Origin of the sequence: Photobacterium galatheae, from assembly GCF_000695255.1 — a bacterium.
Lineage (GTDB): Bacteria > Pseudomonadota > Gammaproteobacteria > Enterobacterales > Vibrionaceae > Photobacterium > Photobacterium galatheae.
In genome coordinates this window covers 1-57476 of the sequence record NZ_JMIB01000019.1, presented here as the reverse complement: position 1 = coordinate 57476, position 57476 = coordinate 1, and the positions used below count along the sequence as shown (strand labels likewise).

Genomic DNA, 57476 nt, shown 5'->3' with positions numbered 1-57476 from the left:
CCGTTTGCGAAATTTCAACCGTGTTATATTCACCGTTCTGCTCGAATATCCATTTATTCCCCCCAACGAGCGTGGTGGCATACAGACAAAAGTGGCTTTTCAGCTCATCGGGTAAAATGGGTTCGCCATGCTGAGCAATATAATGTGGCGAACAGCAGGCGACTAAGGGTTCACGGAGCAGAGAACGTTTCACCAATAAACTGTCTTTATCCTGCAAACCCCGGTAAGTAGCATGCGCGCGAATGGCAAAATCGACATCATGGACATGATCAACTTCAAAAGCGGTCTCGATGACGACAAAATTGATCGACGGATGAATCTGAACATACTCCCCAATGATCTGACTGAGATAATACTTGGCGAACAGAGGCGTACTGGCAACCCGTATTAAGCCTTTATCTTCATTACTGAGGTTTTGCACTTCATTAAAGACATCATTGATCTGGCTGTTAATCAGGCTGAATCGGTCATATAGTCGCTGCCCAGCCTGTGTGGGTGATATTTTTCGGGTTGTACGTTTGAGTAAGCTGACCCCCATGCTTTCTTCAAGCTCAGTGAGCCAGCGGCTGCCGGCAGACGCAGATATTCCGTACTGCTTCGCGGCTTCACTCAGTGAACCACTTCGCACTACATGTAGAAAAAAAACTACTTTATCGAGCATGCTCTGCAACAGATCCTTGTTCAATTCCTTTCTTATATTTATAGCAAAGGCTTGGTTCAATACCAGTGAAGAGTTGATGAAGCCTGGAATGTTTGCAATAAGTCATTGTTAAATAAGAAACAGAGAAAATTGACCTTGTGTCAGAAAATGATGATGTCTTCTGCCGCTCTCACTTTCATTTGACGATAATCGCGGGGCAGTTGTAGTTGGATAAATCAATGATTCGGCAGAATTTTAGGTGACATCTGCCGGGGGATCGCAAAGGTGAATTGCAGCTTTGAGTGTAATCATTTGATTTATTTCATCTAAAATCAGGATTGAATGAAGTGAGCAGGGAAGCGGTGTGCCCGCACTGTATTCGATTTTCACTTCGGCATTTCGAACCAAGAGGGAAAGACTATGTTAGACAACAAGGTTTGCATTGTAACGGGAGGCGCGCAGGGCATAGGCCGTTGTATTGTGGAGACCTTTGCCAGGCATCAGGCAGAAATCGTGTATGCCTGTGATATGAACGCGGCTGCAATGGCTGATTTGGAGAAAACTTACAAAAATGTGAAGGCCATTGAGCTGAATGTCTGTGATCGGGAAGCAATAAATCGCTTTCTTGATGACATCACCAAAGAATTCGGTCGTGTTGATGTGCTGGTCAACAACGCTGGGATCACTCGAGATAACCTGATTGAGAAAATGTCGGTTGAAGAGTGGGATATGGTGATAGACGTGAACCTGAAAGGGGTGTTCAACATGACGCAGGCGGTTGCGCCGCTCATGATGGAAACAGGAAGTGGCTCAATTATCACCATGTCTTCCGTTGTGGGCACGGACGGTAATATCGGTCAGAGTAATTATGCGGCGACAAAAGGCGGCGTGATTGCGATGACCAAAGGCTGGGCAAAGGAATTTTCCCGAAAAGGGGCGCAGGTCAGAGCGAACTGTATTGCGCCAGGGTTTATTGAAACACCGTTAACGGTGAACCTGCCTGAGAAAATTCTGGATTATATGAAATCTAAAACGCCGCTTCAGCGGATGGGAAAACCGCAAGATATTGCAAATGGCGCGCTGTTTCTGGCCAGTGAACAATCATCCTTTATCACGGGTCAAACGCTGAAAATTGATGGTGGATTGGTGATTTAAATTGCTGAATCATTGGTGAGTGTTGCACATAAAAGCCTTGAAAAATCGAGGCTTTTTTCTTTTTTAGCGCTGTAATTGCGATCATGATTCAAGAGTGCGGAAGTGGTCAAATGTCCTATTCTGTGAAGGGATTGTGCGAAGTGTAAATATGCAGAAATTTTCTTTAACTATTATCTTTAACACCGTATTATTTTGCCACTTTGCAAGTTTTTGAGGTTGTGAGCGTGCTTTCTGGTTTTATTTCGCCAAGTTTGCTGTTGATCGTCGCAGTGTGTTTAATCACCCTTGCGATCGCATTGCAAAGACAGTGGCTTTGGCTGACACGCTTCTCACTGGTTGGGTTGTTGATTGCCGCTGCAATGGTGGTGAAATATCAATATCAGGATTTGCAGTCTGTGGGCTCCTGTCTGCACCGTATCGAAAATCCCCGTACCATTCAGCATGGCTGCATGCGGATCGATTAATCTCCCGTTGGTTCATTTTTAGTCACCTGGTTCTCTTCTCGCTCATTCCTGCTCTTTGTCTGTCATTTTGCTGTGAACTCTTCCCGGAGAGGATGTTTTCTCATGCTTCAATCGCTAAGCTTGCTCAAAAAGCATGTGGAGCAGTCGAATGAAAAAGTTATTCATTGCCGGTATGGCAAGCCTTGTACTGGCAGGGTGTGGTTCAGATTCAAATGATCAGACCACTGGTCAGGTATCACTGGGTATGTCTGATGCACCCGTTGATGGTCTGAAGAACGTGTGTGTCGCCTTCAACAAGATCACGGTTCACCATTCGGGAGGCAGTGAAACGTCTTGGGGAACCACATCTTTTGCTGCCGATCAGAGCTCAGCATCTTGTATTCCAAACGGATTGTCGATTCCTCTGGATCTGAATGGAAACCCTGAGTTTATGGTGATCAACCTGCTTGATTATCAGGGCAGTAACGCATTGCAGGTGCTGAGTGATGAAGTGTTACTGGCCGGAAAATATACACAAATGCGTCTGTCTGTGCTGGAAAAAGGGAGTTATACCGATGGGACACCTTATTCCCATGTGGTGACAGATACCGATGCCGTGGAAGGGATTCGTGTTCCAAGCGGAGAACTGAAGCTGGATGGCTTCACGGTCGAAGCGGATGCAACACAGGCTTATACCATCGAATTTGATCTTCGCAAGAGTATGGTGCTGAATGCCAATGGTTATCAACTGAAGCCACGTGGGGTGCGAGTGGTTGAGAACACATCCGTCGCGACCATTAGTGGCAAGGTAGATGCGGCGAACTGCAGTAGTGATTTATCCAATGCTTTCGTTTATCTCTATCCACTGTCCAATGGTGGCCAGTTTGGCGATTTGGGTTCAGAGAATGAACCACTGACATCAGCCGCAGTCGATCAGACCACGGGTCAGTATGCTATTGGCTATCTGCCTTTGGATACTTATGATCTGAATCTGGTGTGTAACGGAAATGAAGACGATCCAGAGCAAGCCGGTGATACGCTGATTGTTGATCAAACAATACTTGATCAGATCTTAGGGACAGACGGTCTGACTGTGAACTTCTGACAAACGTCGATAAAAAACATCGAAAGGTTCATGCCGATCAGTGAAGTAATTGCTCAGTCGTATGATCTTACAGGTGAGTGAAAAAGCCCTCAAACATGATGTTTGAGGGCTTTTTTAATGCCTGAACATTGGCATGATGTTGATGGTTTTGCTTCACCTGAATTACTTTCTGTTGTCGTGATGCTATTGCCGGAAAGTATCGTGAATGTCCCGAGCCATCAGCAATGTTGATGAGCAGACTCAAAGCGAATCCCTGAAAGTCAGAAGCCTATCTGAAGTTAGTTCTGTGTGACAGGCCAAAAGGGCAGCGACTTGAATCCTGTTGTTGCTCACTATCTTATCGGCCGATGGGGAAAAGCCCACGATCTGTTCATCATGCCGATACTAGAAGTTCCACCATAATCCTAAAGTCTGGGAACGGCAGCATGGCTCGTAGCTGTGGTTCGTGAAAGCAGCCGTCATCACCCTCAACCCAAGAACTTTCGATAGTTTTTCTAATGCCAAACGAGAAGTGTGTGAAATCCCTCACCTTGGCGTATTTTCTCGTTTGTAGTTTTCGGGGATATGGTGATACTGCCGCTGAAGTTACGAACCTTGTGTTTGTCGGCTTTCTTTAACTTTTACCGAGCTGGATACCTGCCCTTCAAACTTCTTCAAAAAACCATCTACATTCAGACCTGCAAAGAATGATAGGGCATACAGCAACGTCTCTGGGTGCTCAACTGAAGTCGAACCTACGGCGACAAGACCCGCAGAGATAACCAGATAAGTGACGTAACCCATTAGGCCGGACGCAAAAGGTCGGAATAAATACCAAACAATCCAGACTTCGTCCCATTGCTTTCTTACACTGTAATTCAGGTACACCGCTCGCAAGCAATAGAGGACACCGCCACTAACGGCCACCAGCACACACCCGATAATTTGCTTAATCGACACAATCCAAGGAGGGGGAGCGTTAGTAGCAATCAAGTACCAGAACCCTATGGATGCCATTAGCAGCAAAAGAAGATAGATACCTACAGCGATAGCACCGAGCAAATCTCTTCCTGTGTAGGTTTTAAGCTGTGCTGGCTGCTCTTGTCTGGTATTCGGCTGCTCTGGCTCAACTACCTGCTGCTCTTGTTGAATTTCACTTAACATTAAATCGATATTCCTTTTTACCGTCTGTTAGAGCGACATAGCTTTGTTCGATCCCCGTCGTTCCAAGAATAAGCATGATGAAGTAATTAAGCTGATGCTCGGAGTCTAAGAAGGTACTTCGAATCGCTTGGGTGTCATCCCAAGAGGGGGTTGGATTGCTACAAGGGTGAGTATGCCAATCACCGAGGTAGTGCAGCCCGTTTTTGAAGTTCTTCTGTATTGTCTTGTTGGCTTCCCGCTTATTCCATGAAAAGCCAAAGCGAGATCTCTTGTCAGCTCGGCTAGGGGAGGATACAGATAAGACCGTCACCACACCTGAACGGATTTCCCCAAACAGAAAACCACCAGCCTCATCTTTGTTACCAGTTTGCTTGAACTGGTGTAACTGGTTGATGGCATTTCTCGAAAAATACACCGATAGCCCATCTAAAGATAGGGAAGTGAACTCAATCGGCGCAGCCTGACTAGACGACTTTGAGGATTTTAGAGCCATCTCCGATCTCTCCATGCTTTTGTTCCCAACCCTGATTCCATTGGCCATCTACTGATTGCAAAAGCTTTCGGCTCCCTACCCACACTCGATAGCTATCATCCTGAATGCCTTCACAAGCAAGCTCAGTGACAGTCTCTACTATCATGCTATGCCCGAAACTAAGCTCTACACCGCCGTATGGCTGGAATATGCCACCGCAGAAATGCGTTTCCTTTATGGTTTGGTGGTCAAATTTGGCACAGCTATCCAGTAGACCTCCGGTGTTATCAAATAGAGATCCATAGCTAAAGCTACCAGCCTTGTTGACATAGCAGTGGGTAGCTACAGCGTGTGCCTCTGTAAAGCAAAAAACAACACTGCTCGTAAGGCTGTTATTTTCTATTATCTCCTGTATGGCCTTATCTGATGCCCACTCAGCTGTGGCGCTAATGACTAAATCACATTTCGTTGTCAGTTCCTCTACAGCCTTTTCGTCGACAAACCATTCATGACTCCCTGCATACAGAACATCTACCCAAGGGTAGTTTCTCTGAATATGATTCTCGCATGCTAAGGCCTTATTGATACCTACATAGTCCATTCCAAGAAGGTGTCTACCGACATTGGCCGCCTCAAGTGGCTCCCCGTCACACAACACGAACTTACAAAAACCAGCTTTAATGAGTAGAGGGAGTAGACTAGAACCAACAGATCCAAGCCCAATAATACCAATGGTAGTTCCGCTGGTTGCTGGGAGAGATGGGTTAGAGTCTCTGCCTAGCACCCATGATGGATCTCTGCGCTCTACCCCCATTCCACGGATACCTATTTGTGCACACCTAGCTTCAAGGTTTCGAAAAAAGATACGTCCATCTCTAAAGCCATTTCCTGCTTTTACTGACGGCAGGTTGTGCTGCCCAGCATTACCTCTTGTGCTAATCCCGCTCACGCATCTCATCGCAGTGATGATTGCTCCATTGGGAGTATTGGTCTGCACTAGGAATGCTGGGTCTCGGAGATTAGAACCCATGATGTAAGAGATTGCAGCTATCGCTTGAACGTGATCGGCACCTTGGGTTTTCAGTATCGATAAAATATCGCCAATTTTCGTGGGGTACTCCGATGGCTTCCAAGCGTCAGGCAAATTAAGAAGAAACGTGGTAGAGCAGAGCTTTCGGCTCGGTTTCAGGCCAATATTAGTAAGCCATCTCTTAAGCTCATCTTCGGTATCAGCAAATATGACACCTTTGGTGCTGTCATACGCTACATGTATCTGTCGAGATGTACGGTTTTTGACGTTACATAAGCTTGTCGCTTTCTTTTCTCTTGGATAGGTCGTATAAGATCGCTCCCAGTAGCTAAGCATCCCATTACTGAAGTCATCATCTAGCTTGCCGGAGATTGTCTCTTCCACCAGCAAGCAACTATCTCTGATTAGATGCTCGATATAGGTAATGTCTTGCGGATCAAAAGAAACGTCATCACCCCAAACACAAAGCTTGCCTTGCTCTTCAACGTGAGGGTACTTTAAGACCTCCAGTTTGGGGTGAGTATAGATATTCGGGATGCTGAAGGGAAAAGTAGGTTTGGCCGCTACTATTAATTGAATCGCCTTACCATTTTCAGGGTGTCTGATATCGGTTTCGATTCTCCAATAGGCTAAATAGGGGCTTGAGGTAATCCTCAAGCCCTGCATTTCTCCTTCAGATAACCGCTTAACCGAATACCTGTCAGAAAGAAACTCACCTAACTTTTCAACTAAAGCTGAGTGATTATTAGGCATACGTGCTCTTTCCGCCTTTCTTAACCGCTGCTGGGTTGGTAACCTTAGAAAAGTTACGATTTTCAGTTTTATTCACCTTCTTTGGTGTGCCTGTTGAGAATGTAATCATGAGCGAGTTAGGGTTCTCATCACTATCAATCCCTTCTTCAGCCACGGCAAAAAACTGATCCTTATCATTGAGGATATTCTCGTACTCTTTTCTTGCTAATTTTGAGGGAGGGGTCTTACTATCCTTTCCGAACTCTTGACTGCTGCAAAGGATTACTGCGTCTTCGTTTGCGCGACTCAAAGCTGCGTGTGCCGAATTGCTCACCTTAGGATCGTCGCATTGAGACTCGCTGTCATTGGATAGTGATCGCCAAGAGCAGTGGTGTGGTGCCAGAAGAACGTCATAGTTAAGCTCATCAAGGCAATCATTATCCTTAAGTTTGTCGTGAAGTACTTCCCAGCACTTTACTTCTGCATCCCCGCCAACAAGAAATGAGTGCGTGTAGTGTACATCAGAGCCAGATTTTTTATCTTGGATTGTATTACCTAAATCGAAGCGGATAATTGCGCTGGAGTTGTTCTTTGTTAGCTCCTCTTCGTCTTCGGCTACCTCCTGTTTGTCAGCAGGACCAAGCAAGAATGCACTGAGAGAGTCGTCATCTATGCCGGACTTGCCATGGAATGAGGTGTAAAGGTCGGCAACAATATTCTCGATATCATCAGTTTTACCATCTTCATCAGAAGAAAGGATGAGAATTCGATTACCTTTTTCGCCAATTTTTTCGTTTTCACGATAGAGCTTAACTCGACGCTTAGCTTCTGTGTTGAATTTTACTGCATCGTCGCAAAGCGTGTTGTTGCCATCAGCATTTTTTGAGGTCGCTCGACGGAATACACGAGGTGATGACCAAATTTCGTGGATGATGATTTTATTGGACTTTTTACTCCAGCTATCTGGATCACCAGTATGGAACATGGTGTCAAATCCGGTTATGTGATCTGCATCAGGGTGTGTAAGAACAAACACATCCACAAAAAGTCGGCCATCTTCGTCAGTGTTCAGGTGATCTCTCAAGCGATCTTCTAAGTATTTGTAGTCAGAGCCTGATCTTCGATAGCAGTCAATCAAGATCTTTTTGTTATTTTTGGTGGTGATTAGGGTCATATCTCCGTTATCAACAGGAAAAACCTCTATTGATAATTCTGCCATAATTGCACTCCATAAATAAGATAATTGGATAATCAATGGTCAATTGATACGCACATCAGACCATTAGTAAAAATGAAATACAACTCTTGACAAGAACTGATTTAGGGATGTTTTTTATTGATGAATTAGACACTTACGATATGGTAAATTACAATCCCTTTCGTGGCCTTAGGGAATTAATAGTGTTGACTAAAGGAGTTGATTGGTTGATGTATAAAAAAACGGAAAATGTGATCCGTCTCAAATATGAGGATTTACGGTTTGGCTGCAATTTATTGATAGGTCTTTGAGGTCGTGCCAAGCGGTGCCATTTATTTTGTATTTGGCGATCAGTGTCATTCTGAGTGTATGTGTCTGTCCACTTCCCCTATGCTGATATCCTGAGGCGCACTTCAGTCGCTTACACCGTTAGATCCTGGCTTTAAACGACAGACTTTGCGCTACATCAATCAACTTTAGATCTACGCTGGAGGGGGTGGTGGGTAATACTATAATTTAGATATAAATTCACCCACCCATATCCAGGAGAAATCTCATGTTTGCCAAACGTTGTTCTTATATTCTCGCTGGAAAAACACATCCCAAAGCGCTGGTGACAGTCAATCCCATCGGGACCCTTCATATCGATGTCAAAGATGAGAAACGTGAGCTTGACGGCGATTTTGAAGATTTATGCTTTCAAGACAAAGGGAAAGTCACTGTCCTTGTCTGTCAGAAACACGACAGGCCAAAGCAGCTTTGTTGGCATGTTGAACTCTCTGGTCAGGATGCCAAAGAGCTTACTCGGCTGATTGATGAAGCCGAGGATGAATATGAGACCCTGATGAGTGATCTTTGCTGAAAAAACGGCCCAACCGAAGGACCGTTCGTATCTGTAAAATCCGCGATGTGGTTTGCGTCAAACATCTGAAGTGACAGATGCCAGTCCAAGACGTTTTTCAGACCTGATTATTTCGCTGTGCCCAAGTACCAAGCAACACAAAGGTGCCAAGCACGACAGTCAGCAGCCAGAGATTGCTTAACCCAGTCAGTTTTGTAGCGAGCCACGGAGAAACGGCAACAATCAACAGACCGTAGCCAAAAGCATTGACGAAAATAAATGCGCAGGTGCGAATGAGAAAGTTGGTTCCCGACAGGTAACGTCTCAAGATCATGTTGATATCGGAACCGAATACCACAAGCAAACATGCCATCATCGCCATTGAAATATCACTGATCCAGGGGCGCATCCACTGACCAGATTCAGCTAAATAATGTAGTACTGTATCCATAAATGATTGATGTCAAACAAAAGGAGTCATTCGTGAAGGACAGGATACGCTGTGTCAGAGGAACGATGAATGTCACCATGTGTGAGATGCAGAGAAGATCACAGAATGTCTTTAACGTTCAGAGGCTTTGTTTCACTGGACATTTGACGGTGGATTCAGACAATAGAAAGAGCGTCGTCACATTAGAAAGAGCGTTATGTTACACATCTCGAATACCGTTCAGATCGCTGACTGGGAAATTGAAATTTCAGCAATTCGTGCTCAGGGAGCCGGTGGTCAGAACGTCAATAAAGTTTCCAGCGCAATTCACCTGCGTTTTGATATCCAGCGCTCCAGCTTGCCTGCCATCTATAAAGAAAAGTTATTGAGCCTGTCTGATCAACGGATCACCAAAGACGGGGTGATCATTATTAAGGCCCAGCAGTTCCGGACACAGGAACAAAACAGAGAAGATGCTTTGCAAAGACTCCAGCAATTGATTCAGTTGGCGATGAAGCAGGAAAAGAAACGCAGAGCAACCAAGCCAACCCGGGCCTCTCAGCAACGTCGTATGGATCAGAAATCGCAGCGGGGTCAGGTGAAGTCGATGCGAAGCAAAGTGAAATACTGAAGGTGAAATAAAAAGTCTTTTAAAATGCTTGTTTATTCGCATGGGGAAGGCTGGCATACTGAGAGCCTCTTCAAATTTTCTGATGATTCCAAGTGGTGATGACAAGGATGAAAAGCATTAATTCTGTCGCAGTCGTGGGCGGCACGCACGGCAATGAATTCAGTGGTATTTACCTATTGCGCCAATGGCAGCAAAACCCGCAGCGCATTACCCGAGATACTTTTACAACGCAGACGCTGTTTGCGAACCCAAAAGCGCATGAAGAGAACAAACGCTATGTCGATAGTGATCTGAACCGTCAGTTTGCGGTCGAAGATCTGGCAAACCCTGAGCTGGCGAATTACGAACAGAGCAGGGCTAAAGTGATGAATGAAATTTTGGGGCCAAAAGGCAACGCCAAGACAGATTTCATCATCGATTTACACAATACAACCAGTAACATGGGGCCGACGCTGATTGTGCTTCAGTCGGATGACTTCAACATCAAAATGGGCGCTTATGTGAAAGCCCGGATGCCGGAAGCCGTGGTTGTTTTTGAAGATCAGATCCCACTGGCCGATCATAAGTTTGTCAGCTCTATTGCCGCGCAGGGGGTGATTGTCGAAATCGGCCCGCAGCCGCAGTCTGTGATTCGTCAGGATGTGCTGGATTGGATGGATGCCATGACGGGTCACATTCTCGACTTTGTCGATTTGTATAATCAAGGCGAACTGCCAGCGCTGCCTGAAACTTACGAAGCATACCGGTATACCGAAACGTTAAAGCTACCTGAAAATGCGAAAGGTGAACGTATCGGTATGGTGCATAAACATGTACAGGACAACGACTTCAAACCCTTGCATGGCGGCGACCCAATCTTCACTTTATTTGATGGGACCGAGATACATTGGGAGGGTCACTACGAAGCGTATCCGCATTTTATTAATGAAGCGGCGTACTATGACAACAATCTGGCAATGTCTCTGGCCGAGAAGATCACGGTGACACTGTAAAAATTTCAGTGTGTACAGGTAGCTGCTGTCCTAACCAGCTCGCATGAACCGTATGATCAGCCAGTTCATTGGCCGAAACCGGATGGATCAGAACAGACAATCCCGCTCTGTTTTGGTCCAGCCAATCGACAAAGCCCGTCCTGTTATCGGCAAAGTGCATTTCAAACATCGGCTTATCATGCGGGCCAACTCGTCTTGGAACCAGCGGGAAAATAGCCAGAATATCATCTGTTCGTTCCACCATAATTTTTTGACGAACCTGTTCGGCTAACGCTTGCTGTGATAAATCAAAATATACGTGGGCGTGAAACATCATTTTCTCCTTTTGTGCGTTCATGTCTGCATCTTATCTCTGTCGAGAATAAAAGCCAGCGGATGAAAGTGAAGTATTTATTCGAAAATTTTGATGGTTCAGAACAGGCATCATCTTGTAATGCGATTGATGACATATTTCTGGATGCTCAGCCCCCATTGCACCATCAGCAATGACCTGATACAAAAGCATTTTCTGCCTATTCCAAAACTCATTGTCAAATTCATTGTAAGGACACACCATGAAAAAAGCCGTGCTTGTGATCGACGTACAGCGCATCTGTTTTGAGCCTGAGCCGCAGCCATTTGAAGGGGATGTTGTGGTTTCCCGAATCAACCAGCTAACGGCATGGGCCAGAGAAAAATCGCTGCCTGTGATTTTTATACAGCATGAAGAACCGGGCACTGAAATTGCCTATCAGACGGAGGGCTGGCAATTGCATCGTGCGTTAGTGACGGTGGAGGGTGATCGTTATATTCGAAAAACAACCCCAGACTCATTTCTGAATACCGAACTGAAAGCGACACTGGATCAGCTTAGGATCGAGGAACTGGTCATTTGTGGCTATGCGACAGACTTTTGCGTGGATACCACCACACGCCGGGCAGCCTGCTTAGGCTATGGCGTGGCACTGGTTTCAGATGCGCATACGACTCACGATAAGCCGTATGCATCTGGTGAACTGATTCGCGAACATCATACCTCTGTGCTGTCCTGGGCTGAGAGTTTCCCGAAAAAGATTCAGGCAATCGCAACCGAGGCGCTGATAACGGGCTGATATGGGGGCACAGCGTCGGGATGAGACAGGGGGAGGAGTGTCCTCCCCCTGTGACTGAATCAGATGGATGACCGATCAGGCAGATTGATAGCCCATCAGCCCAAGCAGTTCCTGCGCGGTTTCAATGGCTTCACTGCGGTTGGCAATATTCAGTTTCTGATACAGATTCCGGATGTGGGTTTTGATGGTTGTCGCAGCTACATCCAGTTCTGAGGCGATTTGCTCATTACTGTATCCGGTGTAAATCAGCCCCAGCACCTGCCATTCCCGTTGTGTCAGTGGGCTGGTGCGAACAAGTTCCGGTAAATCAGGCAGATTCAGCAGTTTTTCGACAAATGCCTCATCAAAATGCACCAGACGATGGCGCTCTTTACTGCTCATTTCACGCAGTAACTGGCGGGCGCGATGCAGTGACAGTTCATTCAGCATTTTTTCATCCACCAGTTCCTGAAGCAGATCCTGAATATCATTGGCAGCAATCAGGAAATTGCCGACCATGCCGGTACTGTTGGTCAGGCGTAGCGCTTCAGCCAGGTGTGCGAGCGCAGATGGACGATCGCCGGCATGTTTGCTGATGACCGTCTGAAGAATCAGGTTCCGGTTGCGGTCGGTTACGAGCTGATGTTTATCGCAGCTTTCCAGCAACAGGGTGAGTATGTTCTGAGCCTGTGTGATTTGACCTGTGATTAAGTTGGCCAGCGCTAAGTTGCGCCATTGTTGCTGCTGGAAATGGTTACAGGAACCATCCGGTTCGACCGCCTGACGCAGCCATTGACTGACACTGTCATGATCGTTGATCTGCTGCCAGTACAACAGATTGGCAATATCGGCATTCGCGCACCAGTCAATATGGTAATCGGCACATTCCATCAGCTCATTACAGCGTTGCAGATACCGGGCCGCTTTGTCTTGCTCTCCACGGGTAATCGCGATGCGGGCCAGCATCGAATAAGCCTGTAAGGATTTCGTATCGTCATAAGGGGCCAGCACATCCAGGCTTTTGAAAACAGCTTCTTCAGCTTCATCGAGCCGGTTCCAGCACCAAAGAATTTGCGCTTTCAATCGCAGCAGGAACTCATGCAATGGCACTTGATGGAGTTGCTGATCTTTCACCAGCTTAAACGCCTGCTCAATCAGTTCAAACGCAGGCTGGACGGCCCCCTGAGCCAGAAGAATTTCACTCTGCTGTAGTAATGCCCACAATGCCTGATGGTAGACGTGGTATTGCCGGGCCATTTTTTCAGTCTGCTGCATCATTGGCAGTGCGCGACTGAGATTCCCCAGACAGTGGTGGACTTCGCCGACGACAGAGGTCGCGACAATCCGGCTGCGGTAGGTGGTGGCCGGTAATTGACCGAGTGCCTGTTCAGACAACAGCAATGCTTCTTCAGGCTGGCCCTGATTAATCGCGACCTGCGCCCGAAGCGCATTCAATTCCCCTTGGAGGGCATCGTCAAAAACGATGTCGTTGGCCTGCATTTCGGCTTCAGATTCTGTGATTAAATCTCCGACTTCATGATAGCGGTGCTGGCTCTGAACCAGCCAGAGTCTGAGCAGAATCAGGCGTGGGCTGCGGAACAGCATTGATTTATCCAGTGAAGCAAGACACTCTTCCAGCAGTTTCAGTTCACCATGATGGAACATATTCCAGCCATGATCAGAGAGAATCGTCACCATGAGTGCATGATTGTTACTTTTGCGCACATGGTGCAACGCCTGTTGCGGACTGTTCTGGTTCAGCCAGGCTTGCGCTGCTTTGTGATGCAGCGCCTTGCGCTGCTCAGGCATATGGGCATGGCGCTTGTGACGTAAAAACTCGGCGAAGAGATGGTGGAAGCGATACCAGTTATCCGCTCCTTCCAACGGACTGATGAAAAGACCGTAGCGGTTCAACAGTTCCAGTTTCATCAGGGCGTCACTGCGACCGGTTAAGTCCATCACCAGTTCGGCATTGAACATGTCCAGTACTGAGCACTGCAACAGGAAAGTGCGGGTGTCCTCATCCAGCAGATCAAAAACTTCTTCCGCGAGATAGTCCCACAAATGACTACGGTTAAAATTTGCCAGCGACAGGGCCGACTCAGCTAAATGGTTGGGACGCTGCTGGGCATGCAGGGCGATGAGCTGAAGGGCTGAAGGCCAGCCTTCAACCTGAGTACGCAGGCTGCTGAGAATGCTTGTTTCCAGTTCACTTGCGACACGTTTGTTGAAAAAACGGGTGGTTTCTTCTTCATCAAATGCCAGCCACTGGTGATCAACCTCGATCAGTAAATCCCGGACGCGCAGGTTTGCCGTCCCAAGAGGTGGCTGGCTACGACTGGTCACAACCAGGGTGAGTTCATCAGGCATGTTTTTCAGGAAGAAGCGCATGCCGTCGTGGATATCTTCATTGTTGATGACGTGATAATCGTCGAGCACCAGATAGGTCTGATGCGGATAGTCTTGCAGTTCTGCAAACAGTTCCCCGAACAGGGTGCTGAGACAGGCAAACTGTCGCCTTTCTGCCATGGCTTTGGTTTTCAGGCAGGCATCCTGTGTGGCTTTGTTCAGCGCCTGGAGCAGGTAATTGGCAAACCGGAAGGTATCGTTGTCATTGTCATCCAGATTAAACCAGCCGGTATGCGGATGCTCATTCAGCCACTGTGTTGCCATTGTGGTTTTGCCATACCCCGCCGGAGAGCGGAACAGCACCAGTCGGTATGCTGGGGCGTGTTGCAGCAGGTCCAGCACTCGAGGTCGTAAAATGGCGTTGTGTAGCCGTGCAGGGCGGGTCAGCTTCGAAGGTATCCACATAATTCTGATTTATCTATCTTGTGATGGTTTATCGTGTCAGCGCATTTTTATCATCACCTGACTCGCAGACTAAATCAGCAATTCTTGCTGTCTCATCCCTTAAAGTAAGTGACTGATCACACTTTAATACCGACAACGTTATTTTTCGCAGCAGCTTTGCACAAGCGCAAAGACCCCGGGTTTTGTGACGAAAGTCAGCGTAAGTGGTTCTGAACAGGAGAAAATTCAGAAAATTGTCACATATTTTCGACTGCCGGGCAGACTACGCCCTGTGACTCCTCCCTCAAGCGGATTGATTCAGGAGGATGTTTTTCCACAGTGCCACAGGCAGCATGAGCATCAGATTTTTTCATTTTTGAAGATTAACCCGACAGCGAGAAACCCATGATGCAAAAGCAAACTCAGGCGCTTTTCGATAAGGCCGCATTTCAGACTTCGGTTGAACAACATCTCCTGACCACTTATGCGCAGACACCTGCGACGGCGACGCCGCGTCACTGGTATCTGGCGATGAGCCGTGCGCTGGCTGAAATCAGTACGGGCAACCTGATTGACACCGAACAGCAACTGGCTGCCGAATCTTGTCGCAGCGTGAATTACCTTTCGATGGAATTCCTGATTGGCCGTCTGACCGGGAATAATCTGATCAGCCTTGGCCTGTATGAGTCGGTCTCAGAAGTGATGGCCTCGTTCGGTCAGAACTTGACGGATTTGCTGGAAGAAGAGCGGGATCCGGCACTGGGTAACGGCGGACTGGGCCGGTTGGCTGCGTGTTTTATGGATTCACTGGCAGCGCAGGAATTCCCGGCCGTGGGTTATGGTCTGCATTATGAGTACGGTTTGTTCCGTCAGTCATTCGAAGGTGGCCGTCAGATGGAAGCCCCGGATGCATGGCGCAGTCAGGAAGGGTATCCGTGGGAGGTACAGCGTCCGGAACTGAACCAGAAAGTGGGTTTCTTTGGTCAGGTAGAAGTTTATACCGATGAAACTGGTGCCGAGCGTCGTCGCTGGGTGCCGGACATGCAAGTGGAAGGGATCGCCTGGGATCTGCCGGTGATCGGCTATCAGAATCACAGCGTCTACCCGTTACGACTGTGGGAATGCCGCGCACCTGCGCCGTTTCATCTGGCGATGTTTAATGACGGCGATTACGTCGGTGCACAATACTCGGCGATTGAGGCCGGGAATATCACGAAAGTTCTGTATCCGAATGATAATCATGAGCAGGGTAAGACACTCCGCCTGATGCAGCAGTATTTCCACTGTGCCTGCTCTGTGGCAGATATTCTGCGTCGTCATCTGGCTGCGGGTCATGGGATTGAAAGCCTCGCAGAATTGGAAGCAATTCAGTTGAACGATACGCACCCGACCATTGCCATTCCTGAACTGATGCGCGTTCTGCTGGATGAGCATTATCTGAGCTGGGATGCGGCATGGTCTGTCTGTAACAAGGTATTCGCTTATACCAACCATACCTTGTTGCCAGAAGCACTGGAGACCTGGAGTGAATCGCTGATCGCTCATTTGTTACCGCGTCACTTAGAGATCATCTTTGAGATCAACCACAGATTCCTGGAAGTCGTCAATGCCAAGTGGCCGGGCCGCGATGACATCAAACAGAAGCTTTCTGTGATCGAGGAAGGTGAGCAGCGCATGGTGCGCATGGCAAACCTGTGCGTGATTGGCAGTTACGCGGTGAACGGTGTGGCAGCCTTGCATTCTGAGCTGGTAAAGCGCGATCTGTTCCCGGAATTCGATGTGCTGTTCCCGGGCAAACTTCAGAATGTGACCAACGGGGTGACGCCACGTCGCTGGCTGAAGTTCTGTAACCCGGCACTCAGCACGCTGATTGATGAAAAAATCGGAACTGAGTGGCCTGTGCATCTGGCGCAATTGTCTGCACTGGCTGATTTTGCCGATGACGCCACGTTCCAGCAGCGTTACATGGCGGTGAAGAAAGCCAACAAGCAGCGTCTTGCTGACTGGGTGTCTGAAAATATGGGTATCGTACTAGACACCGATGCAATCTTTGACGTACAGATCAAACGCCTTCACGAATACAAACGTCAGCACCTGAACTTGCTTCATATTCTGTCGCTGTATCACCGTTTGCTGAATGACCCTGATTTCGACATGCATCCGCGTGTGTTTATCTTCGCTGCCAAAGCGGCACCAGGGTATGCGCTGGCGAAAGACATCATCTTTGCAATCAACAAAGTAGCCGAAAAAGTCAACAATGATCCTCGGCTGGGCGGCAAGCTGAAAGTCGTCTTTATTCCGGACTACCGAGTCAGTCTGGCGGAGATCATTATTCCGGCGGCAGATGTCTCGGAGCAAATCTCGACAGCCGGTAAGGAAGCATCGGGGACAGGGAACATGAAACTGGCCCTGAACGGTGCGCTAACAATTGGCACCATGGATGGCGCGAATGTCGAGATTCGTGAGGAAGTGGGCGATGAAAATATCTTCATCTTTGGATTGCTGGTGGACGAAGTGCTTGAACTCAAGCAACAGGGATATCAGCCATATCGCTATTATGAGTCTGACAGTTTGCTGAAAGCGTCGCTGGATCTGCTGTTGGGTGAGACGTTTACACCGGGTGAGCCGGAAGCGCTGGCCGAGATTCGCCATAACCTGCTGGAAGGGGGCGATCCGTATCTGGTTCTGGCCGACTTTGCAGATTATGTTTCTGCCCACGAACGCATTGATGATGCCTATCGGGATCAGGCTGGCTGGGCTCGCAAGGCCATCCTGAATACTTCCCTGGTGGGTAAATTCAGCTCAGACCGAAGTATTCGGGATTATGTCGACAATATCTGGCAGTTGAAAGCTGTGAAACGCTGAGATGTTTTTGCCGGGGCTGGCTTGGCCCCGGCTTGATGATTTGTGCCGAACCTGGGCGTTCGAACACATGCGGAGAGAGACCCCTGTGGCGTCGCGGAGAAGAAAAATGAGAACAGAAAAGGTTGTGAAAGACATTGCCAGACAGGCTGGGCTGGCAGCCAGTTACATCAGTGCCTGGGGGGAAGAAACCGCGGTCAGTACTGAAACCCTGACAAGTTTACTGGCTGCATTAGGTTACGACACCAGCAGTGATGAATCGCTGGAAGCTTCTGCATCCAGATTACAGCCCAGAGATGTTTTGGCACCCGTGAAGGTCATTCGCCGTGGTGAACCGGTTCAGGTTGAGCTGACCCTCGGCCGAAGCGCCCGCATCAGTGATTTTAGCTGGAGGCTGGAAACAGAACAGGGCGATGTCATGGAAGGCTGGCTGCAATCGCAACTGGTTTCCGACGAACGAGAGCAGGGCGGAGACATGCTGTTTGCGCTGCCGGAACTGCCGCTGGGTTACCACAAGCTGGAAATTTTCCGTAAACGTCGTCAGTCTCCTTATGAGATGACGCTGATCGTGACGCCGGTTGCCTGTTATAAGCAGCCAGCACTGGAAAAAGGCAAGAAACTCTGGGGGCCAAGTGTTCAGCTGTACTCTTTGCGTACCGGCCACAACTGGGGCATTGGCGATTTCGGTGATCTGAAGCAACTGGTGTCTGATATTGCTGCGCAGGGGGGGGACTTTGTTGGCCTGAATCCGATTCATTCTCTGTTCCCGGCAAACCCGGAAGGCGCAAGTCCTTACAGCCCGTCTTCCCGTCGCTGGCTGAATATTATTTATATTGATGTGTGCTCAGCCCCGGAATTTGCACAATGTGATGAAGCACTTCAGTTGGTTGGCAGCGAAACGTTCCAGCAGCGTTTGGCTGAAGCGCGTGACAGCAATTGGGTGAATTACAGTGAAGTGGTTTGCCTGAAAATGGCGGTCTTGCCCATGTTGTTTGCCACGTTTAAGCAACGCCACCTGAAAGCGGAAACAGCGCGTGGCCGTGCGTTTCTTGATTTTGTTGAAGCGGGTGGTGAGAGCCTGAAGCATCAGGCAGCGTTTGATGCTTTACACGCTGAACTGAGAGAAAAAGATGATCAGATCTGGGGCTGGCCCGTCTTCCCGGAACAGTATCGCCACGTTGATAGTGCAGCGGTAAAGCAGTTTATCAGCCAGCATCCGGAGCAGATTCAATTGTATATGTATCTGCAATGGCTGGCAGACACGCAACTGGCTGAAGCGCAGCAGCTTGCCGAAGAAAAAGGCATGGTGATGGGCCTGTATCGTGATCTGGCCGTTGGTGTGTGCAGTTCTGGCGCGGAAACCTGGGCAGATCAGGGCGCGTTATGTCAGGACGTGAGTGTGGGTGCGCCGCCGGATATTCTGGGGCCGCTCGGACAGAACTGGGGCTTGCCGCCTTTTAATCCGCAGCAACTACGTAAAACAGCGTACCAGCCTTTTATTGATCTGCTGCGGGCCAATATGCGTCATTGCGGCGCACTGCGGATTGACCATGTGCTGGGTTTACTGCGTCTGTGGTGGATTCCGAAAGGTGAATCGGCAAAACAGGGTGCCTACATGTATTACCCGGTTGACGATCTGATGGCAATTCTGGCGTTAGAAAGTCACCGTTACCAATGTGCTGTGATCGGGGAAGATTTGGGCACAGTACCCGATGAGATTATTGAGAAGCTGGCGACGGCAGGAATTCATTCCTACAAGGTGTTCTTCTTTGAAACCGCGGAAGACGGTGGTTATTACTCACCGTCACATTATACCGAACAGTCCATGTCTGCTTTATGTACCCATGACATGCCAACATTGCGTGGCTTCTGGCATTGCGATGACCTGAAGATGGGGCGGGAGTTAGGGTTGTATCCGGATGAAACCCAGCTGAAAGCGCTGTTCGATGGGCGTGTTGAGAGTAAGCAGCGTATTCTGGACAGTGTGAACTGGCATGGTTTTCTGCCGGAAAATGTGGGCCGTGATGCCATGTATGTACCGATGGATCGTGCTTTGAGCGAAGGCTTGCAGTTGCATCTGGCGGCGGGTTCCAGTGCGTTGCTGAGCTTGCAACTGGAAGACTGGCTGGAAATGGATAAACCCGTCAATATTCCGGGGACTATCGATGAGTATCCGAACTGGCGTCGCAAGCTGTCTGTGAATCTGGAAGATTTATTCAATCGTCAGAACATTGCCGATCTGACCAAACGCCTGACAGAAGCCCGCGCCCGGGCATCACAAACAACGGAGTAGCCTGTGAAGTCCGAACGTGTCGACATTAAGCACTGGCTGCCGGAGATGGCTGAACTGGGTCATCCGTCGACCCAGTATCACCACATGGGCGCTCAGTTACTGGCGATAGAAAGTTCTGACGGACCGGTGACGGGCGTGCGTTTTCTGGTGTATGCCCCGAATGCGAGTGCCGTCAGCGTGGTGGGTGATTTTAATCAGTGGGACAGTCGGAGTCATCCGCTGACGGCACTGGATCAAGGTTACTGGGGCTGTTTTGTGGCAGGGCTGTCTGCCGGAGAACGCTATAAGTTCGAGTTACGGGATCTATCCGGTCACCCCCTGCCGCATAAAGCGGATCCCTGGGGATATCAGGCCGAGCAGTATCCTTCCTTTGCTTCGCTGATTTATGACCACAGCTCTTATCCGTGGCAGGACCGCGATTGGCAGCAGCGTCCGGTGACTGCAAAGCACGCGCAGCCGTTATCCATGTATGAACTGCATGCCGGTTCCTGGCGTCGTCACGACAATGGCGAGCATTTGAATTACCGGGAATTAGCGGCTGAATTGATCCCCTATCTGGCGGAAATGGGATACACCCATGTAGAGCTGATGCCGGTTTCAGAACATCCGTTTTATGGTTCCTGGGGGTATCAGCCGGTAGGAATGTTTGCCCCGACCAGTCGCTACGGCTCACCGGATGACTTGAAATATTTCGTGGATCAGTGTCATCAGGCAGGGGTCGGGGTGATTCTGGACTGGGTGCCGGCACACTTTCCGGCCGATGACCATGGTCTGGCATTTTTTGACGGAACGGCATTGTTTCATGATCCGGATCCGCGCCGTGGCTGGCATCAGGACTGGCAGAGCTACATTTATGACTATGGGCGCGAGCATGTTCGCCGGTTTCTGGTTGCCAATGCACTTTACTGGTTGGAGCATTTCCATATTGATGGCCTGCGGGTCGATGCTGTGGCGTCGATGTTGTATCTGGACTATTCCCGCCAGCCTGGGGAGTGGATTCCGAACGCTGACGGGGGCAACATCAACCACGATGCAGCCAGTTTACTGCGCTGGATGAATGAAGAAGTGTACAGTCGTTATCCGAATGCAATGACGATTGCGGAAGAATCAACGACCTTTCCCGGCGTTTCCCGACCGACCTATGAAGGCGGGCTGGGGTTTGGCTTCAAATGGAACATGGGCTGGATGCACGACAGTCTGACTTATATGCGTGAGGATCCGGTGCATCGCCGTTATCACCACGATACGCTGACGTTTCCGCTGGTGTATGCGTTCAGTGAAAACTATGTGCTGCCGCTGTCGCACGACGAAGTGGTTTATGGTAAAGGGTCGCTGCTGAATAAAATGCCCGGTGATGAATGGCAGCAGACGGCGAATCTCAGAGCTTATCTGGGTTACATGTATGGTCAGCCGGGCAAGAAGCTGAACTTTATGGGGGCAGAAATTGCGCAGAGTGCGGAATGGAACCACGACGGCGTGCTGGAGTGGCACTATCTGCAATATGATCGCCATGCTGGTGTACAGCGTTTGGTCAAGGCACTGAATCACCTCTATTGTCAGACGCCTGCGCTGTATGAGCAGGATTGCGATCCGGCCGGATTTGCCTGGTGCATTCAGTCAGATTCAGCACAGAGTGTGGTTGCTCATGAGCGGTATGCCAGAAAGGGTGACAAGGTGCTGGTGGTGAGTAATTTCACACCGGTTCCGCGAGAAGATTACGTGATCCCTGTTCCGGCTGCCGGACAATATCAAGTACTGTTGAATACAGATGACCTGGAGTTCTGGGGCAGTGGTCAGGTGGTTCAGGAACGCACAGTTACACGCTGGCATGAATCCAGCCAGACGCATCAGCTTGTTCTGAATTTGCCACCACTGGCGACGGTATTTTTACGCTGTTATCCCGTTTAACGCATTGTGTTGTCATCAATTGCAGTATCGCGAATGATCGTTTGATTCTTTACAGACTGATTCATTTTGACGGTGCGCTTAAATCGACCGTTTCCAGTGGGTTTGGGCAGAACTGACGGGTTCTGTCCAGCACCTGTTTTTGTAGTGACTGATCCGCATTGATGTTGGGATATTTCTTCCGCAGTGCACTCATGCATTGTTCGGTTGCGTTCATCATTTGCGTGAGTTCCCCCTTTGAGTTCATCAGGCGGCTCAGGTCATTGCCTTTCTCTGTTTTCATGGCCTGCAAGGCTTTTTCCAGTGCGGCATAAGGTTCAGCCAGGCAGCCACAAACGTCTTTTGCTGCCTGATCGAGTGTTGCCTGGCTCGGGTTATCCGCCAGTGCAGGCGCAGCGATCATTTGTGAGGTTGACAGGAATAGCGCGGTTGACAGGAAGAACGGGGACAGTTTTTTCATGTAAATCTCCGGCCAGGCAAAAAAAATGTGAAGATAAATCTGTCGTACAATTTTGCGGTGTATCTTGCTTACCAGCGAATAAGTCTTTCTCTCCATGAGGATTATCGATTGTTCGCTATAGCAGATAATTACTGAGGCGGCATACTTCGTTTAGCAAAAAAATACTTGTATTATTTTTGCGACATCCCTCAAAAAATACCCGCCCTATACTCAAGCCTAGATGCACTTGTGACGATGTATTAGAAGCGTCTAAAGAAAGACGTACAAAACATTATAAATAAGCGTGTAGGTTTAGGGGGCGATATGAGAAGCGCATATCGGTGTCACGGTGTCTGGGTACCAGTTGTCCTGCTTGCAGCGTCAGTTCCACAATCTTCCTGGGCTGACAGCGGAAAATCCAGTTTTGTCAGTTCAGTGTCAGATGAGGTTATGGATTCTCTGATGACTCTTGCCAGTGATGTTCGGGTCGATAAACCCAGTCAGAAAGAATCCATCCATCCGGCTGCCAGCATTTATACACCCACGGTTGCGTTATATCCGGGCGATGTCAGTGCCCGGACCAGCAGTGTCCGTCAGGACAGCCGGGGACGCGCGGTTTATGCTGCTTCGAATGAAGCGAGTGCGGCCGCATCTTATTTTGATAATGCTTCTGGCGGACTTGGCACCTATATGCGGGTTGAACGCTCAAAACCGCAACTGACGTTCAGTCAGTATCATTCAGGGCGAAATCAGTCTGCGACCAGTCAGGCATATTCCGTCACCATGGGCGGGGATTACCTGCTGAATAATAATTACCTGTTTGGTCTGGCGCTGGGAATGCCGAGTTACAAATCTGCTGACTATGAAAATGAGAACAGCACCGACATTGATGGGTTGGTCGCGTCGGGTTATTTCAGTTATTTTGAAGATGCCTGGTTTCTTGATTTTACGGCCAGTTACGCCCTGATCGATACCGATGTGAACCGTCAGGTGAATATGTATACCGATCCGGTTGTCAGCAGTATGGATGATGCGGATTCTGATGTCTGGGTCTTCACGCTGGGTGGCGGTTATGTGGTGGATTATCCTTACGCAAAAATCGCTTTGGAAAGCGCCGTGCAATACACGCTTTCAGATCAGGACAGATATAACGAAAGATTATCGAAAGGGAACTCGAACTATGTGATTTCCCAGGTGGATGATGTCAGTAAACTGGAAGGTACCACCTTTATTACAGGCGCCACCATTTCGAAGCCTTTCCGGACCAGTGTCGGTATTTTTCAGCCTTATGTGAAAAGCTATCTGCACTACGATTACCAGTTTCACTCAGACCGAATTGTCAGCCAGTTTAAATCCAGTTACTCCAGCAGCAGCCTGCCGGTGATCACAAAGTCGGAAGATCAGTTCTATGGCCGTTTCCATGCGGGTGTGTCGGGTGCTTTCAATGGTAAATGGGTCGCCTATGCTGAAGCGAGTACCTTGGTTGGTCTGGATGATATGACCCCGTCACTGTACAGCATCGGGGTGATCATTCCGTTTAAATAAGGCTTATCCGTTGTATTCAGGGTAAGCCTTACCCACCGCGGTTACCCGCCGTAATACAGGCAGATGCGCTGCCCGTCGATCTCTTTGATATCAAACGGGATCTCATACATCTCTTCCATGATTGTCTTTTCAATCACGTCATGGACTTTTCCGCTGGCGACGACTTCGCCCCGCTTCATCGCGACGATGTTATCTGAATAGCAGGAACTGAAATTGATATCGTGAATCACGATCACCACGGCTTTCTGCATGTCTTTCGCGAGCCGGCGAAGTGTCATCATGATGTCCACCGAATGGCGAATATCCAGATTGTTCAGCGGCTCATCCAGAAAGATGTAGTCGGTATCCTGTGCGACGACCATTGCAATAAACGCCATCTGACGCTGACCGCCACTGAGTTCATCAATAAAACGATCCTGGATCTCCCGGATCCCTAAGTGGTCCAGCGCTTCATCGATGATGCGGTTATCGTCCGCTGTCAGTCGCCCCTGAGAATGCGGATAACGACCAAACGCAACCAGCTCACGAACTTTGAACCGCATGTTGATGTTGTTTGACTGCCTTAATACAGCCAGCCGTTTTGAGAGGGCTTTGCTGTCCCATTGCGATAAAGGTGTACCTGCAATCACCACGTGACCGGCATCACTGTTGGTCAGCCGGCTGGCCATGGCGAGCAGGGTACTTTTACCGGCACCGTTTGGGCCGATAATCGAAGTGACTTCACCTTTGGGAAATAGCGCCGAGGCATCTTTGACCACGGCCGTGTTGCCATAATGTTTGGTTAATCCGGTTAATTCGATCATAAGTTTCAGATTTTATTTCGGGTGAGCAGATACAGGAAATAACTGCCACCGACAAAGTTAATCAGGACGCTGACAGTGGTTTCAAAACGCAGCACTTTTTCAACGAAATACTGGCCGCTGATGAGCAGCAAAACGGCCATCAGGCTGGAGATTAAAATCAGAGATTTGTGATGGTAAGTCTGAAAAATTTCTCGGGTCAGGCTGACAACAATCAGACCAAAGAAGAGGACAGGCCCGACCAACGCTGTTGAGATGGAAATCATCACAGAGACAACCAACATGACTTGCAGGGTCAGCTTGCGGGTATCGACCCCAAGGCTTCTGGCATTGTCTTCGCCCAGCCACATCACATCCAATTGCGGGGACAGGCCCAGCAGATACAGCAGGCAAAGCATGAGAATCGGAACGCACCAGTAAACCAGTTCGCTGTTCACATTGTTGAAACTGGCAAACATCGCATTCTGAATAACGGTGAACTCGTTCGGGTCGATGAGCATGGCAAAGAAGTTCGAAATATTCGAGAACAGACTGCCCAGCACAATCCCAAGTAACAGCAACGTGAACACATTGGTATTCCGGCGACGGAAATACAGACTGAACAGCAGGGTGGACAGGCCAGTCATCAGCAACACGCAAACAAAGAAATTAATTTTCTGATTGATAATCAAAAAGCTGGCGCTGCCAAACACCACGACGATCAGGGTTTGCAGCATGATGTAAAGGAAGTCAAAACCCAGAATGGACGGGGTCAGAATCCGGTTATTGGTGATGGTCTGAAACACCATCGAAGAGGCTGAAATGGCAATGGCCGCCAGACAAATTGCTAACACTTTCGGGATACGGCGGGACAGGAAGAAGCTGTAGTTATCCGGCGTCAGTCCCTGTCCGATGAAATAGCCAATGACCAGCACAGACAAAGCTGCAATCCAGATCACTTTCATGGAATTACGCATTGGTTTTGTCCTTCAGTACCAGATAGATGAATGCAGCACCGCCAAGCACGGAAACGATCATGGAGATTGGAATTTCATAAGGGAAGATGATTAATCGGCCAAGAATGTCACAAGCCAGAACGACCACGACACCCCAGAAAGCCGTCCACGGTAGATTTCGTTTCATGTTGTCGCCAAGGAACAGAGACACCAGATTCGGAATAATCAGTCCGACAAAATAAATGACGCCGACGATCATCACCACAGATGCGGATATCACAGCCACAATAATGACTCCAATCAGCACGATGTTCTGATAGTTCAGGCCAATATTTTTCGCGAAACTTTCACCGACGCTGGCTGCACTGAACTGGCTGGCAAAATGATAGGCAATCACAGCAGCCGGAATGGCCAGATATAACAGTTCATACTGGCCCTGAAGGACCGAGGAAAAGTTGGCAATCGTCCAGGTTTCCATCGTCTGAATCAGGTCATATCTGTAGGCAATGAACTGAGTAAAAGCTGAGACGACATTCCCAAACATCATCCCAATCAGCGGGACAAGCACGGTATTTTTGAAGGTCAGCCGTTGCAGGAATTTGACGAACAGCAGGGTGCCCCCGACCGCAAAAGCAAAAATAACGGCTAAATCGACCCATTTGCTCAAACCGGAGAAAAACACCATGCTGGCCACATAGCCGAGCAGGGCACAGTCGATGGTGCCTGTGGTATCCGGGGCCGCAAACCGGTTCTGACAGATCTGCTGCATGATCAGTCCGGCAATACTTAAACCAGCGCCGGCCAGACAAATGGCGAGTAATCGTGGAATGCGACTGGCGATCAGGATAGACGTTGCTTCTATATCACCTTGCCATAACTGGCTGAGATGAAGATCTGCCACACCGACAGACAGGGAAGCAGCGCTCAGCAACAGCAGTAAAGTGCCGGAAATGAAGATCCGGGAAGAATAAATACTTGATGACTTCATAGTAAACCGAGACCTGCCCGCAGGCAGATCTCACAACTTGGGTTAGAACAGGGCGTTAATATCGTCGATCATCAACTCGGTGGCTGTAGCGCCAGCCATTGTGATGTACCAGGCATTCGGATTCAGGTAGACAATATGGTTCTGTTTGTAAGCAGGGGTGGATTTTACCAGTGGGTTGTCGAAGCGCGCTTTCGCTTTGCCGTTGTCACGGCCAATCGCTTGTTCACGGTCCAGAACCAACATGGCATCCGGTTTGGCGTCGGCAACATATTCAAACGAAATCAGGTTGCCGTGTGGGCCACCGGCTGAAACTTTTTCGCTTCGCGCGGGGGTGAAGCCAAAATCATCAAAGACCATGGAAAAACGGCTGCCTTCGTTGAACATGGCAAGCTTGTTGCCATTGTTCATCAGCATCAGCGCATTCATCTTGCTGTCTTTGACACGTTGTTTGGCTGCATTCAGTTTTGTCTGAGTCTCAGCAATGAGTTGTTCAGCTTCAGCCTGTTTATTGAAGATTTCACCCAGCATGCGCCAGTTTTGTTGTGCATCCTGCCAGTATTGACCGTATTCAACGGAGTACATAATGGTTGGGGCAATCTCACTCAGTTGATCCATCAGCGCTGTCATTCGGGCTTCAGCAATAATCAGATCAGGCTTTGCCATGAAGATGGCTTCGAAATCCGGTTCAACGACCGATCCTACGCCGACGTATTTTTCATCCTGATATTTGTTGAGGTAGGCAGGCATCATCGATTTGACGACACCAACGGGTTCGACACCCAGACGATCCAGCGTATCCAGGCTGCCCTGACCCAGAACAACAACACGTTGCGGTACCTTGTTCAGGGTTATCTCACCTAAAGCGTGTTTGATTGATTTCGGTGAATTGTTATCGGCAAATACGGCTTGTGCAGCCAGCAGACCGGCAGCTAGCAGAACAACGCGTGACAGAAGGCCAAATGATTTCATTGTCTCTACGTCCTCAGAATGAAATAAGTCGCACAATGCTATTCAATTTACGAATTGATGTCACGAATAAAACTGAGAATCGTTCTTTTTTGTGTTTGTGTGGTGGTGTCAAAAAATCGCTGACAATGAGGGTGTTTAGAACATAAAGTGATTTAAAATCAGATATTTAAATATGTTATCTGCTTCAGTCTGTGCCTTGTGCGTCAACTCGGTCTTTACATTGATTTACCAATACCGGGGCAGATATTCACTCAGATAGTCATTCGAAATGGCGATAAAGTTGTTCCGCCGCTCCTTATGGTGGTGGTTTTGCCGATGACGGTCAAACGGGTTGATGAAACCGGCTCGGGGCCTTTACTTGCCTTGTTATAGAGATTTTATAGAGATTGTAGAGTAGGAAGACTGCCTCAGACTGATGGAAATAAGCGATTGATTTCTTCCATCAGGGTGGGGCAGCGGCAGGGAGTTCAGTGAAATATGGTTCGAATCCTGATGGCAAAGTACAGAGTGAGGATGCCGTCAGGATTTTCGCTTGAGATCTGCACAACTCAAGCCTTTTAAAAAGCCGAGGACGATTTTGTCAGTTTTTTCCATCACATCTTTGGTGCCATAGTCTGTGAAGTCCATGTGTTTTGAGTGTGGGATGTCGACAACACAACTCTCAAATTCCACCTGCTCGGATGCTGTTGGTAAAATACCATTTTTTGTCGGGTATTCCTGTGCTCTGATTGACAGCACGCGGGTCTGATGAGTTTTAGGCAGCGCGACTCTTTTATGATCGAACGTAATCAACTGATGTACGTAATTATTGTCCTGAAGGCTTAACCAGGTTGAAATATCTCCACCATTTGAATGCCCGATGAAAGTTAATTGATCGAAATTGTAGGAGGGAAATCGATCTGGCAACGTTTTCTGAAGATAACTCAGAGTTTCAGCGCCACGTTTCCAGTTCTCGATCCTTGTCTGATATAAGTCACCTTTTCTTGATAATGGCGGATCATGCGGAAGTTCATGGTCGACTGCAATCGTCATATATCCAGCATTGTTGAGTGCCTGACTGATAAACAAGTACTTGGTGTAAGGAACGCGATACCCCGCACTGATCAATACGACGTCACATTTTTGTGTTCGGGTACAATGTTCGGCTTTTGTCGGGAAATGGATCGTGAGTGGGATATGGCGATCCCTGTTCTGATCATGAATTGTTATCGTTTGTGCATATGATGCGAATGACAAGAATAAAAGAAAGAAGCTCGGTAAATATTTCATACGTATCCTAAACGTGTGTCTTTGAGTCGAGATGAAGATGCTCGCTGTTTGTTATAGCGACTTTCCATTCACCAGAGACCAATGGTGGGGCATGAGTTCTCGTATTGTTTTGAAAACCAGATCATTGCCTTGGGTTGTTATTGCTGCTTGAACATCACCCCCCCAATGAACCAAACGCTCCTGGCAAATACCACAGGGTGATAAAACCAAAAACGCGCTGTTTTCATCTTCACGGCAGAGGCACAAAGAGTGAGTCACTGCTTCATTCAACTTATGTGCTTCTAAATAGGCTCCGACTTCCATGCAAAGTGATAGCGCATCGTTTTTGATGTCTGGGGCAATACTGGTTAATATTTTTCCGGAAGCCGTTCTCACTGCTGCTGCGCCGCCCCAACCCGTCGGATAACGCGTTTGAATGAGTTGAATTGCAGGCTCATAAAGAGTTTGTTCTATTTGTTCCATTTCATCAATTCCATTTTTTAGTACGTTTCAATGAATCCTGGGGTCCTGACAGACTTTGTTACCATTGATTCGCCTGATGCCGATAACGCTTGAGACTCTGCATGGCATCAGCTTTTTTGATATTGATAAGCTAAAAATTGCGTAGCTATCTATGAGGCGGATCATCAAGGCAAGTGGTTGATTGACAAAAAATGCCGTGATCAAAAATCTTATTGTTTCTTTCTATATTTTGCAGCGGTGAACAGACCCACTGTAGAACAACACACCTAAAGTAGGTTGCGTATTACCATTGTCTATCCAAATCTTTGGAATACAGTAAGATTGCCCTTTGATAGTTTTTTATTGAATCACTGTTTGTGGTTGATACAAGTAACTCAAGCAGTAACGATATCGCATCTTGATGCTGTCCAACGTTATATAAGCACATTGCGTAAAAAGGCATCACTTCAATGGCGTCTGGATATTCAGATATTGTTTGTTCAAAATATGTCAGGGCATCGTTGTAGCGGCCTAAGCTGCGAAGTGTACAAGCTAAGCCAAAAATGGCATCAAAACGTTCAGTTGTCGATAAAGGCCCAGTGAGTGCTGACTCATAATAAGTAATTGCTTCTTGCTCTTTACCTTCATTATCGTAAGCCCACGCAATTTGTAGGCACGCTTTCGCTTGATATTCATGATTCGATAGCAACGAAAAAAGTAATTTTCTGGATGCTTCATATTGACCTGACTTGCGTAATTCAATTGCATTTTCGATGATCGAATGCATGACTTCTCCTGAAGAGTGGAACAAATGATGTGAATGCCATCGCATCAGGTTTTGTCACACTTTTATATGGATTGATTTTTAAAAACTTCACCTAGTATCCATGTAGTGGCTCATCAAGGCAAGGTATTGAACCTTCCGAAAAATCTTCCTGCCAGTTACGGATCTGTTTTTCTATTGAAGTGATCAAAAATAGTTTCGGATCATGCCACCTGTCGTCATCATTATTATTGATGATGTGCCAATCCAAACAGAGCATTTTCAATGGGGAGCCATTGATGCATAAAAGGTTCAAAATCGGTATGAGGCACAAATTTTTTGGCTGACATGTTTCGGTTCAAATACACTGCTTCGAGTGCCCAGACATGATGGTCTGCAAAAATCCCCCAAGCTTTCGCGCCGTCGTGAAGTTGATCTTGAGTGATGTGATTCACCGCCATGTAGCCGTTGATAAAAGCGATAGTTTTATTCTTTTCCAATTTAAACATGTACATACAAGCTCTTGCTATCTCATAAGCACGAGGCATGTTTTGTAACAAATCCCAATCGATTATTCCGCACACGTTCGACTGCTGATCAAAAAACAGATTGTAATGATGATAATCACCATGAATGAGTGTTCTTTGCGTTTTAGGGCGATACGTGTGTGTCGTCTTTATATCAGACAAATAACGCATCTGTTTTTGGGCTCTTCTGAAGGCCCATTCGTCAGTGGTGTGTTCTATACCGTTTGACTCAATCGTTGTGATGACTTTTTGAAGCCTTTGTACCCAGGCACATTTATCCCATGAAAGTTCGATCGTGGGGAATTTGTCACTTGTGAAAGGTGCCAAATGACGGTGCAACTCGGCGAGTGTTTTACCAGCTTGAAAAGCATGAGATTCAGAAAGCGCATCTTGGTTAATCAATTGCCAATTTGCTTCAGGAAAGAGAGCATAAAGATGGCTTCCAATCTTCGTAAAAGTTGATTTGTGACGTGTCAGAAAAGGGGAAACAACAAAATCTAAATTTTGAGATAGCTGCAACAGAAGTTCATGTTCATTTTGAACCCGCGTGATCTCGTTTGTCCGATACTTGCGAAGGTAAAACGCTGGTTCAGTATTCACTCGGAATACTTGGTTGGTTGCACCTAAGGTGTTTTCAACGATTGTTGCTTCATGTTCAAACTGACTCCAATGCTCCCTGAGGCGTTTGTACAGCGCCGCTTTCTTTCTGTCCATCTGTAATTTTTCCATCGGCATAAAATGAATGGCAGGTTGTTGTGGAACAACGTATTGAATCTCAATCGATATGCACACGAACAGGATTGTGTTTTCGAGCGAGTGCACAGTCATCAGGGTTATGAACTTACATGGACAGACACTTTAAGTTCCAATAATTAAGGGTGACTGTCCCATTAACTGCTATGGAGATTACAGGACAGGCACCTTAAGAAAAAAATACCTCTATCATTTTCATCAGTTCAAGACCGATCTTTCGCCTTCATCACTTATTCCTTTCCTCAAAAACCAAACTGAAATACTGTTCATTCATCCAGTAATCACTCATTCAAGAACCATGACCACAGCACGCAGCCAACTCATTAGTGTCGAAGCAACGCCCTATTACCATTGTGTTTCCAGGTGCGTGCGCCGTTCATACCTTTGTGGGTATGACGAGCTGACTCAAACTAGCTATGAACACCGTCGTGACTGGGTTGAAAAGCGATTAAAGCTGATTGCTCAAGTCTTTTGTATTGATGTTTGTGCCTACGCAATTATGAGTAATCACTATCATTTAGTCCTGCATATCAACACTGAGAAAGCACATCGCCTTTCAGAGCACGAGGTCATTCAACGTTGGCTTACTTTACACCGAACTCCAGTGTTGATTCAGCGATTTCTAAAGGGTGAAATTTCAACTGAAGCCGAGAAAAACGCATGCCTCACAATCATCCAAACCTGGCGGGAAAGACTCTGTTCCATCAGCTGGTTTATGCGTCTACTTAATCAATACATCGCCAACGAAGCCAATCGCGAAGACGACTGCACAGGCCACTTTTGGGAAGGACGTTTCAAAAGTCAGGCGCTGCTGGATGAAAAAGCATTGGCCGCCGCTATGGCGTACGTTGACTTGAACCCGGTACGAGCAGGTATTTCTGAAACACCAGAAACATCCGACTTTACGTCGGTGAAAACACGCATAAAATCGCTTCGTAAAGACGAGGCATCAGCACCCTCTCTTTTTCCTTTCGCTGGAAATCCAAGAAATGACATGCCGGATGGGCTCCCGTTTCGATTGCTGGATTATCTTGAGCTGGTTGACTGGACCGGACGGCAAATCAGAGCAGGTCAACGCGGCTATATCGAATCAACACGGTTGCCAATTCTTGAACGACTCGGTTTAGGAACGAATTCATGGCTAAGCCTTTGTACAACCATAGAAAAGGGCACACTGATTGGCTCAGCCGCTGCAATTGAAGCTGCACTGCCTCAATTGAATCGACAGCGACGAACCGGCTTACAAATTCTGTAGACTTTTCATATCGACTTTGCCCCTCCATACATACATTGATGTGTATGCTTACTCTCGCCCGAAAACTATGTCAGTCAGATCAAGTCTGTTACTGAATATAAAAATATTTTAATTCGTCTCTTAAGGTGATTCTCAAATCGATTTTCAGCCAGTTAAGGCTGTGGTGTTTTTCTTAAGGTGGACTGTCCTGTTATTAAAGGTGACTGTCCGGTTAGCTGGCTGGTTGATTTGTGACGCAAGACAATTTTTTTGTTATCGGAACGTCTAACTCATTACTAATCGACTACGTTTAGTCGCGGGCAGATCCCGACTCATATAAGGAGAGAACATGGGAATTAAACCTGGACAGAAAAGAAAAAACGAAGACGGCACACCGGATAAAAGACAGCGTGTTCGCCCTGAGAACCAGAAAAAACACCCTAAGTTAAAGCCACATGAACACGAGAAAGGTGATTAGTCTGAAAAAGCAGCTTTTTGGAAGCTGCTTTTTCAACCGATTACATGGACAGGCAGTTTAAGCTCCTAAAGGGCCATGACGATCTGGTTTACAGGTTCTATGGTTCATTTTTATTTACTAAGAGAGATATTCCAACTAATACATCTTTGGCTTCCATCTTCGACACGCCAATCAAACCAAGACATAACGTCTATATCAGCCATAAAGGCTGCAAGCAGGGCAGAGTACTGTTCTTCTTTATTTACTTGATCTGCAGGAACAGAAAATCCTTTTGCAATCCCTTCTGAAAAATTACATACACATTCATTGCTAGGTTTAATATTGAAGTACAATGCATCATCTTGTTCTACCCAAACTTTTGAGACTTGACCAATACAACCCGCTGCCGCAAAAATATGTCCGGAAGAAAACAAAAGAAGTAATGCGATAGAGTTTTTTATTTTATTCATATAAACCTCGTTTAATAAGATAAAAGATAGTGAGATATGATATTTAACAATAAATATTGATGGTTTTGACCGCGATCTTTATGATAAATGTTGAATTTTATGTTATGTGGAGATAACCATCCAGTTCATATGTTTTGAATAAATCTCTGAGTGGGGTGAAGATTCAGTTTGATTAATCAAAAAATCTAATCTCTTCATGATTTGAAATGATAAATTGCTTTTTAGTCTAATATTCCCAAAAACACTTGGTCTGCTTTGGCCCCAATCGATTTACAAACACGCTACCGCCTTTGGCAATTAAGCCACACTTATGAAGATAACCTTCCGATCACTCCCGTTAGGTATGATAGATGCGAATAGATAATGCTTCTCTGGTTGTATTTAAGTTTGTTGCATATCTGTGCGCGAGAGCAAAATTGTTCCAATAACAGTGATGAAGAGGAGGTAAGGAATGTATGGATCCACTGTGCTCACAAGCCGCTTCAGCCGGGTAGCCTGTTAAGGCTGCATTAATGGTGACTGTCCTGTTAATTCATTAATGGTGACTGTCCTGTTAATTCATTGTCCTGTTAATTCGTTAATGGTGACTGTCCTCTATATGGACAGACGCTTTAGTACGGACGCTTCAGCCGGGTAGCCTGTTAAGGCTGTATTAATGGTGGCTGTCCTCTATGTGCTTCTATATGGACAGACGCTTTAGTACGGGTATATTTGACCAGAGTGCTGGCATCACTGTTATGATGGCCTTGTTTAGGACATAAAAGGGATGAATTTGATGGCAGCAGTTGAGCGCTTTGAAACCTGTGAATTTTATACACTCCGGTTGCGAGTGAGTCATCTCTCGAATGCATTGAATCAGTCGGTGTCGGAAGTCGACCTAGTTCGTGCAGCTTTGAGGTTACTCACGCCGAAGGTAACGCAGTCGCTTCCTCCTGAGTTTCAATCGGTTCAGAATGAACAATCTGCCCAAGCGTGGGTGCAGGAAATGATGCAGGAAAGCCATTTTATCTTGATTCAGATAGCTGCCACGCAAGAGATTATCGGTTTCATGTTTCTTGATGTGTATGAAGAAGCGGGCACTCAAAAGGCACATCTGGGCTATCTGCTCGGTGAAGCATTTTGGGGGCAGGGCTATGCCAGTGAGTGTCTGGCTGGACTGATTGAATGGTGTCGACGTACACAACCTGTTTCAACTTTATTGGCCGGAGTGGCAGCGGAGAATACCCAGTCAGTCAGGCTGCTTCAAAAGCAGGGTTTTGAGGAAGCGACGGCAGATGCGCCGGCCGGTGTTTTGTTCTTTGAGCGCTGTTTGGTTTCATAGCAAGATTGATTGGGTGTCATAGACGAATCACGGTTTCGGAATGCTGCGGTAGAGTTGGTTAAAGCGTCTGTTTTTGGTGAAATACAACTCGATCTCAGCAAGAATGCCGGGATTGATTTTATAGTCGTATTCTTTCTGAAAATTGACAGACGGTGTCAGTTTCATATAGAGCCAGTGCTTATGTAATCTGCGCTGCCAGCTAAACGAGATCCAGGCGTTTTCTGTGGACAGGTTGGGACGACTGTTGGCACTCAGGCCAATTGAGTATGTGAATAGGTTGCGGTTACTGATTCGATCATAAATTTCGGCCAGGTTAACGAATTGCCAGTTGTCGTCATCATCCAGAAACTGAGCACTGGCGCCAACTCGGAGAATGGTCAGTTCTGCTGGTTCAAGTGCGTTATAAAAATCGGCAGATGTCAGGGTGCCGGGGCCTTTGCTGTGGTAATAAAAAAACTCCTGTCTGACCAGGCTCGTCCACCCGGCACCTAATTTATCCACACGTCTGAATCGGGCACGAGTGAAGGGATCTAAGGGGAGCCGAAGTTTCAGGCCGACATCAAAGTCGGCGTACCATTCGCTGAATTTCCGGCTTTCGAGACGCACCCCTGCAATCGCACCTCGGTTTTCGGTGCCGGTTGTATCGGCAATGCCCCGTTCTTTATTTTCCAGGCTCTCGTAATCTTCCGGGTCGGTTTCAAAGATCAGTTTCCAGTCTTTTTCCGCATGCGGAAGATCCATTCTGAGTGCAATACTGGAATCAAACTCAAAGTCGCCCCTGTGCGTGTAGTAGGGCTTCAGTCTGATTCGCAGATAGCTTTCATTGACCATCGGTTCTTCTTCCTCATTGAGGCTGAGGAATTGATCAATGTCTGTGCTCACGTCGGTAATGGTTTCAGAAACGGAAGTTTGTGTGGTGTCTAGCCAGGCTGGTAACAGTTTGTCGTCTTCGTCGTCTTCCGGGTACTGCCATGGATCAACGGGTGTGGTGTTGTCTGCGATACAGATGGTTGGTGCACCTAGCCAGTAGATAGCGGTTAAAAAAATGATACCGGTTCGATGCAGACACTTCATAAAAGTCCTCGGATCGGGTGCTGACAAACGGATACTTCTACTGTTCAGTATAGGTAATGCTGAAGCGGGCTTGCTCTGGAATCCATTGAGCGAAAAATTTGAATCATATCTAAAATTTTGCAGCAAGTTTTGAAATCGTTTACATGGGGTATGGTGCGGGAATGAAAGAAAAGGCTTGCGGTACGGAGAGTTATCCTCAATGAGGATTATTTGTCAAAAATTTTGCGGTGATGGCTAAATTTTTGTGTCATAAAACTCGGCTACACTTTACCCGTGAAGAAAATCTATGCACCCCTGCATAGGTTAGTGATGGTGAGGTGTAGGATGGATATGTCAGATTTTGATGGAATCAGAAGGGATATCTCACTGAAAGTTGAACACATTTTTGAAGCTTATGAAAAAGACAATTACTGCATGCCGACGATGGAAGAATTCAGGGCCATGTTTAATGAACATATCGATGAATATGTTGGCCCGGACGATTCGCTGAGGGGAGCCGGACTGGGCATGCCATCAGACATTAAGCAACGACGTGAGCAGAAGGTATGGCGTGTTGTGAATGAGCTGGAAGCCGAGCAACGGTTCTTGCGTTCCGAGTAGCGGAATCACCAGCGTTTCAGAGGAAAAAACGAGGTCAGTGGGAGGGCACTGACCTCGTTTTTTTATGCCTGCTTCTGCCTTCGAGCGGCCAAGATTGCTAACGCTGCATTTGAATTGGGTTGTTTGCCCAGACGCTGGCAAATGGCTGCACCGACATCAGCCAGTTTGTCGAGGTCAATGCCGGTTTGAATGCCAGACTGTTCACATAAATACACCACATCTTCCGTTGCGACATTCCCGCTTGCGCCCGGCGCATAAGGGCAACCGCCCAGTCCTGCAACGCTGGCATCAATCGTTGAGACTCCCATCAACAGAGATTGATAGATATTTGCCAGTGCCTGTCCCCAGGTATTGTGGCAGTGTACGGCCAGTGCCTGTAATGGCAAGTCATTCATGCAAGCTTCAAGCATGGCCGCAAACCGAAGGGGAGTCGCCTTGCCAATGGTGTCGCCCAGTGAGATTTCATAGCACCCCATCTGGTAGAGGGCATTGGCTATCTGGGCGGTTTGTGCCGGAAGCGTTGGCCCGTCGTAAGGGCAGTCGGTTACGCAAGACAGGTAGCCACGAACAGCGATACCGTTTTCGTTTGCGATACGTAAGACAGGTTCAAAGCGCTTCAGACTTTCAGCAATGCTGCAGTTGATATTCTGCTGGCTGAATCCTTCAGACGCAGAAGCAAAAACAGCAATTTCGTCAGCGCCTGCCGCAATGGCCAGTTCAAGCCCTTTCAGATTTGGCGTCAGGGCTGTGTAGGTCACGCCAGGAACGCGGGTGATCTGTTGAAAAACGTCAGCTGAGTCAGCCATTTGCGGCACCCATTTAGGCGAAACAAAAGCGCTGGTTTCAATATGACGAAGCCCTGTCGCCGAAAGCTGATCGACCAGCGCCACTTTATCGGCTGTACTGACACTGAGTTCATTCTGTAAGCCGTCTCTCGGGCCAACTTCAACAATGTTGACCTGTTTTGGAAATGATGCCGACGCGGTAAATAAGCCGTTCTTCATGTGTGCTTACTCCGAAAGGCTGGGGGCTTCGCTGGCAGCACTGAGTTGAACCAGTTCCTGACCATGCTGAACCTGATCGCCATAACCGACCAGCACCGAGAGAACTTCGCCATCATGGGGTGCGCGAACGGTATATTCCATTTTCATGGCTTCGATGACAACCAGCCCCTGATCTTTCTCAACCGTTTCACCGGGCTGGCACAAAACTTCAGACACAATGCCGTTGAGTGGCGCAACCGGGCTGTCTTCATGATCTGTCTGATGATGGCCATAATTAGGACGCAATTGATACGTTTTTTGCTCATCTTGGGTGAAAGCCAACAAGGTGTTGGAGTCTGTCAGCCGGACCAGGCGGATCTGATGACGAGCGCCAAGAATTTCAATGCCGCAGTCCACGACAGAGCCTTGCGCGTTCAGGTCCAGTAACGTGATTTGGACCGGCGTCAATGGAAACGGGTCTGTTCCGATCGTCAGTTGCTTCAACCGGAGCTGATGATCTGATCGGCTCTCAAAGGAGAACAAGCGATTTTCGTTTTGTGGATCATAGAGTGTGATGCTGTGCTGACTGTACTGGTTGAGCCGCCAGCCCGTCAATTGGTTCTGAACGGATTGTTGAAAGCACAATGTGGCGGCAGTGAGCAGTGAATTGACAGGGATACCGATGGACGCATTAGCGATCGTTTTCAGGTCAAACTGAGCAGGGGAGTCAGCGGATAATGTATCCTGATAGTGCTCAATAAAGTGGGTACTGAGCTTGCCCTGCACAAAAGCATCGTGACTGAGAATGCGTTGCAGGTAATTCAGGTTGGTCGCCAGACCGCCGAGTTGATATTCAGACAACAGTTTTTTGAGCTGCAGAATGGCGCTCTGTCTGTCTTCGCTCCAGGCAATTACTTTGGCCAGCATGGGATCATAGAATGTCGTGACCGTGTCACCCTCAGTGATGCCGCTATCGACGCGTGTCCGAATTTGTTGCGCCGGGTACGCAGGAGCATGTTCTGAAACCGGCTCTCTCAGGAAGTGAACGGTGCCAGATGCGGGCAAAAAACCTTGCTCGGTATCTTCAGCGTATAGTCTGGCTTCAATCGCATGACCCTGATGCTGGATTTCATGCTGCGCGAGCGGAAGGCGGTGACCTTCGGCAACCCGAATTTGCCATTGAACTAAATCCTGACCGGTAATCATCTCTGTGACCGGATGTTCAACCTGTAATCGCGTGTTCATTTCCATGAAGTAGTAAGCCTGACTTGTGCTGTCATAGAGAAACTCCACGGTGCCAGCACCAACGTACTGAATCGCAAGTGCGGCCTGTACAGCCGCTTCACCCATGGCTTTTCTCAGGTGGTCACTGAGACCGGGAGCCGGGGCTTCCTCGATAATTTTCTGATGGCGGCGCTGTACCGAGCAGTCGCGATCCGACAAATACACACAATTGCCATGCCGATCGGCAAAAATCTGAACTTCGATATGACGCGGTTCAGTCAGGTATTTTTCAAGCAACAGTGTTTGGTCACCAAACGCAGATTTTGCTTCACGCCGGGCCGACTGAATGGCTTCTGTCAGTTCGCTTTCCTGACGGACGATTTTCATCCCTTTTCCACCACCGCCCAGCGCCGGCTTCAGTATCACAGGGTAGCCAATCTGGGCTGCCGCCCGGGTGAGGTTTTCAAGATTATCTTCGTCGCCATGATAGCCAGGTAAAAGCGGCACACCCGCTGTTGCCATGATGGTTTTGGCGTCAGATTTTGAACTCATTGCAGCCATGGCTGACGGGCTGGGGCCCACAAAAATAAGCTGGTTTTGCGCGCAGGCTCTGGCGAAAGCGACATTTTCGGAGAGGAAACCATAGCCGGGGTGAATCGCATCGGCGCGGCTGCCTTTGGCAGCGGCAATCAGCTTGTCGATGGCCAGATAGGAATCCAGAGCCGGTGCTGGCCCGATACAAAATGCTTCGTCGGCCATGCGGACATGTTTCGCATGCCGGTCTGCTTCTGAGTAAACGGCAATGGTGGTGATGCCCATGCATTTCGCGGTCTGGATTATGCGGCAGGCAATTTCTCCACGGTTGGCTATGAGCAGGCGACGAATGGTGGAAAGGTCGACGGAAGATGCCCCAAGTGAGCCCGATGTGGCAGGTTGCTCGTGGAGTGGCTGCAGCAGATCACCCGGTTTACTCATCTTGCTCTCCTTGCATTGATTGATAGTGTTGAACCCAGTTTGGGGGGCGTTTGTCAAAAAACGCGGATAAACCTTCCTGACCTTGCGCTGAGACACGGATGTCGGCAATCATTTCACTGGTCAGTTGAATCAGTTCGTCATTGATTGGGGAAGTTTCACAGTGGCGGCAAAGTAATTTGACCTGACTCATCGCCTGAGGACTGTTTGCAAGCAGCGTCGTGATTTCCAGTTGCAGCCGTTCTTCAAGCTGCGCTTCAGGACAGACATCATGCAGAATTCCCAGCGCTTGTGCGCGTTTTGCATTCACGGTTTCCGCCGTCAGCAACAGACGCCGGGCCTGGCGTTGCCCGAGGGTGCGACAGACATAAGGGCCAATGGTGGCGGGAATCAGGCCCAGTTTGACTTCACTGAAACAAAAACGCGTATTTTCGGTGCCTATCGCGATGTCACAGCAGCAGATGAGTCCCAGCGCCCCGCCAAATGCAGAGCCCTGAACAGAAACGAGCGTCGGATGCGGAAAGGTATCCAGCTCATGCATGAGCAGAGCCAGTGCCTGTGCGTCATTCAGATTGTCATGACGGCTCTTCCCTGCCATTGATTTCATCCAGTTCAGGTCAGCGCCCGATGAGAAATGTTTACCGGCAGCCCGCAGTAACAGGACGCGAATATCCGGATGACGGGCCAGTTGTTTCAGATAGTGTCTCAGGGCTGCAATGAGCTGATCGTCAAAGGCATTATATTTTTCGGATCGGTTGATCGTCAGGGTTGCAACCCCCTGACGATTGATGGTGCAAAGGACAGTGTCCCGGGCGGTCGCATGCAGGATTTCCGCAATGTTGCCCGGCTGAAATACAGGCGTTATTTGAGATGTCATGGTGTGACCTCACTTTTTCAGACGGTTACATTCGGAAAATGCCAAACTGGCTGTCTTCAGCCGGTGCATGGTGTGCGGCTTTCAGTGCCATTCCCAGGACATCTCTGGTTTGGGCCGGATCGATGATGCCGTCGTCCCACAGTCGTGCACTGGCAAAGTAAGGCGAACCTTCTTTTTCGTACTGTTCCCGGATGGGGCGTTTAAAGGTTGCTTCGTCTTCGGCAGACCAGTTTTCACCTTTGCGTTGTTTGATGTCGCGGGTCACCTGCGCCAGCACACCAGCCGCTTGTTCGCCCCCCATGACAGAAATGCGGGCATTGGGCCACATCCAGATCAGCGTTGGATCATAAGCACGGCCACACATTCCGTAATTGCCGGCACCGTAAGATCCACCGATGATCACCGTAAATTTCGGCACATTGGCGCAGGCAACCGCCATCACCATTTTGGCACCATGCTTGGCAATGCCTTCTGCTTCGTATTTCTGGCCCACCATAAACCCTGTAATGTTCTGCAAAAACAGCAGTGGAATATTGCGTTGCGTACAAAGCTGAATAAAATGCGCGCCTTTTTGGGCTGATTCTGAAAACAATATTCCGTTATTTGCCACGATGCCGACAGGGTAACCATGCAAGCGAGCAAAACCGCAAATCAGGGTGTCACCGTAAAGGGCTTTAAATTCATCAAATTCTGAACCATCCACCAGCCGGGCAATCACTTCTCGGGCATCGATTTGCTTACGCAGATCGGTGCCGACAATGCCATACAGATCGGTCGCCGGATAAAGCGGCGCTTTGATGGGTTCTGGCTGTCTGGATAGTGGTGATGCTGTATGCCGATGGCAGCTGTCGACGGCTTGCCGGGCTAACGCCAGCGCATGGGGTTCATCGTCGGCGTAATAGTCAGCGACGCCAGAGGTTTTGCAATGCACATCGGCGCCGCCGAGTGCTTCTGCGCTGACATCTTCACCCGTTGCAGCCTTTACCAGAGGCGGACCGGCCAGAAAAATGGTGCCCTGATTTTTCACCATGATGGCGACATCAGCCATGGCAGGTACATACGCGCCACCTGCCGTACACAGCCCCAGCACAATGGCAATTTGCGGGATGCCTTTGGCCGACATTCTGGCCTGATTGAAAAAGATCCGTCCGAAATGATCTTTATCCGGAAAAACTTCGGCCTGATGCGGCAGGTTGGCACCACCGGAGTCGACCAGATAGAGGCAGGGCAGGTGACAGCGTTCCGCTATCTCCTGTGCTCTTAAATGTTTTTTGACGGTTAACGGATAATAAGTGCCACCTTTGACCGTTGGATCATTGGCAATGATCATCACCTCTGTGCCCGATACCTGTCCAATCCCAGCGACCACACCCGCACAGGGAATGGCCTCATCATAAACTTCCCAGGCAGCAAATTGACCGACTTCCAGAAAGGCACTGCCAGTATCCAGTAACCGGTCAATCCGTTCCCGCACCGGGAGTTTGCCTTTCGACCGCTGTCTGGCTTGCGCCTGTTCACCGCCGCCCTGAAGCTGAATGCTTAACCGGGTCTGAAGGTCATCGACCAGTGCAGACATGGCCTGATGATTGTGCTGAAACTGTGTGTCATGTGGCTGAATGTGGCTCTCAAGTATCGCCATGATATCTGTCCCTGTTGTATGGATACTTAGCGGCTTTGTTCGAACAGCTCGCGGCCAATCAGCATGCGGCGAATCTCAGAGGTGCCAGCACCGATTTCATAGAGCTTGGCATCACGGAGCAGTCGTCCGGTCGGAAATTCGTTGATATAGCCGTTACCGCCGAGGATCTGAATGGCATCCAATGCCATTTGTGTTGCCAGTTCTGCGCAGTACAAAATAACGCCTGCCGCATCCTGACGCGTGGTTTCCCCGCGATCACATGCCGCGGCAACGGTATACACATACGCGCGTGCGGCATTCATACGGGTATACATGTCAGCAACTTTGGCCTGAATCAGTTGGAACTCGCCAATGGGCTTGCCAAATTGTTTGCGGTCATGGATATAGGGCAGGCAGATATCCAGACAGGCACGCATGATTCCCAGCGGACCGGCCGCAAGCACAACTCGTTCGTAATCCAGTCCGCTCATCAGCACTTCAACGCCCTGATTGAGTTTCCCCAGCAGGTTTTCAGCCGGAACTTCACAGTTGCTGAACACGAGTTCGCAGGTGTTAGACCCGCGCATGCCCAGCTTGTCGAGTTTTTGCGCCCGGGTGAAACCGGGAAAATCGCGCTCAATGATGAACGCACTGATCCCACGGGATTTTGCCTGTCCATCGGTTTTGGCATAGACCACAAAGGTATGGGCATCCGGCCCGTTGGTAATCCACATTTTGTTGCCGTTCAGGACAAAGACCTCGCCTTTTTTTTCGGCTTTCAGCTGCATGCTGACAACATCTGAGCCTGCATTGGCTTCGCTCATGGCCAGTGCGCCGACGTGCTCACCGCTGATCAGTTTCGGCAGGTATTTCTCCTTCTGTGCCTGTGTGCCATTTCGGTAAATCTGGTTGACACACAAGTTGGAGTGAGCCCCATAGCTCAGCCCGACAGACGCAGATGCCCGGCTGATTTCTTCCATCGCGACCACATGGGCCAGATAGCCCATCCCGGCACCGCCAAATTCTTCGCTGACGGTGACGCCGAGTAAGCCCATGTTGCCTAGCTTTTCCCAAAGATGAGCGGGGAAGAGGTTGTCTTTATCAATCTGTTCTGCGAGCGGTGCAATGGCATCGGCTGCAAAATGATTGACATGCTCCCGGAGCATGTCCAGGGTTTCACCAAGGCCAAAATTGAGCGGGGTAAACAGGTCTTTCATAGCATCTCCCTTGTATCCGAATATTCGGACGAGTCATGAGAAACGACTAAATTCTCAGGATGATCAGTGATTGTCTCAGCCTTCATATTTCGACTGACTGTGATTGTTTTTTCTGCGTTTTCGGTTGGTGCTTTTGTCGTCCAGCGCTTGCTGACATCGTGCTTTCGCCGTGTTCAATTCTTGCATCATGACTTCGATGTCGTCTAACTGCCGCTGGAGTTTCGCTTGTTTGTCATCAATGATTTTAATCATTTGCTGAAGCTGGCTATCACTTTGATTTGTATCGTATAAATCAAAGAGTTCACGAATTTCAGCCAGAGAAAATCCAAGTCGCTTTCCGCGAAGAATCAGCTTCAGCCGGGTTTTATCCCGGCGTTGATAGACTCGGATTGTGCCGTCTCTTTCCGGCTGGAGCAGACCCACGTCTTCATAAAAGCGAATACTGCGGGTCGTGACGCCAAATTCTTTTGCCAGCTCGCTGATCTTAAAGGTATCTGCCACACTGCTGTCCTCCCGATGTTCGTAAAAGCGGGACTGAAAAGCAACCTCGTCAGAGTGAGACCAGAACACGGTGCTTTCTCCGGAAATGGCAACAAATCTGTACGCTGATCAATCAATATTGTTGTGTTGATGTTTCTTAACGTTTACGTAAATGTTAGTGCTATGCTTACGTAAACGTCAAGAAAAGCGGAGCCTGGAAAATGGAAACCAGCACCAGTTCAACTGCAGTACCCTCAACCGAGAAAGAAGTGTGGATCGTCTCAGCCAAACGTACCCCTTTAGGCAGTTTTCAGGGGCAGTTTTCGTCGTTGTCCTCACCGACTTTAGGGGCGTATGCCATCAAAGGCACCCTCGAAAGCATCGGGATTTTTACTGATGAACTCTTCCCGACCAAGGCCGATGGTCTCAGGATTGATGAAGTCCTGATGGGATGTGTCCTGCCTGCCGGTTGTGGTCAGGCACCGGCGCGTCAGGCGGCACTCAACGCGGGTTTGCCGATTTCTACCGGCTGTGTGACGGTCAATAAAGTCTGTGGTTCAGGGATGAAAACCGTGATGCTTGCCGCAGATATGATTCGAGCCGGCAGTATTCAGACCGCGATTGCCGGCGGGATGGAAAGTATGACCAACGCCCCTTATCTGCTGAAGCAGGTCAGGGGCGGTTTTCGTTTAGGACACCAGACGACCCATGACCACCTGTTTCTGGATGGTTTGCAGGATGCCTATGAAGGGGAACTGATGGGCGTTTATGCCCAGCAGATTGCCGATGCGAAAGCGTTTAGCCGTGAAGACATGGATGAATGGGCGGCGATGTCTGTCCAGCGAGCCTGTCAGGCGATTGAAGCTGGCGCTTTTGATGATGAAACCTGCCCTGTGGTGGTTGCTGATCGAAAAGGTGAGCATCTGCTCAAAATGGATGAACACCCGGGAGAAGTCGATCCGACGAAGATCCCGAAACTGAAGCCGGTATTTGCCAAAGCGGGCAGTGTGACGGCGGCAAACTCCAGTTCTATTGCCGATGGTGCAGCCGCTTTGCTGCTGATGGACAGCGACACAGCCCGGCAGCATGGCTTTGAGCCGCTGGCGATTCTTCGCGGTCAATCGACGCATGCCCGTCTCCCGTCTGAATTTACCATTGCACCGGTAGATGCCATTCGGCAGTTGCTTGAACAGTTGCAATGGCAAACCGATGACGTGGATCTCTGGGAAATCAATGAAGCGTTTGCCGTAGTCACGCAAATTGCGGTCCGTGAACTGCAACTGGATGCCAACAAGGTCAATATTCATGGCGGCGCCTGTGCATTGGGTCATCCGATTGGTGCCAGTGGTGCCCGCATTATTGTGAGTCTGATTCATGCGCTGCGCCGTAAGCAACAAGCGGGTGAGCCAGTCAGTCGGGGCGTCGCTTCTTTGTGTATTGGTGGCGGTGAAGCAACGGCCATCGCTATTGAGCTTCCGTCTCGGTAATTTCCGGCTCAGTAAATGCCAGCTCAGTAAAACATTCGCATCTGGTCGCTGTATCACCAGCAATGGAAAAGACAGTTTAGAGGACGTGAAAAATGATTGAGAGAGTACCCCTGTTTATTGATGGTCAATTCCGCCAGTCACAGTCAGAAGAATGGATTGATGTGACGAACCCGGCCACCAATGAAGTGATTGCCCATTTGCCCTGTGCATCAATCTCAGAAATGGATGAAGCGATTGCCAGTGCGAAAAGAACCTTTGAGAAGTGGAAAAATGTGCCGGTGCCTGAGCGGGCAAGGCTGATGCTGAGTTATCAGCAACTTCTGAAAGCGCATCATGACGAACTGGCTTGTCTGCTTTCCAGCGAGACGGGCAAAATCCTTGCCGATGCCAAGGGGGATGTCTGGCGCGGCATTGAAGTGGTGGAACAGGCTGCCAATATTGCCAGCCTGATGATGGGTGAAACCAGCGAAAATGTTGCCACCAATATCGACACTTATTCCCTGACTCAGCCTTTGGGTGTATGCAGCGGGATAACCCCGTTTAATTTTCCGGCCATGATTCCGCTCTGGATGTTCCCGCTGGCGATTGCGGCCGGGAATACTTTTGTGCTGAAACCTTCTGAGCAGGTGCCGCTGACGTCGGTCAGATTGGCGGAACTGTTCGAACAGGCGGGTGCGCCCCCGGGTGTGTTGCAGTTGGTCCATGGGCGCAAAGCGCAGGTCGATCATCTGCTGGCGCATCCGGATATCCGCACCGTTTCTTTCGTGGGTTCCGTACCGGTGGCGCGTTATATCTATCAGACCGGGACGCATCACCTGAAACGGGTTCAGGCGTTTGCCGGGGCAAAAAACCATCTGGTTGTCATGCCGGATGCGAACAAACAACAGGTGATAAATAATCTGGTCGGTTCTTCTGTCGGTGCGGCGGGACAACGCTGCATGGCCATTTCCGTGGCGGTTTTTGTCGATGGCGCCAAAGACTGGATCCCTGAACTGAAAGAAGCCATGGCGAAAATGAAGCCCGGCGGCTGGGATGAAGAAGACGCAGCTTACGGGCCTTTAATTAACCCGGAAGCCAAAACCCGGGTACTGCGACTGATTCAGGAAGGGAAAGCGCAAGGGGCGGTGTGTGAACTCGACGGGAGTGATTGCACGGTCAAAGACTACCCGGCAGGAAACTGGGTGGGACCAACGCTGTTCAGTGGTGTAACGCCGGACATGAGCATTTATCGCGAAGAGATCTTCGGGCCGGTGCTGGTCTGTGTGGAGGTGAGTTCACTGGAAGAAGCCATCGCACTGATTAATGACAACCCGTACGGTAACGGGACATCGATTTTTACCGCGAACGGTGCGGCAGCCCGCAAATTCCAGCATGAAATTCAGGTCGGTCAGGTTGGTATTAACGTGCCGATTCCGGTGCCATTGCCATTCTTCTCATTTACCGGCTGGCGGGGCAGCTTCTATGGCGATCTGCATGCTTACGGTAAACAGGCCGTGCGTTTCTATACGGAAACGAAAACGGTGACTGCGCGTTGGTTTGATGATGATATTCCAAAAGGCCCGAACCTGACGATTAATATCGATCATTAAGACTGACCCGACGGAGTAAAGCGATGGATTTTGAACTGAACGATGATCAGCGTGCATTTGCTGAGGCCGCACGGCAGTTTTCTCAGGAACAGTTGCTGCCTATGGCGGCGAGCTGGGATGAAACCTCAACGTTTCCGAAAGATGTACTGCGTAAAGCTGGAGAAATGGGTTTTCTTAGCCTGTACACCCCAACAGAATCCGGCGGTATGGGGCTGAGCCGGCTTGATGCCTCGATCATTTTTGAACAACTGGCAATGGGTTGTACTTCAACGACAGCCTTTATGACCATTCACAACATGGTGACCTGGATGATCGCCAGTTTTGCGACTGAGCAGGCCCGATCTGAATGTTGTCCGAAATTGATCACAGGCGAGTGGCTGGGATCTTATTGTCTGACTGAAGCCAATGCGGGTTCAGATGCGGCATCTCTGGCCACCCGGGCGGAACGCAGAGGTGATCACTATGAAATTTCGGGGTCAAAAGCTTTTATTTCGGGTGCAGGCGATACCGATGTGCTGGTTGTGATGGCTCGTACCGGAGAGAACGGCGCGAACGGGATTTCTGCCTTTATTGTGCCAGCCGATGCTGAAGGCATCAGTTATGGCCGAAAAGAGCCGAAACTTGGCTGGCACAGTCAGCCAACACGAGCGGTCACATTCGACAAAGTGAAAATTCCGGTTCATGACCGTTTGGGTGAGGAAGGCGAAGGGTTCCGCTTTGCCATGAAAGGGCTGGATGGCGGCCGGATTAATATCGCCACCTGTTCTGTGGGGACGGCGCAGCAGGCGCTGAACCTGGCCAGACAGTATATGACCGAGCGAAAACAGTTCGGGAAACCCATCGCACAGTTTCAGGCATTGCAGTTCAAGCTGGCCGACATGGCCACTGAGCTTGAAGCGGCACGGCAGTTGGTGCGGTTTGCGGCATCAAAGCTGGATAAGCGTGATCCGGAAGCGACCGCATACTGTGCCATGGCCAAGCGTTTTGCTACGGACGTCGGGTTTACCGTCTGTGATCATGCCCTGCAACTTTATGGTGGCTATGGCTACATTCAGGAATATCCGATTGAACGTCATTTCCGGGATGTGCGGGTACATCAAATTCTGGAAGGAACAAACGAAATCATGCGCTTGATCATCGCGCGTCGTTTATTAAGTGAGGATACTGGACTGCTTTGAATCACTCTGATGTCTTCGCGCCGTTGCCATTTCTCCGCTTTTTCGAGCGTGGCAACGGTGTGAATGAAGGGGATCGGCAATCAGTCCAGTTGCCTTGCATAGATCTCAACCCAACAAGGATGGGCGTTATGCACGCACTGACACAAACAAGTGGTCCGATTGAAGTTGAAATTGATGGCCATGTCGCGGTACTGACGATGAATAACCCGCCAGCCAATACCTGGACGGCGGACAGTCTGAATCAGTTAAAGGCATTGGTCAAAGCGCTGAATGAAGATAAAAACATTTATGCTTTAGTGCTGACTGGCAAAGGGGAAAAGTTTTTCTCTGCCGGTGCAGATTTGAAGCTGTTTGCCGAGGGCGACAAGGCGATCGCAGCAGATATGGCGTTTTGCTTTGGTCAGGCTTTTGAAATGTTGTCTGAATTTCGTGGCGTCTCGATTGCTGCAATTAATGGTTATGCTATGGGTGGCGGGCTGGAAGTTGCTCTGGCGTGTGATATTCGTATTGCGGAAGCGCATTCGGTGATGGCTTTACCAGAGGCGAGTGTTGGGCTGTTGCCTTGTGCTGGCGGGACGCAGAATCTCGCCTGGCTGGTGGGTGAAGGCTGGGCGAAGCGGATGATTTTATGTGGTGAGCGAGTCAGCGCATCACAGGCACTGGACATCCGTCTGGTTGAGGAAGTGGTGGCAACGGGTCAGTCTCTGGAGACGGCGAAAAAACTGGCCGCCGAGGTTGCGCATCAATCACCGAGTGCTGTGACGGCATGTAAATCACTCATTCAGCATGCCAGGTTTGCCCCTTTACATCAGGGATTAATTCAGGAAAGGGAACGTTTTATCCGCCTGTTTGATACATTGGATCAACGGGAAGGGGTCCGGGCGTTTTTTGAAAAACGTCCTCCGGTATGGAAAAACGAATAATGACGGCGGATTGATACGGATACGCGAATGACAAAGCATGCAGTCATTCGCGTGCATGGAGTGAACATGACTGGAAAGATAACATTTAGCGAACTTGAGTGTGGACGCGGTAAACAAATTGGGATTGCGGCAATTGAGAACCCTTCCTCTTTAAATGCGCTCACATTAGAGATGTTGCAGCAACTCAGTGCTCGTTTGACTGAATGGGAAAAAGACGATCAAATCGCTTGTGTGTTTTTACACAGCGATCATGCGAAAGCATTCTGTGCTGGCGGTGATGTACGAGCCCTGTATAAAGCGATACTCGAAGCAGAATCACATAAAGAAGCGGGTGAGGCTGGCGCATCTCCGGAATCTTTTCTGACCGAATATTTCAGCACTGAGTACCGTTGTGATTATCAGATCCATCAGTACAAAAAACCGCTGATTGTCTGGGGGGAAGGCATCGTGATGGGCGGCGGTATCGGGTTGTATATTGGTGCCAGTCATCGGGTCGTGACGCCATCCAGCATGTTAGCCATGCCCGAAATTTCCATTGGCATGTACCCTGATGTCGGCGGCACCTGGTTTTTGAATCAGTTACCCCCGGGCGTCGGTCTGTTTTTAGGGCTGACGGGAGCCCGTGTGAACGCAAGTGACGCACTGGACCTGAAAATGGCCGATCATATTTTGCTGGCGGAGCATAAATCGGCTGTTTTAGAAGCTTTACAGGCGATGGACTGGCTAAACATGCAGGATGCGGATCAGGCTGTATCTGACTGTCTTCATGAATTTGCAGACTCAGCCAAACGCGAGTGGCCGCCCAGTCAGATGATTCCTTATTTCCCTCAGATTCAGGCTGCCTCTGTCGGTCGGAATCTGGAAGAAATTTGCCAGCAGATCCTGGCGATTGATGGCTTAGGCACCTGGCTTGAATCGGCGAAGACAAGCTTAAAGCAAGGTAGTCCGATTTCAGCGCATATTTGCTACCGACAATTGAAGGCTTATCGTGACTTAACGCTGGCCGATTGCTTCCGTCTGGAACTGGGTTTGTCCGTGCGATGTGGTTTGCTGGGCGAGTTTCAGGAAGGAGTCCGTGCGCGACTGATTGATAAAAGCGGTGAACCCACCTGGCTTTTCTCCAGTGTGTCTGCGGTCGATGAAAGTGTGATCGATGATCTATTTGCGCCAATGTGGCAAGCCGCTGAACATCCATTGGCTGACTTAGGCGAGGAATCACTTTCCTGAGCCTCTGATCAACTCTGGAAATTTTCCGCCTGTATCTATTATTGCAGCAAGAATTGCAGCGCGTTGTTGGGGGAACATCAGTGGTCCCCCTGGTTGTACCTGCATCACTGCACCACAGATTGAAGATCTGAAAAGGAGTGTGTTATGGCGACAACAATTGCGTTTATCGGGCTGGGCAACATGGGCAGCCCGATGGCGAGAAATTTATTAAAAGCGGGTTGTCATGTGAAGGTCTTTGACCTGAATAGGGAGGCGGCCCGCAAGCTGGAAGCCGATGGTGCAGTTGCTGCCGCGAACCTCAAAGAGGTCGTTGCTGGCGCAGACACTGTCATTACGATGTTGCCGGCAGGGCAACATGTTCACGATGTCTATCTGGGCCCCAAGGGTAAACCGGAGCAAGGGCTGTTCGCCATGGTTGCCCCGGGTACTTTTCTGATTGATTCCTCAACGATTGATCCCGCCACGGCGAAAGAAGTCGCAAAGTATGCCGAGCAGCATCAGCTTGAATTTGTGGATGCCCCTGTTTCTGGCGGGGTGGCCGGGGCTGAAGCCGGCACATTGACGTTTATTGTCGGCGGGACAGATTCGGCATTCCATCGGGCTGAAGCTGTTTTGCAATATGTCGGAAAGAATATTTTCCATGCGGGTCAGGCGGGTGACGGGCAGATGGCAAAAATCTGTAATAACCTGATGCTGGCTGTGCAAATGGCGGGTGCCTGTGAGGCATTGAATCTGGGGGTCGAAAACGGTCTGGACCCGAAAGTACTCTCAGACATTATGTTGCAAAGCTCGGGCCGGAACTGGGTGCTGGAATTGTATAACCCTTGTCCGGGTGTGATGGAAAATGCACCGGCCAGCAAAGGTTATCAGCCCGGATTTATGAGTAAGCTCATGCTCAAGGATCTGGGGCTTGGAATGGATGCAGCACTGCACAGTCAATCCGCTGTTCCTATGGGGACACTGGCTCGCAACCTTTATGCTTTCCATAATGCGAACGGGAACGAACTTTTGGATTTTTCGAGTTTGTTTGAGTTCTACCAGCGTCAGCAAAAATAAGTTCATGCAGCATTCAGGAGATCAATATGGATATTAAAAATTCTGTCATTGCAATCACAGGTGCAGGTCAGGGGCTGGGTCAAATGATGGCGATTACCCTGGCTCAGGCCGGGGCTGATCTGGCTTTAATTGATCTGAATCCGGAAGGCTTGGCGCAGACCCGTTCACAGTGTCAGATGCTCAGCAGTAAAGCGATAACCTACGAAGTAGATGTGACGCAGGAAGATCAGGTTGAGCGTGTTTTTGATCAGATCATTGAAGATTTTGGGCAGTTGGATGGGCTGGTGAATAACGCCGGGATTCTTCGTGATGGTTTGCTGGTGAAAGAGAAAGATGGCGCAATCCATAAAATGTCGCTGGAGCAGTTTAATGCAGTGATGACTGTTAATGCGACCGGCACTTTTCTCTGTGGTCGTGAGGCGGCAGCCCGTATGATTCAAACCAAGCGTTCTGGCGCGATTATCAATATTTCCAGCGTTGCCCGCGCCGGTAACTTCGGACAAACCAACTATGCTGCCTCAAAAGCGGCTGTCGCAACGATGGCGGTCTGCTGGGCAAAAGAGCTGGGCCGTTATGGGATTCGGGTGGCTGCGATTGCGCCGGGAGTTGTTCGGACAGCAATGGCCGATCAGTTGCCGCAGGAAGCGATAGAGCGTTTGGAAAAGATGATTCCTTTGGGTCGGGTAGGTCAAGCCGCAGATATCGCACATGCCGTGAAATATATTCTGGAAAATGATTATTTTACGGGGCGCGTTCTGGAAGTGGATGGCGGGATGCGGATGTAACGTTCACCGTGCAAATCAACCGAATGAAAAACGGGCCATCTCTGGCCCGTCAACAATGATGGCCTTTAACAATTATGGTCCGTAAACGATCGCGTAAAGCGCTAAGCCCCCGCCAATGACCAGCATGATCAAAGACAGATAGACGGTAAATTGAGTCAGCACGGACAGCCATTTTTGTTTGGATTCTTTCATCTTGAAGTCTGTATTTCACAATCAATTGACAACGCGCACCATGCCATAAATGGGCCTGACAGGCGAGTGCTATTCACATTTGATTGCAGTTTTCATGACGACCAGACCTTGTTCTTTTGCGACGTTTGTTTTTGGCAACGCGGCAAGAAAGTGCTGACTGACTGTTCGGGCAACTTGTGTGGTGAGATGGGGGTGTGACTGAGGTGCCAGCACCAGCGCAATTTCAATGCCGGGTAACGGTGGCAGCCAGTCGACGTGAAGCTCAACGAAGTCGGGCGACATACTGCTTCTTGCCATGGCACCCACTGCCAGTCCAGCGCGGACCATGCCACGTTGCGCAGTCGCACTACTGCTGCAACTGACTAAATCGAAACTGATTTCCTGCTTGATCAACCCATCGAGCGCTGCTGCATGAAATTTGCAGTCAGCCTGAAACAGCGCAATCGGTAAGGGCCGCCGGGATAATAAATCGGTTTCAGGTAAACCATACCAGATGCCTTGATCGTGCATTAACAGGTGGCCCTCATCTGAGCCGGGCTGCCGGGTGAGCATCGCAGCATGGAGTTCGCCTTTATCCATGAGCTGGCGCAGGCGAGTGCTGGAGGCACACAGAATCTGAATCTGGATCGGCCCCAATTGTTGGCGCATCAAAGAAACGAAGTAAGGCAGCAAGGTTTCGGCATAATCATCCGGACAGCCAAACAGCAGTGGTTGGCTTTCGGCTTGTTCCCGAAGACTGGAGACGGCTTCATCATGCAGGCTGAGCAACCGGCGCGCATAGCTTGCCAGTTGTTGTCCTTCATGCGTCAGAACGAGTTGCCGACCTGCTTTTTGAAACAGGTTTTTCTCCAGTTCCTGCTCCAGTTTTTTCATCTGCATGCTGATCGCAGATTGCGTCCTGAAGGTCTGCTTAGCCGCTCGGGTAAAGCTGCCGGTATCAATAAAGGCCAAAAAACTTCGAAGCGCTTCAATATCCATAAGCAATCCTGATAAACATCCATGTAATGTCGGTAAGCATACTGGAAATGACGATGAATTGAATCGTTTGAATCGAAAAGCAGAAGAAGAAGAAGAAGAAGAAGAAGAAAGAAGGCAACACAGTGTTGCCTTGATCGGGGAATCAGTTCTGGAATCAGTTCTGGATTCAGTTCTGGATTCAGTTCTGGAGATCTTCCGGTTGCGGCTGACTGAGTGGTTTGGCCGGACGCTGACGTTCATCCTGAGGTGTTTCAGATTCGAAACAGGCCAGATCCCGGACATTTTTTTGTGTCACAACCGCGCTGAATAACCCTAAAGCAAATGACATGGCAAAGAAGCCTTTTTCATTTAAGGCAAGGGTATCTGCGTTCCAGAGTCCGATAAACATTAATGCACAGGAAATGATGACACCGGCAATGACCATGGCTTTATACAATGCCGTGACATGAATATCTTCCATTTCATCCCGGACTGTTTTTTGTAATGTGATGACACTGAACAAACCAAAAAGCAGCACCACAAGATAGTAGCCCTTTTCGTTCAGTTGAAGGTTGGCGTTGAGTAACCCGACACCATAAGCAACGACAGCCAATGCGAGGGCCGCCCAAGACGTGATGACAAAAGCCTTGGTTGGCTTGAATGATTCGTTCATTTGAATATTCCTGTGAGAGAGTAGAGCAAGCAACTGGCTGAATATGAAAGCCTTCTGAAGATAAGGCGGCAGAAATGTCATGTTTCTTTAAAAATATGCAACAAAGTTAATTCAATGGGGTGTAGGCAAACGGGCGGCTGATGATAAGAAAGATGCAGTATGAGCGATGGCACATGGGCAATGCTGCGGAATTGAACAAACAGGTGTGTGTCCGAAAAAATAACAAAGGTATGTATCAGCCGCTGAAGAGAGCGGCGACTGCGGTGATGTTTTATTTGGATGTCGTTTTCACTTTCATGGCAGTGAAATTGTGAGTTGACGATTTGGCCGCATTTTTTTGATTTCTGTTGTCCTCGCGTCTGTTGAATTTTGTTTCAATGTTTTGCTGTATTTGTCGCCTGAATCATTTAGGCTCGGCCGTTTTTCAGTTGGGGACGAAGAGAAGAGGAGCATCTTTCTCTTTCCTTGGTCTGCCAAGTCTTGAAAGGATGAATGCCACCACTGATTTATGAAGGCGATAAAATGCTTTCTGTGTTTCGTTAATAATTCTTCCAGGTAACTACCAATGAGTGAAGTCATCAATCAAAACCTTTTCTTAGTCAAAGAACATGTCGGTGTGCTGAAAGCTGCCAATAACTTTGATATTCATGACCCAGCAACCGGCAATGTCATTATGGAGTGCCGTGAGCCGAATTTAGGCTTTTTGACCAAGTTGCTTCGGTTTACCGACTATAAAGTCATGACGCCATTTGATATCCAAATCGTGACGCCGGGTGGTGAACCGATTGTGCGTGTGCAGCGTGGCTTTTCACTGTTCTTAGCGAAAGTAACGGTGCGGGATAAAGACAATCAGGTGATTGGTGGTTTTAAGCCGAAGTTGTTCACCATCGGTGGTAAATTCGATGTTCTGGATAAAGATGACAACGTCATTTGTGAATTAAAAGGCAAATGGACCGGCTGGGATTTTAAGTTTAACCAAGGCGATAAAGAACTGGCGCATGTTTCTAAAGAATGGGCGGGTCTGGGGAAAGAGTTATTCACCAGTGCAGATAACTATGTGTTGAAGCTTTCGGAAGATATTCCGGCAGGTGATGATATGCGGAAGTTGATTCTGGCCGCAGTCATGTGCATTGATATGGTTCTGAAAGAATAATCATCACAGTACTCGGTTTTTTGCGGATTGATGGTTGCTATCGATACTCATTCGATTTCCTGATGTGTACTATGAAAAATATGCGTTAGTCATCATCTATCTGAGTGCGTAGAGTGTTGCTCAAGGACGCAATATGTATTTGAGATGAGGACAACACATGCAATTAATCATCGGCAATAAAAACTATTCCAGCTGGTCACTGCGTGGCTGGCTGATGCTGGCTCAAAACGGTATTGTATTTGAAGAACAAAAACTCAAACTGCTGACCGAAAGTTTCTATCGTGCGCTGCAAGCATATACACCCGCGGCCAAAGTACCGGTTCTGATTGATGGTGATGTCACGGTCTGGGATTCACTGGCAATTTGTGAATACGTGAATGAAGTGTATTGCAATGGCAACGCATGGCCACAGGATCAGGCAGAACGGGCAAAAGCCCGTGCCATCAGTTGTGAAATGCACTCGGGTTTCATGGGGTTGCGCAATGAAATGCCCATGAACTGCCGTGCAAAACGCAGGGTTGAGCTGTCAGACGCGGCGAAGAAAGATATTGCGCGGGTTGATCAAATCTGGTGTGAGCAGATGGCACTGTATGGTGATCAAGGCGGCTGGCTGTTTGGCGAGTGGAGTATTGCAGATTGCATGTTCGCGCCCGTTGTTCTGCGATTCATCACATACGGCATTGAAGTTTCAGAACTCAGTCAACGTTATATGGCGCATGTCTTGCAGTCTCCAGCGATTCGTCTCTGGCTGGAAGAAGCTTTGCAGGAAACGCAGATTGTGCCAGAGGATGAAGCCGGCACTGAGGTGTAATGCCGAAGTTTAATACCAAGGTTTAAATCAAGGTTTAGATCAAGGTTTAAGACTGACACGCCTCATCTGAAATATCAGAAGGGGCGTCTTTATAATAATTCATACCTGCTTCCTGAGTCCGTGATACACTCCCGCGTTCCCGTAGAGCCCGCTCTACTTCAAGCGATCAGAAAGACAGAGACGAGACATGCCATTCTCTAAACTTGGACTCAGCAACGCACTGGTACAGGCCGTGACTGAGTTAGGTTATACCAAACCGACGACCATTCAGAACAAAGCCATTCCAGTGATTTTGCAGGGGCAGAATCTCATTGCGGCAGCCCAGACGGGGACTGGTAAAACAGCCAGCTTTGTATTGCCGATTCTGGAAAAACTGAGTAAAGGTCAGACGCAGCGTAAAAAACGCGTCCGTGCTTTAATTCTGGCACCAACCCGTGAACTGGCGGTTCAGGTAGAAGAGAAGGTCAGAGCGTACGGAAAACATCTGGGCCTTACATCGCTGGCAATGTACGGTGGTGTGGATGAACAGCATCAGAAAGCGCGTTTAATTGAAGGTGTGGATGTGCTGGTGGCGACACCGGGCCGACTGATTGATCTCTATGGTCAGCGTGCTGTCTATTTCGAAGAAATTGAAATGGTGGTGCTGGATGAAGCGGATCGCATGCTCGACATGGGCTTCATCGACGCCATTCAGAAGATTCTGGATCGCCTGCCTGAACAGGTTCAGTTTTTGCTGTTTTCCGCAACCTTGTCGCGCAAAGTCCGTGAACTGGCAAAATCTGCGGTTCATGATCCGTATGAAATAACGATCGCTGCCAATCAGGCATCCAAAGCCAATATTGAGCAGTGGCTGATCACCGTTGATAAAGACCAGAAATCAGCATTGCTGAGTCATCTGATTCATGAACATCAGTGGGATCAGGCGCTGATTTTTATTGAAACCAAGCACGGTGCTGCGAAGCTGGCGTCCCAGCTGGAAAAGCGCGGCATTGAGGCTGAAGCATTCCACAGTGGTCGCAGTCAGGCGGTTCGCGCCCAATTGCTGGAAGATTTTAAAGCCGGAAAGATTCAGTATCTGATCGCAACGGGTGTTGGTGCACGAGGTATTGATATTGAAGAGCTGCCGCGTGTTGTGAACTATGATCTGCCATTTCCGGCGGATGAGTATGTTCACCGGATTGGACGTACTGGTCGTGCCGATGCGACAGGCGAAGCGATTTCCTTCGTTTCAAAAGACAACTTCAAGAACCTGTGCATGATTGAAAGCCGTTTAGGCCACCTGATTGAACGCCGCGAAGTGGCAGGGTTTGCCCCGAAAAAGCCGGTTCCGGTTTCGATCCTGAATTATGTGCCTAAAAACAAGCGTCCGAAAAAAGACTAAGTGAAACCAGAGCTGTTCGATTAATCAAGTCCCGGCCAGCTCTGTCTTTTGAGCATACTTTAAAGAGCAAAGGACTCTGTGAAAGGGTGACCGCTCTTTCCTATTATCTGTTTCCTTCAGCCATTCCCGTTTTTCCGTCATCCCCGTTTTCTCAGTCATCCCCGCGAAGGCGGGGATCCAGTGACTTTTAAGGTTAAACTGCGTGGCAGGTGAGGGAGAAAAAGGAATCTGGCAGATTACTTTCATCTCGTGCCTAGTGGATTCCCGCCTTCGCGGGAATGACGGTAATATATTGATTATAAAAGATAATTTATCGATTTTTCATCGGAGGATTTGTGTGGGAAAGACAGGAGAAGGCGGGGATCCAGTGACT

Annotated in this window: 53 protein-coding genes (1 of these 53 running past the window's edge); 25 read left to right on the top strand and 28 right to left on the bottom strand. The window is 48.8% G+C overall.

Going from position 1 to position 57476, the window contains the following annotated elements; genetic code table 11:
• Positions 1–661, bottom strand: the 5' portion of a protein-coding gene (locus EA58_RS09760) for a LysR family transcriptional regulator (protein WP_036751859.1). 293 nt of this gene lie to the left of the window's left edge; the window shows 661 of its 954 coding nt (coding positions 1–661); the start codon lies at positions 659–661; its stop codon lies beyond the left edge, outside the window.
• Positions 662–1060: 399 nt separating this feature from the next.
• Here EA58_RS09760 and fabG point away from each other — a divergent pair, with 399 nt between their 5' ends.
• From fabG to EA58_RS09745, 3 genes are all read left to right on the top strand, one after another.
• Entirely contained in the window at positions 1061–1795 is a 735-nt protein-coding gene (gene fabG, locus EA58_RS09755) for a 3-oxoacyl-ACP reductase FabG (RefSeq protein ID WP_036751858.1), read from the top strand.
• Positions 1796–2019: 224 nt separating this feature from the next.
• A complete protein-coding gene (locus EA58_RS09750) occupies positions 2020–2259 on the top strand; it encodes a hypothetical protein (RefSeq protein WP_036751857.1) in 240 nt (79 codons plus the stop codon).
• 148 nt (positions 2260–2407) lie between these two features.
• Positions 2408–3343, top strand: coding sequence for a DUF4382 domain-containing protein (locus EA58_RS09745; RefSeq protein WP_036751855.1), 936 nt, complete (start codon positions 2408–2410; stop codon positions 3341–3343).
• A 585-nt stretch (positions 3344–3928) separates the two neighbouring features.
• Here EA58_RS09745 and EA58_RS09740 read toward each other — a convergent pair.
• The 4 genes from EA58_RS09740 to EA58_RS09725 are packed head-to-tail and all read right to left on the bottom strand — an operon-like array spanning position 3929 to position 7939.
• Positions 3929–4486, bottom strand: a complete 558-nt coding sequence (locus EA58_RS09740) for a hypothetical protein (RefSeq protein WP_051641995.1) — start codon at positions 4484–4486, stop codon at positions 3929–3931.
• Entirely contained in the window at positions 4476–4979 is a 504-nt protein-coding gene (locus EA58_RS09735) for a Mov34/MPN/PAD-1 family protein (protein ID WP_161781029.1), read from the bottom strand. The genes EA58_RS09740 and EA58_RS09735 overlap by 11 nt, the downstream gene beginning before the upstream one ends.
• Positions 4951–6741: a ThiF family adenylyltransferase gene (locus EA58_RS09730; protein WP_036751851.1), complete on the bottom strand. Its 1791-nt coding sequence runs from the start codon at positions 6739–6741 to the stop codon at positions 4951–4953. Before EA58_RS09730 ends, EA58_RS09735 begins: the two co-directional genes overlap by 29 nt.
• Positions 6734–7939 carry a ComEC/Rec2 family competence protein gene (locus EA58_RS09725; RefSeq protein ID WP_036751849.1) on the bottom strand — a complete coding sequence of 402 codons (1206 nt, stop codon included), beginning with the start codon at positions 7937–7939 and terminating at the stop codon, positions 6734–6736. Before EA58_RS09725 ends, EA58_RS09730 begins: the two co-directional genes overlap by 8 nt.
• Before the next feature lie 535 nt (positions 7940–8474).
• Between EA58_RS09725 and EA58_RS09715 the strand changes: the two genes are divergently transcribed.
• Entirely contained in the window at positions 8475–8780 is a 306-nt protein-coding gene (locus tag EA58_RS09715; protein ID WP_051641994.1) for a hypothetical protein, read from the top strand.
• A 97-nt stretch (positions 8781–8877) separates the two neighbouring features.
• Here the strand turns inward: EA58_RS09715 and EA58_RS09710 are convergent, their stop codons facing one another.
• On the bottom strand, positions 8878–9210 hold the full coding sequence (locus EA58_RS09710) for a DUF3392 domain-containing protein (RefSeq protein WP_036751845.1): 333 nt from the start codon (positions 9208–9210) through the stop codon (positions 8878–8880).
• Between the two features lie 196 nt (positions 9211–9406).
• On the opposite strand from EA58_RS09710, the gene arfB reads away from it, so the two are divergent.
• Positions 9407–9820, top strand: coding sequence for an alternative ribosome rescue aminoacyl-tRNA hydrolase ArfB (gene arfB, locus EA58_RS09705; RefSeq protein WP_036751843.1), 414 nt, complete (start codon positions 9407–9409; stop codon positions 9818–9820).
• A 107-nt stretch (positions 9821–9927) separates the two neighbouring features.
• The gene (locus tag EA58_RS09700; protein ID WP_036751841.1) at positions 9928–10812 is read left to right on the top strand and encodes an aspartoacylase; all 885 of its coding nucleotides are present in this window, start codon (positions 9928–9930) and stop codon (positions 10810–10812) included.
• On the opposite strand, the gene EA58_RS09695 is transcribed toward EA58_RS09700, so the two are convergent.
• Positions 10796–11125: a DOPA 4,5-dioxygenase family protein gene (locus EA58_RS09695; RefSeq protein ID WP_036751839.1), complete on the bottom strand. Its 330-nt coding sequence runs from the start codon at positions 11123–11125 to the stop codon at positions 10796–10798. The genes EA58_RS09700 and EA58_RS09695 overlap by 17 nt on opposite strands.
• A gap of 241 nt (positions 11126–11366) precedes the next feature.
• On the opposite strand from EA58_RS09695, the gene EA58_RS09690 reads away from it, so the two are divergent.
• On the top strand, positions 11367–11903 hold the full coding sequence (locus EA58_RS09690; protein ID WP_036751837.1) for a cysteine hydrolase family protein: 537 nt from the start codon (positions 11367–11369) through the stop codon (positions 11901–11903).
• Positions 11904–11978: 75 nt separating this feature from the next.
• Here the strand turns inward: EA58_RS09690 and malT are convergent, their stop codons facing one another.
• Positions 11979–14696 carry an HTH-type transcriptional regulator MalT gene (gene malT, locus EA58_RS09685; RefSeq protein ID WP_036751835.1) on the bottom strand — a complete coding sequence of 906 codons (2718 nt, stop codon included), beginning with the start codon at positions 14694–14696 and terminating at the stop codon, positions 11979–11981.
• Positions 14697–15083: 387 nt separating this feature from the next.
• On the opposite strand from malT, the gene EA58_RS09680 reads away from it, so the two are divergent.
• The 3 genes from EA58_RS09680 (at position 15084) to glgB (ending at position 21738) form a co-directional block, all read left to right on the top strand.
• Positions 15084–17540, top strand: a complete 2457-nt coding sequence (locus EA58_RS09680; protein WP_036751833.1) for a glycogen/starch/alpha-glucan phosphorylase — start codon at positions 15084–15086, stop codon at positions 17538–17540.
• Positions 17541–17646: 106 nt separating this feature from the next.
• Positions 17647–19830, top strand: a complete 2184-nt coding sequence (gene malQ, locus EA58_RS09675; protein ID WP_036751831.1) for a 4-alpha-glucanotransferase — start codon at positions 17647–17649, stop codon at positions 19828–19830.
• A 45-nt stretch (positions 19831–19875) separates the two neighbouring features.
• Positions 19876–21738: a 1,4-alpha-glucan branching protein GlgB gene (gene glgB / locus EA58_RS09670; RefSeq protein ID WP_081819615.1), complete on the top strand. Its 1863-nt coding sequence runs from the start codon at positions 19876–19878 to the stop codon at positions 21736–21738.
• 61 nt (positions 21739–21799) lie between these two features.
• Here glgB and EA58_RS09665 read toward each other — a convergent pair whose 3' ends face one another.
• The gene (locus tag EA58_RS09665) at positions 21800–22195 is read right to left on the bottom strand and encodes a hypothetical protein (protein ID WP_036751829.1); all 396 of its coding nucleotides are present in this window, start codon (positions 22193–22195) and stop codon (positions 21800–21802) included.
• A 441-nt stretch (positions 22196–22636) separates the two neighbouring features.
• On the opposite strand from EA58_RS09665, the gene EA58_RS09660 reads away from it, so the two are divergent.
• Entirely contained in the window at positions 22637–23719 is a 1083-nt protein-coding gene (locus EA58_RS09660; protein WP_161781028.1) for an autotransporter outer membrane beta-barrel domain-containing protein, read from the top strand.
• A gap of 41 nt (positions 23720–23760) precedes the next feature.
• Here the strand turns inward: EA58_RS09660 and EA58_RS09655 are convergent, their stop codons facing one another.
• From EA58_RS09655 to EA58_RS09620, 8 genes are all read right to left on the bottom strand, one after another.
• Positions 23761–24522: an iron ABC transporter ATP-binding protein gene (locus EA58_RS09655; RefSeq protein WP_036751826.1), complete on the bottom strand. Its 762-nt coding sequence runs from the start codon at positions 24520–24522 to the stop codon at positions 23761–23763.
• Positions 24523–24527: 5 nt separating this feature from the next.
• On the bottom strand, positions 24528–25475 hold the full coding sequence (locus EA58_RS09650) for an iron chelate uptake ABC transporter family permease subunit (RefSeq protein WP_036751824.1): 948 nt from the start codon (positions 25473–25475) through the stop codon (positions 24528–24530).
• The gene (locus EA58_RS09645) at positions 25468–26442 is read right to left on the bottom strand and encodes an ABC transporter permease (RefSeq protein WP_051641992.1); all 975 of its coding nucleotides are present in this window, start codon (positions 26440–26442) and stop codon (positions 25468–25470) included. Before EA58_RS09645 ends, EA58_RS09650 begins: the two co-directional genes overlap by 8 nt.
• Positions 26443–26484: 42 nt before the next feature.
• Positions 26485–27411 carry a siderophore ABC transporter substrate-binding protein gene (locus EA58_RS09640; protein WP_036751822.1) on the bottom strand — a complete coding sequence of 309 codons (927 nt, stop codon included), beginning with the start codon at positions 27409–27411 and terminating at the stop codon, positions 26485–26487.
• Between the two features lie 519 nt (positions 27412–27930).
• On the bottom strand, positions 27931–28680 hold the full coding sequence (locus tag EA58_RS09635) for an alpha/beta hydrolase (protein WP_036751820.1): 750 nt from the start codon (positions 28678–28680) through the stop codon (positions 27931–27933).
• A gap of 51 nt (positions 28681–28731) precedes the next feature.
• Entirely contained in the window at positions 28732–29142 is a 411-nt protein-coding gene (locus EA58_RS09630; protein ID WP_036751818.1) for a cytidine deaminase, read from the bottom strand.
• Positions 29143–29425: 283 nt separating this feature from the next.
• Positions 29426–29908 carry a tetratricopeptide repeat protein gene (locus EA58_RS09625; RefSeq protein ID WP_036751816.1) on the bottom strand — a complete coding sequence of 161 codons (483 nt, stop codon included), beginning with the start codon at positions 29906–29908 and terminating at the stop codon, positions 29426–29428.
• 224 nt (positions 29909–30132) lie between these two features.
• A complete protein-coding gene (locus EA58_RS09620) occupies positions 30133–31125 on the bottom strand; it encodes a phosphotransferase enzyme family protein (protein ID WP_036751888.1) in 993 nt (330 codons plus the stop codon).
• 337 nt (positions 31126–31462) lie between these two features.
• Here EA58_RS09620 and EA58_RS09615 point away from each other — a divergent pair, with 337 nt between their 5' ends.
• Together EA58_RS09615 and EA58_RS22125 are read left to right on the top strand one after the other, a co-directional pair.
• Complete coding sequence (locus EA58_RS09615; RefSeq protein ID WP_036751814.1) at positions 31463–32419, top strand: transposase; 957 nt, start codon at positions 31463–31465, stop codon at positions 32417–32419.
• Positions 32420–32747: 328 nt separating this feature from the next.
• Entirely contained in the window at positions 32748–32876 is a 129-nt protein-coding gene (locus EA58_RS22125; RefSeq protein WP_268748943.1) for a hypothetical protein, read from the top strand.
• Between the two features lie 110 nt (positions 32877–32986).
• On the opposite strand, the gene EA58_RS09610 is transcribed toward EA58_RS22125, so the two are convergent.
• Complete coding sequence (locus tag EA58_RS09610; protein ID WP_036751812.1) at positions 32987–33325, bottom strand: hypothetical protein; 339 nt, start codon at positions 33323–33325, stop codon at positions 32987–32989.
• Between the two features lie 775 nt (positions 33326–34100).
• On the opposite strand from EA58_RS09610, the gene EA58_RS09605 reads away from it, so the two are divergent.
• Positions 34101–34646: a GNAT family N-acetyltransferase gene (locus EA58_RS09605; protein WP_036751811.1), complete on the top strand. Its 546-nt coding sequence runs from the start codon at positions 34101–34103 to the stop codon at positions 34644–34646.
• A 27-nt stretch (positions 34647–34673) separates the two neighbouring features.
• Here EA58_RS09605 and EA58_RS09600 read toward each other — a convergent pair whose 3' ends face one another.
• On the bottom strand, positions 34674–35720 hold the full coding sequence (locus tag EA58_RS09600) for a hypothetical protein (protein WP_051641991.1): 1047 nt from the start codon (positions 35718–35720) through the stop codon (positions 34674–34676).
• Positions 35721–36050: 330 nt separating this feature from the next.
• Between EA58_RS09600 and EA58_RS09595 the strand changes: the two genes are divergently transcribed.
• On the top strand, positions 36051–36320 hold the full coding sequence (locus EA58_RS09595) for a hypothetical protein (RefSeq protein WP_235199589.1): 270 nt from the start codon (positions 36051–36053) through the stop codon (positions 36318–36320).
• Between the two features lie 62 nt (positions 36321–36382).
• Here EA58_RS09595 and EA58_RS09590 read toward each other — a convergent pair whose 3' ends face one another.
• From EA58_RS09590 to EA58_RS09565, 6 genes are all read right to left on the bottom strand, one after another.
• Complete coding sequence (locus EA58_RS09590) at positions 36383–37324, bottom strand: hydroxymethylglutaryl-CoA lyase (protein ID WP_036751807.1); 942 nt, start codon at positions 37322–37324, stop codon at positions 36383–36385.
• Positions 37325–37330: 6 nt separating this feature from the next.
• A complete protein-coding gene (locus EA58_RS09585) occupies positions 37331–39502 on the bottom strand; it encodes an acetyl/propionyl/methylcrotonyl-CoA carboxylase subunit alpha (RefSeq protein ID WP_081819613.1) in 2172 nt (723 codons plus the stop codon).
• A complete protein-coding gene (locus tag EA58_RS09580) occupies positions 39495–40376 on the bottom strand; it encodes an enoyl-CoA hydratase-related protein (protein ID WP_081819612.1) in 882 nt (293 codons plus the stop codon). The genes EA58_RS09585 and EA58_RS09580 overlap by 8 nt, the downstream gene beginning before the upstream one ends.
• Positions 40377–40401: 25 nt before the next feature.
• The gene (locus EA58_RS09575) at positions 40402–42015 is read right to left on the bottom strand and encodes a carboxyl transferase domain-containing protein (RefSeq protein WP_036751805.1); all 1614 of its coding nucleotides are present in this window, start codon (positions 42013–42015) and stop codon (positions 40402–40404) included.
• 26 nt (positions 42016–42041) lie between these two features.
• On the bottom strand, positions 42042–43211 hold the full coding sequence (locus EA58_RS09570; RefSeq protein ID WP_036751803.1) for an isovaleryl-CoA dehydrogenase: 1170 nt from the start codon (positions 43209–43211) through the stop codon (positions 42042–42044).
• Between the two features lie 75 nt (positions 43212–43286).
• Complete coding sequence (locus EA58_RS09565) at positions 43287–43712, bottom strand: MerR family transcriptional regulator (protein ID WP_051641998.1); 426 nt, start codon at positions 43710–43712, stop codon at positions 43287–43289.
• A gap of 200 nt (positions 43713–43912) precedes the next feature.
• Here EA58_RS09565 and EA58_RS09560 point away from each other — a divergent pair, with 200 nt between their 5' ends.
• The 7 genes from EA58_RS09560 (at position 43913) to EA58_RS09530 (ending at position 51936) form a co-directional block, all read left to right on the top strand.
• Positions 43913–45178 carry a thiolase family protein gene (locus EA58_RS09560; protein WP_051641990.1) on the top strand — a complete coding sequence of 422 codons (1266 nt, stop codon included), beginning with the start codon at positions 43913–43915 and terminating at the stop codon, positions 45176–45178.
• Between the two features lie 92 nt (positions 45179–45270).
• Positions 45271–46767 (top strand): CoA-acylating methylmalonate-semialdehyde dehydrogenase, encoded by a 1497-nt coding sequence (locus EA58_RS09555; RefSeq protein ID WP_036751801.1) that lies wholly within the window; start codon positions 45271–45273, stop codon positions 46765–46767.
• Positions 46768–46790: 23 nt separating this feature from the next.
• Positions 46791–47945 (top strand): acyl-CoA dehydrogenase family protein, encoded by a 1155-nt coding sequence (locus tag EA58_RS09550; RefSeq protein ID WP_036751799.1) that lies wholly within the window; start codon positions 46791–46793, stop codon positions 47943–47945.
• Positions 47946–48073: 128 nt separating this feature from the next.
• Positions 48074–48868, top strand: coding sequence for an enoyl-CoA hydratase (locus EA58_RS09545; protein ID WP_036751797.1), 795 nt, complete (start codon positions 48074–48076; stop codon positions 48866–48868).
• Positions 48869–48934: 66 nt separating this feature from the next.
• The gene (locus EA58_RS09540; protein ID WP_036751877.1) at positions 48935–50095 is read left to right on the top strand and encodes an enoyl-CoA hydratase/isomerase family protein; all 1161 of its coding nucleotides are present in this window, start codon (positions 48935–48937) and stop codon (positions 50093–50095) included.
• A gap of 144 nt (positions 50096–50239) precedes the next feature.
• The gene (gene mmsB, locus EA58_RS09535) at positions 50240–51151 is read left to right on the top strand and encodes a 3-hydroxyisobutyrate dehydrogenase (protein ID WP_036751795.1); all 912 of its coding nucleotides are present in this window, start codon (positions 50240–50242) and stop codon (positions 51149–51151) included.
• A gap of 26 nt (positions 51152–51177) precedes the next feature.
• On the top strand, positions 51178–51936 hold the full coding sequence (locus tag EA58_RS09530) for an SDR family oxidoreductase (RefSeq protein WP_036751793.1): 759 nt from the start codon (positions 51178–51180) through the stop codon (positions 51934–51936).
• A gap of 72 nt (positions 51937–52008) precedes the next feature.
• Here EA58_RS09530 and EA58_RS21555 read toward each other — a convergent pair whose 3' ends face one another.
• The 3 genes from EA58_RS21555 to yiaA form a co-directional block, all read right to left on the bottom strand.
• Positions 52009–52128: a 3-ketoacyl-ACP reductase gene (locus EA58_RS21555; protein ID WP_152547980.1), complete on the bottom strand. Its 120-nt coding sequence runs from the start codon at positions 52126–52128 to the stop codon at positions 52009–52011.
• Positions 52129–52197: 69 nt separating this feature from the next.
• Complete coding sequence (locus EA58_RS09525; RefSeq protein WP_081819611.1) at positions 52198–53106, bottom strand: LysR family transcriptional regulator; 909 nt, start codon at positions 53104–53106, stop codon at positions 52198–52200.
• Positions 53107–53284: 178 nt separating this feature from the next.
• The gene (gene yiaA / locus EA58_RS09520; RefSeq protein WP_036751791.1) at positions 53285–53758 is read right to left on the bottom strand and encodes an inner membrane protein YiaA; all 474 of its coding nucleotides are present in this window, start codon (positions 53756–53758) and stop codon (positions 53285–53287) included.
• Between the two features lie 565 nt (positions 53759–54323).
• Here yiaA and EA58_RS09515 point away from each other — a divergent pair.
• The 3 genes from EA58_RS09515 to EA58_RS09505 all read left to right on the top strand — a co-directional run bounded on the left by EA58_RS09515 (position 54324) and on the right by EA58_RS09505 (position 57103).
• Positions 54324–54911 carry a phospholipid scramblase-related protein gene (locus EA58_RS09515; RefSeq protein ID WP_036751789.1) on the top strand — a complete coding sequence of 196 codons (588 nt, stop codon included), beginning with the start codon at positions 54324–54326 and terminating at the stop codon, positions 54909–54911.
• Positions 54912–55068: 157 nt separating this feature from the next.
• Positions 55069–55722 carry a glutathione S-transferase family protein gene (locus EA58_RS09510; RefSeq protein ID WP_036751787.1) on the top strand — a complete coding sequence of 218 codons (654 nt, stop codon included), beginning with the start codon at positions 55069–55071 and terminating at the stop codon, positions 55720–55722.
• Between the two features lie 187 nt (positions 55723–55909).
• Positions 55910–57103: a DEAD/DEAH box helicase gene (locus EA58_RS09505; protein WP_036751785.1), complete on the top strand. Its 1194-nt coding sequence runs from the start codon at positions 55910–55912 to the stop codon at positions 57101–57103.
• The last annotated feature ends 373 nt before the right edge of the window (positions 57104–57476 follow it).

What these genes read in the sequence shown, in the direction of transcription:
- fabG (WP_036751858.1), top strand. Translation starts at nt 1,061, where the DNA reads ATGTTAGACAACAAGGTTTGCATTGTAACGGGAGGCGCGCAGGGCATA.
- EA58_RS09745 (WP_036751855.1), top strand. Translation starts at nt 2,408, where the DNA reads ATGAAAAAGTTATTCATTGCCGGTATGGCAAGCCTTGTACTGGCAGGG.
- EA58_RS09740 (WP_051641995.1), bottom strand. Translation starts at nt 4,486, where the DNA reads ATGTTAAGTGAAATTCAACAAGAGCAGCAGGTAGTTGAGCCAGAGCAG.
- EA58_RS09735 (WP_161781029.1), bottom strand. Translation starts at nt 4,979, where the DNA reads ATGGCTCTAAAATCCTCAAAGTCGTCTAGTCAGGCTGCGCCGATTGAG.
- EA58_RS09730 (WP_036751851.1), bottom strand. Translation starts at nt 6,741, where the DNA reads ATGCCTAATAATCACTCAGCTTTAGTTGAAAAGTTAGGTGAGTTTCTT.
- EA58_RS09725 (WP_036751849.1), bottom strand. Translation starts at nt 7,939, where the DNA reads ATGGCAGAATTATCAATAGAGGTTTTTCCTGTTGATAACGGAGATATG.
- EA58_RS09715 (WP_051641994.1), top strand. Translation starts at nt 8,475, where the DNA reads ATGTTTGCCAAACGTTGTTCTTATATTCTCGCTGGAAAAACACATCCC.
- EA58_RS09710 (WP_036751845.1), bottom strand. Translation starts at nt 9,210, where the DNA reads ATGGATACAGTACTACATTATTTAGCTGAATCTGGTCAGTGGATGCGC.
- arfB (WP_036751843.1), top strand. Translation starts at nt 9,407, where the DNA reads ATGTTACACATCTCGAATACCGTTCAGATCGCTGACTGGGAAATTGAA.
- EA58_RS09700 (WP_036751841.1), top strand. Translation starts at nt 9,928, where the DNA reads ATGAAAAGCATTAATTCTGTCGCAGTCGTGGGCGGCACGCACGGCAAT.
- EA58_RS09695 (WP_036751839.1), bottom strand. Translation starts at nt 11,125, where the DNA reads ATGTTTCACGCCCACGTATATTTTGATTTATCACAGCAAGCGTTAGCC.
- EA58_RS09690 (WP_036751837.1), top strand. Translation starts at nt 11,367, where the DNA reads ATGAAAAAAGCCGTGCTTGTGATCGACGTACAGCGCATCTGTTTTGAG.
- malT (WP_036751835.1), bottom strand. Translation starts at nt 14,696, where the DNA reads ATGTGGATACCTTCGAAGCTGACCCGCCCTGCACGGCTACACAACGCC.
- EA58_RS09680 (WP_036751833.1), top strand. Translation starts at nt 15,084, where the DNA reads ATGCAAAAGCAAACTCAGGCGCTTTTCGATAAGGCCGCATTTCAGACT.
- malQ (WP_036751831.1), top strand. Translation starts at nt 17,647, where the DNA reads ATGAGAACAGAAAAGGTTGTGAAAGACATTGCCAGACAGGCTGGGCTG.
- glgB (WP_081819615.1), top strand. Translation starts at nt 19,876, where the DNA reads ATGGCTGAACTGGGTCATCCGTCGACCCAGTATCACCACATGGGCGCT.
- EA58_RS09665 (WP_036751829.1), bottom strand. Translation starts at nt 22,195, where the DNA reads ATGAAAAAACTGTCCCCGTTCTTCCTGTCAACCGCGCTATTCCTGTCA.
- EA58_RS09660 (WP_161781028.1), top strand. Translation starts at nt 22,637, where the DNA reads ATGACTCTTGCCAGTGATGTTCGGGTCGATAAACCCAGTCAGAAAGAA.
- EA58_RS09655 (WP_036751826.1), bottom strand. Translation starts at nt 24,522, where the DNA reads ATGATCGAATTAACCGGATTAACCAAACATTATGGCAACACGGCCGTG.
- EA58_RS09650 (WP_036751824.1), bottom strand. Translation starts at nt 25,475, where the DNA reads ATGCGTAATTCCATGAAAGTGATCTGGATTGCAGCTTTGTCTGTGCTG.
- EA58_RS09645 (WP_051641992.1), bottom strand. Translation starts at nt 26,442, where the DNA reads ATGAAGTCATCAAGTATTTATTCTTCCCGGATCTTCATTTCCGGCACT.
- EA58_RS09640 (WP_036751822.1), bottom strand. Translation starts at nt 27,411, where the DNA reads ATGAAATCATTTGGCCTTCTGTCACGCGTTGTTCTGCTAGCTGCCGGT.
- EA58_RS09635 (WP_036751820.1), bottom strand. Translation starts at nt 28,680, where the DNA reads ATGAAATATTTACCGAGCTTCTTTCTTTTATTCTTGTCATTCGCATCA.
- EA58_RS09630 (WP_036751818.1), bottom strand. Translation starts at nt 29,142, where the DNA reads ATGGAACAAATAGAACAAACTCTTTATGAGCCTGCAATTCAACTCATT.
- EA58_RS09625 (WP_036751816.1), bottom strand. Translation starts at nt 29,908, where the DNA reads ATGCATTCGATCATCGAAAATGCAATTGAATTACGCAAGTCAGGTCAA.
- EA58_RS09620 (WP_036751888.1), bottom strand. Translation starts at nt 31,125, where the DNA reads ATGGACAGAAAGAAAGCGGCGCTGTACAAACGCCTCAGGGAGCATTGG.
- EA58_RS09615 (WP_036751814.1), top strand. Translation starts at nt 31,463, where the DNA reads ATGACCACAGCACGCAGCCAACTCATTAGTGTCGAAGCAACGCCCTAT.
- EA58_RS22125 (WP_268748943.1), top strand. Translation starts at nt 32,748, where the DNA reads ATGGGAATTAAACCTGGACAGAAAAGAAAAAACGAAGACGGCACACCG.
- EA58_RS09610 (WP_036751812.1), bottom strand. Translation starts at nt 33,325, where the DNA reads ATGAATAAAATAAAAAACTCTATCGCATTACTTCTTTTGTTTTCTTCC.
- EA58_RS09605 (WP_036751811.1), top strand. Translation starts at nt 34,101, where the DNA reads ATGGCAGCAGTTGAGCGCTTTGAAACCTGTGAATTTTATACACTCCGG.
- EA58_RS09600 (WP_051641991.1), bottom strand. Translation starts at nt 35,720, where the DNA reads ATGAAGTGTCTGCATCGAACCGGTATCATTTTTTTAACCGCTATCTAC.
- EA58_RS09595 (WP_235199589.1), top strand. Translation starts at nt 36,051, where the DNA reads ATGTCAGATTTTGATGGAATCAGAAGGGATATCTCACTGAAAGTTGAA.
- EA58_RS09590 (WP_036751807.1), bottom strand. Translation starts at nt 37,324, where the DNA reads ATGAAGAACGGCTTATTTACCGCGTCGGCATCATTTCCAAAACAGGTC.
- EA58_RS09585 (WP_081819613.1), bottom strand. Translation starts at nt 39,502, where the DNA reads ATGAGTAAACCGGGTGATCTGCTGCAGCCACTCCACGAGCAACCTGCC.
- EA58_RS09580 (WP_081819612.1), bottom strand. Translation starts at nt 40,376, where the DNA reads ATGACATCTCAAATAACGCCTGTATTTCAGCCGGGCAACATTGCGGAA.
- EA58_RS09575 (WP_036751805.1), bottom strand. Translation starts at nt 42,015, where the DNA reads ATGGCGATACTTGAGAGCCACATTCAGCCACATGACACACAGTTTCAG.
- EA58_RS09570 (WP_036751803.1), bottom strand. Translation starts at nt 43,211, where the DNA reads ATGAAAGACCTGTTTACCCCGCTCAATTTTGGCCTTGGTGAAACCCTG.
- EA58_RS09560 (WP_051641990.1), top strand. Translation starts at nt 43,913, where the DNA reads ATGGAAACCAGCACCAGTTCAACTGCAGTACCCTCAACCGAGAAAGAA.
- EA58_RS09555 (WP_036751801.1), top strand. Translation starts at nt 45,271, where the DNA reads ATGATTGAGAGAGTACCCCTGTTTATTGATGGTCAATTCCGCCAGTCA.
- EA58_RS09550 (WP_036751799.1), top strand. Translation starts at nt 46,791, where the DNA reads ATGGATTTTGAACTGAACGATGATCAGCGTGCATTTGCTGAGGCCGCA.
- EA58_RS09545 (WP_036751797.1), top strand. Translation starts at nt 48,074, where the DNA reads ATGCACGCACTGACACAAACAAGTGGTCCGATTGAAGTTGAAATTGAT.
- EA58_RS09540 (WP_036751877.1), top strand. Translation starts at nt 48,935, where the DNA reads ATGACTGGAAAGATAACATTTAGCGAACTTGAGTGTGGACGCGGTAAA.
- mmsB (WP_036751795.1), top strand. Translation starts at nt 50,240, where the DNA reads ATGGCGACAACAATTGCGTTTATCGGGCTGGGCAACATGGGCAGCCCG.
- EA58_RS09530 (WP_036751793.1), top strand. Translation starts at nt 51,178, where the DNA reads ATGGATATTAAAAATTCTGTCATTGCAATCACAGGTGCAGGTCAGGGG.
- EA58_RS21555 (WP_152547980.1), bottom strand. Translation starts at nt 52,128, where the DNA reads ATGAAAGAATCCAAACAAAAATGGCTGTCCGTGCTGACTCAATTTACC.
- EA58_RS09525 (WP_081819611.1), bottom strand. Translation starts at nt 53,106, where the DNA reads ATGGATATTGAAGCGCTTCGAAGTTTTTTGGCCTTTATTGATACCGGC.
- yiaA (WP_036751791.1), bottom strand. Translation starts at nt 53,758, where the DNA reads ATGAACGAATCATTCAAGCCAACCAAGGCTTTTGTCATCACGTCTTGG.
- EA58_RS09515 (WP_036751789.1), top strand. Translation starts at nt 54,324, where the DNA reads ATGAGTGAAGTCATCAATCAAAACCTTTTCTTAGTCAAAGAACATGTC.
- EA58_RS09510 (WP_036751787.1), top strand. Translation starts at nt 55,069, where the DNA reads ATGCAATTAATCATCGGCAATAAAAACTATTCCAGCTGGTCACTGCGT.
- EA58_RS09505 (WP_036751785.1), top strand. Translation starts at nt 55,910, where the DNA reads ATGCCATTCTCTAAACTTGGACTCAGCAACGCACTGGTACAGGCCGTG.